General features: G+C 46.5%; 40 protein-coding genes and 2 tRNA genes (2 of these 42 only partly in view). 16 read left to right on the forward strand and 26 right to left on the reverse strand.

All coding sequences use genetic code 11. The annotated features are described in order from the left end of the window. The 3 genes in view from SGRA_RS06635 to SGRA_RS06645 are tightly spaced (at most 7 nt apart) and all read left to right on the forward strand, a layout consistent with a single transcriptional unit that may run on beyond the window. A protein-coding gene (locus tag SGRA_RS06635) for a tetratricopeptide repeat protein (protein ID WP_015691852.1) crosses the window boundary here: on the forward strand, positions 1–148 show its 3' portion. It extends 896 nt beyond the left edge of the window; 148 of the gene's 1,044 nt are visible here — the last part of the coding sequence; its start codon lies beyond the left edge, outside the window; the stop codon is at positions 146–148. Position 149: 1 nt separating this feature from the next. Beyond that, positions 150–962 (forward strand): peptide chain release factor N(5)-glutamine methyltransferase, encoded by an 813-nt coding sequence (prmC, locus tag SGRA_RS06640; protein WP_015691853.1) that lies wholly within the window; start codon positions 150–152, stop codon positions 960–962. 7 nt (positions 963–969) lie between these two features. Next, on the forward strand, positions 970–1,551 hold the full coding sequence (locus SGRA_RS06645; RefSeq protein WP_050981164.1) for a DUF5071 domain-containing protein: 582 nt from the start codon (positions 970–972) through the stop codon (positions 1,549–1,551). On the opposite strand, the gene SGRA_RS06650 is transcribed toward SGRA_RS06645, so the two are convergent. The 5 genes from SGRA_RS06650 to prfB all read right to left on the reverse strand — a co-directional run bounded on the left by SGRA_RS06650 (position 1,548) and on the right by prfB (position 5,288). Further along, entirely contained in the window at positions 1,548–1,889 is a 342-nt protein-coding gene (locus SGRA_RS06650) for a translation initiation factor (protein WP_015691855.1), read from the reverse strand. The two genes, SGRA_RS06645 and SGRA_RS06650, sit on opposite strands and share 4 nt — an antisense overlap. A 262-nt stretch (positions 1,890–2,151) precedes the next feature. Then, positions 2,152–2,235, reverse strand: a tRNA-Leu gene (locus SGRA_RS06655). Positions 2,236–2,308: 73 nt separating this feature from the next. Next, positions 2,309–2,839 (reverse strand): Fe-S protein assembly co-chaperone HscB, encoded by a 531-nt coding sequence (hscB, locus tag SGRA_RS06660; RefSeq protein WP_015691856.1) that lies wholly within the window; start codon positions 2,837–2,839, stop codon positions 2,309–2,311. After that, the gene (locus SGRA_RS06665) at positions 2,839–3,858 is read right to left on the reverse strand and encodes an NAD(P)/FAD-dependent oxidoreductase (protein WP_015691857.1); all 1,020 of its coding nucleotides are present in this window, start codon (positions 3,856–3,858) and stop codon (positions 2,839–2,841) included. The genes hscB and SGRA_RS06665 overlap by 1 nt, the downstream gene beginning before the upstream one ends. A gap of 346 nt (positions 3,859–4,204) precedes the next feature. Further along, positions 4,205–5,288 (reverse strand): peptide chain release factor 2 gene (gene prfB, locus SGRA_RS06675; protein ID WP_187288186.1). Its coding sequence is split into 2 segments (ribosomal slippage): positions 4,205–5,227 and positions 5,229–5,288, totalling 1,083 coding nucleotides; the frame shifts between segments, so codons are not numbered across the junction. Between the two features lie 160 nt (positions 5,289–5,448). On the opposite strand from prfB, the gene SGRA_RS06680 reads away from it, so the two are divergent. From SGRA_RS06680 to SGRA_RS06695, 4 genes are all read left to right on the forward strand, one after another. Further along, a complete protein-coding gene (locus SGRA_RS06680; protein ID WP_015691860.1) occupies positions 5,449–6,507 on the forward strand; it encodes an OmpA family protein in 1,059 nt (352 codons plus the stop codon). 469 nt (positions 6,508–6,976) lie between these two features. Next, complete coding sequence (locus tag SGRA_RS06685; RefSeq protein WP_015691862.1) at positions 6,977–8,053, forward strand: hypothetical protein; 1,077 nt, start codon at positions 6,977–6,979, stop codon at positions 8,051–8,053. A 25-nt stretch (positions 8,054–8,078) separates the two neighbouring features. Further along, positions 8,079–9,452 carry a hypothetical protein gene (locus tag SGRA_RS06690; protein WP_015691863.1) on the forward strand — a complete coding sequence of 458 codons (1,374 nt, stop codon included), beginning with the start codon at positions 8,079–8,081 and terminating at the stop codon, positions 9,450–9,452. A gap of 199 nt (positions 9,453–9,651) precedes the next feature. Continuing rightward, a complete protein-coding gene (locus SGRA_RS06695; RefSeq protein ID WP_041329530.1) occupies positions 9,652–11,349 on the forward strand; it encodes a tetratricopeptide repeat protein in 1,698 nt (565 codons plus the stop codon). A gap of 76 nt (positions 11,350–11,425) precedes the next feature. Here the strand turns inward: SGRA_RS06695 and lysS are convergent, their stop codons facing one another. The 5 genes from lysS to SGRA_RS06720 form a co-directional block, all read right to left on the reverse strand. Beyond that, the gene (gene lysS / locus SGRA_RS06700) at positions 11,426–13,063 is read right to left on the reverse strand and encodes a lysine--tRNA ligase (protein ID WP_015691865.1); all 1,638 of its coding nucleotides are present in this window, start codon (positions 13,061–13,063) and stop codon (positions 11,426–11,428) included. Positions 13,064–13,403: 340 nt separating this feature from the next. Then, on the reverse strand, positions 13,404–14,360 hold the full coding sequence (gene metF, locus SGRA_RS06705) for a methylenetetrahydrofolate reductase [NAD(P)H] (protein WP_015691867.1): 957 nt from the start codon (positions 14,358–14,360) through the stop codon (positions 13,404–13,406). Positions 14,361–14,398: 38 nt separating this feature from the next. Beyond that, on the reverse strand, positions 14,399–17,770 hold the full coding sequence (gene ileS / locus SGRA_RS06710; RefSeq protein ID WP_015691868.1) for an isoleucine--tRNA ligase: 3,372 nt from the start codon (positions 17,768–17,770) through the stop codon (positions 14,399–14,401). Between the two features lie 702 nt (positions 17,771–18,472). Continuing rightward, positions 18,473–20,092 carry a TIGR00366 family protein gene (locus SGRA_RS06715; protein ID WP_015691870.1) on the reverse strand — a complete coding sequence of 540 codons (1,620 nt, stop codon included), beginning with the start codon at positions 20,090–20,092 and terminating at the stop codon, positions 18,473–18,475. 122 nt (positions 20,093–20,214) lie between these two features. Beyond that, entirely contained in the window at positions 20,215–21,222 is a 1,008-nt protein-coding gene (locus SGRA_RS06720; RefSeq protein ID WP_015691871.1) for a glucosaminidase domain-containing protein, read from the reverse strand. A gap of 105 nt (positions 21,223–21,327) precedes the next feature. On the opposite strand from SGRA_RS06720, the gene SGRA_RS06725 reads away from it, so the two are divergent. Next, a complete protein-coding gene (locus tag SGRA_RS06725; protein WP_015691872.1) occupies positions 21,328–21,981 on the forward strand; it encodes a metallophosphoesterase in 654 nt (217 codons plus the stop codon). Between the two features lie 205 nt (positions 21,982–22,186). On the opposite strand, the gene SGRA_RS06735 is transcribed toward SGRA_RS06725, so the two are convergent. From SGRA_RS06735 to SGRA_RS06795, 13 genes are all read right to left on the reverse strand, one after another. Beyond that, on the reverse strand, positions 22,187–23,101 hold the full coding sequence (locus SGRA_RS06735; RefSeq protein ID WP_015691874.1) for a carboxylesterase family protein: 915 nt from the start codon (positions 23,099–23,101) through the stop codon (positions 22,187–22,189). 305 nt (positions 23,102–23,406) lie between these two features. Next, complete coding sequence (locus SGRA_RS06740) at positions 23,407–23,847, reverse strand: cytochrome C oxidase subunit IV family protein (protein ID WP_015691875.1); 441 nt, start codon at positions 23,845–23,847, stop codon at positions 23,407–23,409. A gap of 35 nt (positions 23,848–23,882) precedes the next feature. After that, positions 23,883–24,875, reverse strand: coding sequence for a cytochrome c oxidase subunit 3 (locus tag SGRA_RS06745; protein WP_015691876.1), 993 nt, complete (start codon positions 24,873–24,875; stop codon positions 23,883–23,885). A 37-nt stretch (positions 24,876–24,912) separates the two neighbouring features. After that, on the reverse strand, positions 24,913–25,485 hold the full coding sequence (locus tag SGRA_RS06750) for a cytochrome c oxidase subunit 3 (protein WP_041329531.1): 573 nt from the start codon (positions 25,483–25,485) through the stop codon (positions 24,913–24,915). Positions 25,486–25,497: 12 nt separating this feature from the next. Beyond that, positions 25,498–26,394, reverse strand: a complete 897-nt coding sequence (gene cyoE / locus SGRA_RS06755; RefSeq protein ID WP_041329532.1) for a heme o synthase — start codon at positions 26,392–26,394, stop codon at positions 25,498–25,500. Between the two features lie 40 nt (positions 26,395–26,434). Beyond that, positions 26,435–28,294: a cytochrome c oxidase subunit I gene (locus tag SGRA_RS06760; protein ID WP_015691879.1), complete on the reverse strand. Its 1,860-nt coding sequence runs from the start codon at positions 28,292–28,294 to the stop codon at positions 26,435–26,437. A gap of 41 nt (positions 28,295–28,335) precedes the next feature. Next, positions 28,336–29,724, reverse strand: a complete 1,389-nt coding sequence (locus SGRA_RS06765; protein WP_015691880.1) for a cytochrome c oxidase subunit II — start codon at positions 29,722–29,724, stop codon at positions 28,336–28,338. Positions 29,725–30,229: 505 nt separating this feature from the next. After that, on the reverse strand, positions 30,230–31,804 hold the full coding sequence (locus SGRA_RS06770; protein ID WP_041329533.1) for a hypothetical protein: 1,575 nt from the start codon (positions 31,802–31,804) through the stop codon (positions 30,230–30,232). A gap of 67 nt (positions 31,805–31,871) precedes the next feature. Beyond that, positions 31,872–32,630, reverse strand: coding sequence for a c-type cytochrome (locus SGRA_RS06775; RefSeq protein WP_015691882.1), 759 nt, complete (start codon positions 32,628–32,630; stop codon positions 31,872–31,874). Positions 32,631–32,663: 33 nt separating this feature from the next. Next, on the reverse strand, positions 32,664–33,197 hold the full coding sequence (locus SGRA_RS06780) for a DUF3341 domain-containing protein (RefSeq protein ID WP_015691883.1): 534 nt from the start codon (positions 33,195–33,197) through the stop codon (positions 32,664–32,666). Between the two features lie 59 nt (positions 33,198–33,256). After that, a complete protein-coding gene (nrfD, locus tag SGRA_RS06785; protein ID WP_015691884.1) occupies positions 33,257–34,672 on the reverse strand; it encodes an NrfD/PsrC family molybdoenzyme membrane anchor subunit in 1,416 nt (471 codons plus the stop codon). 43 nt (positions 34,673–34,715) lie between these two features. Beyond that, positions 34,716–38,081: a TAT-variant-translocated molybdopterin oxidoreductase gene (locus tag SGRA_RS06790; protein ID WP_015691885.1), complete on the reverse strand. Its 3,366-nt coding sequence runs from the start codon at positions 38,079–38,081 to the stop codon at positions 34,716–34,718. 118 nt (positions 38,082–38,199) lie between these two features. Continuing rightward, a complete protein-coding gene (locus SGRA_RS06795) occupies positions 38,200–39,630 on the reverse strand; it encodes a c-type cytochrome (RefSeq protein WP_041329865.1) in 1,431 nt (476 codons plus the stop codon). Between the two features lie 894 nt (positions 39,631–40,524). Here SGRA_RS06795 and SGRA_RS06805 point away from each other — a divergent pair. After that, positions 40,525–42,273: a DUF4836 family protein gene (locus tag SGRA_RS06805; RefSeq protein ID WP_015691889.1), complete on the forward strand. Its 1,749-nt coding sequence runs from the start codon at positions 40,525–40,527 to the stop codon at positions 42,271–42,273. Beyond that, positions 42,273–42,923, forward strand: coding sequence for a class I SAM-dependent methyltransferase (locus SGRA_RS06810; RefSeq protein WP_015691890.1), 651 nt, complete (start codon positions 42,273–42,275; stop codon positions 42,921–42,923). The genes SGRA_RS06805 and SGRA_RS06810 overlap by 1 nt, the downstream gene beginning before the upstream one ends. A 199-nt stretch (positions 42,924–43,122) precedes the next feature. Here the strand turns inward: SGRA_RS06810 and SGRA_RS06815 are convergent, their stop codons facing one another. Then, a complete protein-coding gene (locus tag SGRA_RS06815; protein WP_245538653.1) occupies positions 43,123–48,180 on the reverse strand; it encodes a translocation/assembly module TamB domain-containing protein in 5,058 nt (1,685 codons plus the stop codon). A gap of 1,432 nt (positions 48,181–49,612) precedes the next feature. On the opposite strand from SGRA_RS06815, the gene tsaD reads away from it, so the two are divergent. Further along, positions 49,613–50,617: a tRNA (adenosine(37)-N6)-threonylcarbamoyltransferase complex transferase subunit TsaD gene (tsaD, locus tag SGRA_RS06825; protein WP_041329866.1), complete on the forward strand. Its 1,005-nt coding sequence runs from the start codon at positions 49,613–49,615 to the stop codon at positions 50,615–50,617. Positions 50,618–50,655: 38 nt separating this feature from the next. Here the strand turns inward: tsaD and SGRA_RS06830 are convergent, their stop codons facing one another. After that, on the reverse strand, positions 50,656–51,396 hold the full coding sequence (locus tag SGRA_RS06830) for a dolichyl-phosphate beta-glucosyltransferase (RefSeq protein ID WP_015691895.1): 741 nt from the start codon (positions 51,394–51,396) through the stop codon (positions 50,656–50,658). Further along, positions 51,369–52,160: a class I SAM-dependent methyltransferase gene (locus SGRA_RS06835; RefSeq protein WP_015691896.1), complete on the reverse strand. Its 792-nt coding sequence runs from the start codon at positions 52,158–52,160 to the stop codon at positions 51,369–51,371. Before SGRA_RS06835 ends, SGRA_RS06830 begins: the two co-directional genes overlap by 28 nt. A 710-nt stretch (positions 52,161–52,870) precedes the next feature. Between SGRA_RS06835 and SGRA_RS06845 the strand changes: the two genes are divergently transcribed. From SGRA_RS06845 to SGRA_RS06870, 5 genes are all read left to right on the forward strand, one after another. Then, a complete protein-coding gene (locus SGRA_RS06845) occupies positions 52,871–54,721 on the forward strand; it encodes a DNA topoisomerase IV subunit B (protein WP_015691899.1) in 1,851 nt (616 codons plus the stop codon). Positions 54,722–54,811: 90 nt separating this feature from the next. Then, a tRNA-Val gene (locus SGRA_RS06850) sits at positions 54,812–54,886 on the forward strand. Positions 54,887–55,416: 530 nt separating this feature from the next. Beyond that, positions 55,417–56,073 carry a hypothetical protein gene (locus tag SGRA_RS06855; RefSeq protein WP_015691901.1) on the forward strand — a complete coding sequence of 219 codons (657 nt, stop codon included), beginning with the start codon at positions 55,417–55,419 and terminating at the stop codon, positions 56,071–56,073. A gap of 513 nt (positions 56,074–56,586) precedes the next feature. Then, positions 56,587–57,306 carry a YHYH protein gene (locus SGRA_RS06860; RefSeq protein ID WP_245538654.1) on the forward strand — a complete coding sequence of 240 codons (720 nt, stop codon included), beginning with the start codon at positions 56,587–56,589 and terminating at the stop codon, positions 57,304–57,306. Between the two features lie 322 nt (positions 57,307–57,628). After that, positions 57,629–57,671 carry the beginning of a transposase gene (locus SGRA_RS06870; RefSeq protein WP_015691904.1) on the forward strand. It continues 263 nt past the right edge of the window, so the window shows 43 of its 306 coding nt (coding positions 1–43); it begins with the start codon at positions 57,629–57,631; its stop codon lies off the right edge, out of view.

The following is a 57,671-nucleotide window of genomic DNA, read 5'->3' on the forward strand; positions in this document are numbered from 1 at the left end:
AATGTATGAGGAGTTTTTGGAGAAATACCCAGAGCATGAGCTTCGCCCGCAGGTAGAGGCCTCCCTAAAGCTCTTGGGCAAAGACCCCAATGAAGTGGTTCAGAATTTTAGAATGCAGGTGGATAGCCTCCGAAGATTGCAACAATAAGATGAAGCCAGAAGCTGCTCAAAACCGCTTGGCCCAAGCCCTACTTGCCCTTTATGAAGAGCGAGAAGCCAGCACCATTGCCCGCTATATCTATGAGGACTGTTGGCGGGGCAAAACCCTAAGGGAAGAAGATTATTTGGCCCTAGAAAGCCGCTTATTAGCCGCTGAGCCCTGGCAATACGTAGTGGGATCAGCTGAGTTTTATGGCTATTCTTTTGCCGTCAATTCCGCCACCCTGATTCCAAGGCCCGAAACCGAGGAACTGCTTTACTGGATATTGCAAAGAGAAAATAAGCAGGCTCCTCTTAAGGTCCTAGACATTGGTACGGGCTCGGGCTGTATGGCCATTAGTTTGGCCAAAAGAGCCCCCAATTGGCAAGTTTATGCCTTAGATTATAGCGCTGCGGCCCTAGAGCTTGCCCAACAAAATGCGCAGCAGTTGGGAGCCAATGTTCAATTTATGGAACTAGATATTTTGGCCAAGGAAAACTGGGCCCAGCTGGCTGATTTTGACCTCATCATGAGTAATCCGCCTTATATCGCCCCTTCCGAGGCCAAAAGCATGGCCGCCAATGTGCTCGATTATGAGCCGCATATGGCCCTCTTTACGGAAACAGAGGATCGGCTCGTTTTTTATCGGGAGATTGTTCAACTTTGCCAAGGAAAGGCCCTTAAAGAAGGCGGCAGCCTCTATTTTGAAGCCAATACCTTTTCGGCCCAAGAGATTGCCGAACTCATGCGGCCTAGCCTTCAGGAAGTGCAGATTATGCCCGATCTAGAAGGCCGTCCCCGTATGCTTAGCGGCAAAAAATAGGAAGGCTATGAGCATGTATTTTTTTCGCCCACCTTTTATCCCCAAGGATAAACATGATGATTTGGCGGTAGATATTTTGGCCCAAACGGAGGCCGAAATTTGGCTGCCCTTTGCCCATGAACTGCTAGAGTGGTTGCAAGATCGCAACTGGCCTGTTGCGCCCCTAATTGCGGAGGTATTAAAGGAGGAATTGCCCCAGCTAGAAAAAGAAATAGCCCATATTCTGCAAACAGAAGATGGGCATTGGAAATATGATCTCTTAATGCTTTTTGGGCCCGATTGGCCCCCTAGCTGGCGGCAGATGCTCGCCCCTTTGGTCTTTCGGCCCTCTCGGCTCGATTGGGAGGCAGAGGTGGACCAAATTGCCAGCGAAATCTATTTTGACCCCTTCGATATGGAAGAGGTGCAGGGCCTGAGTTGGCGCCCCATGGAAGAGGGGCACCCTCTGGCCGAAAAATTACAAGAACGCTTCTCCACAGAGCTGCTCGCTAGCCAAGAAGAGCCCAAGAACTGGCCCAAATGGCGGGGCCGCCTACAATTTGAATTGGCCAAAGAATTAGGCCTAGATATTTTGGTGCACTATCACTAGTTGCCCCCCGATCGCTTTGTCTGGCTATAGCCCCATTTCTTGAGCAATTCTAGCACTTTTTCCGCCTGTTTTCCCTGCACAATAATTTCCCCATCCTTGGCGCTTCCGCCCACACCACAACTGGCTTTCAGCTTTTTGCCCAAGGCCTTGAGATCCTCCTCTGGCCCTACAAATCCAGTGACCAAAGTGACTTCCTTTCCGCCTCTTTTCTTGCGGTCAATTTGCACTCTTAGGCGCTGCTGCTGTGGGGGCAACAACTCCTCCTCCAAAGGCTCATCATTCCATTCAAAATTGGGATCTGTCGAATAAAAATTGAGTTTTTTCTTCTTCTTTGCCATCTTCCTTTCTGATTTAATTTTTTTTGGGGCTGCCCCGCCCTGCGGGCGGGTCGGGCTGTGTCGTGGCTCGCAGGTCTGCTCGGCCCTGCGCAAAATTCGCTACGCTCATTTTGCTGGGTCTGCGGCTGCGCCGCACCACTTTCCATCCCTCAGCCGACGGCCCTTCGGGCCTATTTCCAAGCTAAGGGAGTATTGGACCAAAGCTTGGCCAAAACAAATAAAAAAAGGTCGAAAATGCAAATTTGCATAATCGACCTTTAAGTGCCTCGGGCGGGACTCGAACCCGCACGGTGTCGCCACCACAGGATTTTGAATCCAGCGCGTCTACCAATTTCGCCACCAAGGCTAGAGAAAAACTTTGTTGCTTCCCTTTGGAAGCGTTGCAAATATAAGGCGGTTTTTCTTATTTCCAAATTTATTTAGCCCATTTCCTCTATTTTTTTCAAATTTTCTTTGATTCGGGCCAAATACTTCCGCTTATAGTGGTAGTCTAAAACGGGTTCAAGCAATTGATTTTCTTTATTTTGGGCCAAATCATAGGCCTCAATGGCCTGTTTGATATTTTCTTTCAACTTTTTTTCAAAAGCCTGAATATCGGCTAAAATAGTTTGGTAAGCTTGGGCATCGAAATCAAACTGCAGCTCCATGATGGTTTCGTTAATCTCCATCATCTCCATCAAAAAAGCTTGCGGAAGGGCTGCATTTTGCCCTTCCTGCAAGAGTCCATGCAATTCTAAGATATAGCGCAGGCGGCTATCAAATGCTTTAAGGACCTTATAAGCTTTATTGTTGAGCGTAGACTTTTCTAGGGCCTCTTCTTGTTCTTTCTCGCTACTTAGGCTATGAAAATCGGGATGAAAGCGCTTGCTCATTTGCAAATATTTGCGCTTGAGAGCTTTTTCATCCAAACTAAATTGCCGGGGCAGTTCATAAAACTCAAAGTAATCCATTAGAATCCGTTTACGCCGTTTACAGTAGTATATTTAAATTGGACCTTCTTTTCGGGATGAATAATTTTGAAGGCCGATTGGACCATCAGGGTGGCCTCATGAAATCCGCAGAGGATCAGCTTAAGCTTACCGGGGTAGGTATTGATATCGCCAATGGCAAAAATGCCGGGAACATTGGTGCTATAGTCAAAGGTATCTACCTCAACTGCAGAACGGTTAATATTTAGTCCCCATTCGCCAATTGGGCCCAATTTGGGCGAAAGGCCAAAGAGCGGCACAAAATGCTCGGTCTCCAACCAATAATTATCGGCTCCTTTTTGCTTAATTTCTACGCCTTGCAGCTGCTCCTCTCCTTTTAGGCCAACGACCTGAGATTCTGTGAGCAGTTTAATGCGGCCAGCTTCTGCCAATTGTTCTACCTTTTCTACAGAATCTAGTGCTCCTCTAAAGCCTTTGCGGCGGTGGACCAAGGTCAATTCTTTGGCGACATCCGCTAAGTAGATGGTCCAGTCTAGGGCAGAATCCCCCCCACCGGCAATCACTACTTTTTTATCGCGATAAAACTCGGGCTCACGGATGATGTACTCTATTCCACGGTCCTCAAAGTCGGCAATATTAGAAATTGGGGGTTTGCGGGGGGCAAAGCAACCCAAACCGCCAGCAATGGCAATCACGGGCGCAATATGCACGGTCCCTTTATGGCTAGTGAGTTTGAAGCGGCCATCTTCTAGGCGTTCAATTTCTTCGGCTCTTTCGCCTAGGGTGAAGCCAGGATTAAAGGGCTCGATTTGCTTCATTAGGTTATCGATCAGATCGCCAGCGAGCACATCGGGAAAGCCCGGAATATCATAAATGGGCTTTTTGGGATAAATCTCGGTCAGTTGGCCACCGGGCTGAGGAAGGTAGTCAATTAGGTGACAGCGAAGCTTGAGCAAGCCCGCTTCAAAAACGGTAAATAGGCCCGTTGGTCCAGCACCGATAATTAAGATATCGGTTTCTATTACTTTATTTTCAGACATAAATGTATAATTCTTCTTAATTCAGCCGCAAAGCTCGCAAAAAAAATAGAGTTCTAAAAGGAATTTGAGCACTGCTTTCGTTCCTATTTAGATTCATTCTTAGCTAGAACAATAAGGGCTGGGCATTGTTTGTTTTGGGCCAGTTATTTTTGCGGTTTTGCAGGGCCGAAGGCCCGCAGGCTGAGGGATGGATAAGGGGGGCCGAAGGCCAGACCGAGCTTTTTGAGCAAAGCGAAAAAAGCGAAGGGCCGAGCAGACCTGCGAGCCCTGACACAGCCCGACCCGCCCAAAGGGCGGGGCAGCCCCAAAAAAAAGCAGTCTCTATAAAAGAAACTGCTTCTTACTTTTAGATAGCTTTGAGGGCCATCAGGCTAGCCTTCAGAAAATCGTTTAGATCGCCATCGAGTACTTTTTTGGTATCATGGCTTTGATAATTGGAGCGATGGTCTTTAATTCGGCGGTCATCGAGGACATAAGAGCGAATTTGCGAGCCCCATTCAATTTTCTTTTTGTTGGCCTCTAGGGCGTCTTTTTCGGCTTGGCGGCGTTGAATCTCTAGTTGATAGAGTTCGGAGCGCAACATTTTGAGGGCTTTTTCGCGGTTCATATGTTGCGAGCGTTCTTCTTGGCACTCCACCACAATGCCCGAGGGCAAATGGCGCAGGCGCACGGCCGATTCCGTTTTATTGACATGTTGTCCACCCGCTCCGCTAGCGCGGAAAGTATCCCATTCGATATCGGCGGGATTGACTTCAATCTCGATACTATCATCGACCAGAGGGTAGACAAAAACCGAGGCAAAAGAAGTTTGGCGTTTGCCTTGGGCATTGAAAGGGCTGGGACGGACCAGGCGGTGCACCCCATTTTCGTATTTGAGGAGGCCATAGACAAAAGCGCCATCAATTTCGATACTGACCGATTTGACTCCAGCCACATCGCCATCTACACGGTGCAATTCGCTATGTTTAAAACCTTCTTTTTCGGCCCACATCTGGTACATACGAAGCAGCATACTGGCCCAATCGCAACTTTCTGTTCCGCCTGCGCCTGCTTGAATTTTGAGGATGCAAGAAAGCTCATCTTCGGCTTCATTGAGGGTGGCTCGAAACTCTAAGTCATCAATTGCTGTTAAAGCTTTTTGGTATTGTTCTTCGACCTCCTCCTCCGAGACCTCCTCTAGCTGATAGAAGTCAAAAAGGACCTGCAAATCTTCTAGATATTCGGCGGTAGCTTCATAGCGTTTAACCCAATGCTCTAGGCCTGCTATTTTTTTTAGAATTTGTTGCGCCCGCTCGGCATCTGTCCAAAAATTGGGGTCGTAAGTATGTTTTTTTTCTTCTGTTAACTGCATTTTCCGATTGGGGACGTCAAAGATACCCCCTAAGAAGACTCAAACGAGTTTGCAGCTGATCCAATTGGTCGCTAGTCATAGAATTTATTTTTAATGAAAGGAAAGGCCAAAGATAAAAACTTTTGAAGAATGCTGCTTTTTCTTTGGCCAAATAGGAAGATGGAAGGGGACAAAAAGGTTATCTTTGTGACAGTTTTCTGATCCCCCTAGAAAGTTAAGCTCTAAACTTGAATTTATAGATGCGTTTTTTTCTCTATACTCTATCCCTGCTTCTTTTGCCCCAGTTGCTTTTTGGCCAAATTGACCGAAAGCGCTACCGCTTTATTTCTACCAACGAGCTCTTTTTTGAGTCGGGCTCTTTTGAGCTAGACGCCCAAGATAAGGCTGAGCTAAAGGCTTTGGTAGAAAAACTGTCTGGGGAAGAACTAGAAAAAATCATCATTCAGGCGCATACGGACTCTATTGGCAGTAGTTTGCACAATAATGAGCTGGCCCAAAATCGGGCAAATTCGGTGGCCCAAGAACTACTTTTGCAGGGCCTAGACAGCAGTTTTATTGATGTTCGGACCTATGGCGAGTTTAGCCCAATTGCCAATAATAACACCGAGGAGGGCCGGGCAAAAAACCGCCGCGTCTCCATTTATGCCTTGGCCCCCTACGACCCGAGCCGCTTTCGTGACAAATGCAAAATTAAGGGCCGATTAACCGACTCTAAAACCAATGCGCCCTTGGCCAATGCCCAGATCCTAATGGTTTGCATGGGCCGCCAAGATACCCTTTTTACGGATGCTGAAGGCTATTTTGAACAACTGCTGGGCGGCTTTAGACAACTGGAGCTTCGGGCTTATGCCAAAAATTATTTCTTTGCCAATCGCCTGCTCAAAACGCCCGAAACAGACTCTATTTATCTCGATATTCAGCTAGAACCGGCCCTTTTGGGCGGCAAGGTGCAACTTTCTGACCTCTATTTTCAGGCCGGCACCGCAGAGCTTTTGTCCAATTCAGAAAAAGCCCTAAACGAAATTGCCGATTTTATGCGCTATAATTCAACGCTCAAATTTGAGCTGGGCGGCCATATCAATAAACCCAACCGAGCCCCCGTTCCGCCCCAATCCCGCTCCTATCAACTCTCTGAAGCCCGCGCCAAGGCCGTTTATGACTACCTCATCCAAAAGGGCATCGCCGCCGAACGCCTAAAATATAGAGGCTATGGCAACTGGGAAATGATCCACCCCCGCGCCCAAACTGCCCTAGAACAACAACTCAACAGAAGGGTAGAACTCAAAATTATCCAATAATATTCAAGCAGTTTCTTTTTGAAGAGACTGCTTTTTTTGGGCGTTACTCCTTTCAGTCGTCGAACTGCGGCTTGCAGCCTTGTTGTCGCCTCGCTGCGCTCGTCGGCGGTTACTCCCTTCGGTCGTCGAACTGCGGCCTGAAGGCCTTGTTGTCGTTTCGCAGCTCGCTGCTTTTTTGGGGCCTCCGCCTCGCTGCGCTCGTCGGCGCTACGTTTCGCAGCTCGCTATTCGCTCGGCCCTGCGGCAGCTTTGCTGCCTGGGTCTGGCCTAACGGCCACTGCTGCACATCGCTAGGCCTGCGGCCCTTCGGGCCTGCAAAACCGAAAAAATGGACCAAGGCCAGCTGCTTTTTAAAAGCATTCTAAAAAAGGCTTCCTCTTCCCAGCAAAAAAGACTAAATTAAAGGCTGCCAAGCAGTTGGGGGCAAGCCCCTCAACATACATTTACTACCTAATCAAGACATTACATTATGGCCGAAAATACCTTAAGCCTAGAGCTGCTGCCTTCTTTAAAGAAAGCAGAGTACGAAAAGCTCTTTAAGAAAATGCCCCTTTGGAAAAAAGCCAGTGCGGTTATTTTTCTACAAGACTACCGCCTAGCCGGCAAAAAAACGACCCTAGCGGTCCCTTACAGAAAGCTCCCCGAAATGGTTGAAGCCTTCAAGAACCTTAAAAAAGAGGGCTTCCACCCTATCAAAAAAACGGCCGCCGCTAGCTTTAGCCTAGCACCCTCTGCCGATGGCTTTTTGGCCAAAGTAGATATCAAAAAAGGGGGCATGAGCAGCGAGCTGATTCAAAACAAAATGGCCGAAGCCTTTGGCAAACTAGGCATTACCCTAGAGTTTAATGCCCCAGAAGAAGAAGGAAGCGCTATTGCGGAGGAAAGTAGCGAGCTAGCCCCCTGGCAAGAGCATTTGGCCAGTATCAAAGGAGAGTGGTTGCCCGCAGTCAAAGCAGGAACAATAACTGCCGAACAAATCGCAGCCATGCAAGCGGCCCAAAAAGAACTAGTCCAAGAGGCCGACCCCAATGCAAAAAGTTTGCTGCCCAAGTTAGAGCAACTCCTAGCCGCCGCTAATAAAAACACCGCCACAGAAAGCGATAATGAACTCGCTATTTTGGCCCAAAAAATTGAACGCCTTACCGAAGAAACCAAGAAAACGGTATTGGGCCAACTCAAAGCCAATAAAGCTACGGATAAGGACCTAGACACTATCCAACGTCTAGAAGATAATATCCAGGCTTTTCTCAAAGCTTATGAACAAGCTACAGCAGAAGAAAAAGCCAGCCTAGCCAAAAAAGCCGAAAATATTCGGAGCAAACTCTTGCCCCAAGCCCAAACCCTAAAGGAAAAAGTGAAAGCTCAGGCACCTAGCCAAGCCGAAGCCCAAGCTGCCGAAGCCGATTTTTCTGCCCGCCTAGAAGAACTAGAGGCCCTTATCGCCGCTAAAGAAGCTGAGCTAAAAGCAGCAGAAAAAGCCCTAGAGGAAAAACCTGAACCCGAGCCCCTGCCCTCAGGTGCCGATTTTCTTAGCTTCCTCTTTTAATTCACTCCTTTTAAACTAAAAAATTATGGGTTTCGGAGATTTTTTGTCTAAAGTCCAAGAAGGCCGCAAGGTCCTCGAATCGGTCCAGAATGAATTGGGCCAGCGCAAAGCGCAAACAGAACAACCAAAATCAAAAAAGAAAGCAGCCGATTTATTGGGCCGCCTAGACCTTATCCTAGAAAAGGCCGATAAAATTGAGCGAGAAGGCGTTGATGTAACTGACCTGCTCCAAATTGGTAGCGAAATCGCTAAGAATAGTGGCAACGAAAAGGTCCGCCAAGTTGCCGAATCAGTTAGTCAAGTTACTGCTGATGGTAAAGTTGATACCGAAGAATTGGTCCGCGAAGGCCTAGAAACAGTAGCCAATAATACCGATAACGAACTGCTCGACGAGCTCTCTGAACGAGCTGGCGACATCTTAGAAGATGGCAAAATTGATAAAGATGAGCTTATTGCTGAAGGCCTAGACGCCATTGGCGAGCATTCGGGCAATGATAAGATTAAGAGTATTGCCGAGGCCGCCAAAGCTGTTTTGGAAGATGGCAAAACCGACCTAGGAGAAATCTTGGGCGTTAGCGCTGATGTATTCAAAGAAGAAATTGAAAAGGCTGGCCTAAGCGATTTGGTCAAAGAAGCCTCTGATATTTTTGATGGCGTAAGCAGCCTCGATGAGTTTTTGGAAAGAGGAAAGGCCGAGCTCAAACGCCTAGCCGAATTAGCCGCCAAAGCCCTTTTGGACCAATTCATCAACAGCTTCCTCAATCAGGGCATTAGCAAGGAGTTTTTGCATCTGCAGCATACACCGCCTCGCCAAAAATGGGGCCGTCTGTCTATGGGCATGTCTATGGATATTCGCCTATCGGGAACCCTTTCGGGCCGTTTTACTGGCTCTGAGGTAGAAATCAATAGCCAACTGAGCAGCTCTGCCTGGGCCCAAGGCGACCTAGAGCTAGATTGCGGCTTTACTATTCCGGTCATTAAGAAAAAAGTAGAGGGGCATGCCAAAGCAAATGTAAGTGGACAGCTCGACTGCCAAGCAGATGCTAAGGTGACTTTGGGCCTAAAGGATAAGAGTCTAGTAGGAAAACTTTATCCCACCACTGTAACGACCCAGCATGATATGCTACTCAAAGTAGAGATTCCGGGCTATATCGTCAGTCTATGGAATGGCGCCGCCTCTTGGTCTTTTGGTTATCTCGACCCCATTGATGCTTTCTTTACGCATAAATTGGGCAAATACGAGCTGCTCCAATTGCAGGTGCCTGGCTATGAAACGAGCTTCTCTATGCAAAGCCTCAGCTTTACACATGGCCCCAAAGGCGACTTTAAGATTGAGCCCGGCAAGGATGTCGCGCCCATGATCCAGAAGTTTGAGCAATACCTGCCATGGAATAACTAGCCTATTGCTTTGTCTTTAGGCTGGGGCTTTCCCCAGCCTATCGGCCTAGCGATGTGCAGCAGTGGCCCGCAGGGCCAGACCAAAGCGCTTTAGCGCTGCAGGGCCGAGCGAACAGCGAGCTGCGCAACGTAGCGCCGCAAGGCCGCAGGCCGCAGCGGAGGCCCCAAAAAATAAATTATCAACAGAAGAAAACGGAGATATGTCAATGCCAGAACTGCTGCAAGCTTTAGCCGAAGCGCGGCAAAGTGGAAAGCCTGATGAATTGAATGAGTTGGCCAGAGCGGCCATTATTGCAGAACCTGCCGTAGATTTGGGTTATTATTGTTTGGCCGAAGCCCTCTTTTTGGCCGAGCAGTACCAAAATGCGGAAATTGCCTTGGCCAAAGCCATTGAGTTGGCCCCCGAAAAAGCCAGTTATTTGCTGCGCATGGCCAGCTATAAGGATGTTCAGGGACAGGCGGCGGCCGCAAGGATTTTATATGATAAAGCCCTTGCTTTGGAGCCCAAAAATTGGCGGGCGCTTTTAGGTTTAGCCCATTATCAGTTGTTTGAGGCCCAAAATGTAGAGCGTGCCATTGAGTATTTGAATCAGGCGGAGCCTTCTGCTTTGGAAGAGCCCGATTTCTTGCGCCTCAAGGCCAAGACCTTGCTCAATATGGCCCAATTGGAAGAAGCTTTGGAGCTAATTGAGCGCTTGTTGGAGAAATCAGCTGATGAGGGCGCGCTTACGCTTAAGCTCAATGCTTTAATGATGCAGGCAGCCCCTTCTTTTAAGGAAATTAGCCTTACTTATAAAGCTTTGATTCAGGCGGCGGCGCAGCCCCTACCCTATTGGGTGGGTTTGGCCAATTACCTTTTAGCCGAAGAACAATATAGTCAGGCCGAAAAGGCCTTCAGAAAGGCTTTGGCCATGGCTCCCGCTCAGGAACAGTATGCGCTCAAAGGCTTGTTGGCGATCTGTTTACAGGCCCAAGGCCAATATGCCGAGGCCCTGAACATTTATCAGAAAATGGAGCAGGAACAGCCTGAAGATGAGGAAATTTACATCCAGAAGTCGCTCTTATTTGCCGCTCAAGATGAGTTTGGACAAGCCGCAGCTGCTTTGGAGAAAGTGATTGCCTTGAGTACGGGCATGCCTGCTTTAGAATGGAAGTTTAAGCGGGGACTTTATTTGCTGGAAGCTGGAGACTATGCTCCAGCCAAAGCCATCTTTGAAGCCCTTTTGCAAGAACCGCTCTACGCTCGAGAAGCCGCTTTTGCCCTAGGCAAATGCCTGCACTTGATGGGAGATGCAAAAGCGGCTTTTGCCCAATTGCAAGCGGCCCAAAAGGCCAAAAGTCGCAAGGCCAAAGATTATTTGCAAACGCATTTTGAGGCCGAGCTCAAAGCATTGGAGGCCGCACTTTTGGCCCAGCGAGCAGCTTGGGCGGCAGAAAATGCAAAATCGCCCTTTTTGGCGGCTCATTTTGGCCAATTGGGCCGTTTTGATCCCAAGCAAAACCGTTTGGACCCCAAACTACCCGCTGATGTGCAAAATATGCTCAAAGAGCGCTTGGCCGATATTAGCCTCTTGCTTTCTGCAGAGGGTGTACTCTTGCTCAACCCCATGGAAGAGCGAGCAATTCGGGCCAATTACCGCATTTTGGAAGAAGAAAAAGGCCGCTTATTGATGGAGCTTTACCCCTTGGATGGCTCACCCAATTTGATCTTCTTGCTTAGAGAAAGAGGCCCTGGCCGCCTTTCTGTAGAATGGCAAAAAGCTGGAGCCGAAGAAGTGCATTTTCAGCTTTCAACGAAGCCCAAAAGTAGTGATATGAAGGTCTTTAAGCGCTTTTGCAAAGCTAGCGACTTTGATTATCTGGGCGCAAAATATGCCGCCTGGAAAAAGTATTTATAGCCTGACACAATAAGGACCAAAAAGGCCCCACTCCAAATTTGGAGCGGGGCCTTTCTTATGCAAGAGCTTAAATGAACTAAGCTTCTTCTTGTCCTTCTGTTTTCTTCTTGATCGCACGCATTTGTGGGAAGAAGAGCACTTCTTGAATAGAGGTTTGGTCGGTCATCAACATCACTAGGCGGTCGATACCAATACCCAAACCAGAACAAGGAGGCATACCGTATTCTAGGGCACGGAGGAAGTCCTCATCCATGGCCATGGCTTCTTCGTCTCCTCTTTCGGCTAGGCGAAGTTGGTCCTCAAAGCGGCGGCGCTGATCGATAGGATCATTCAACTCGGTGTAGGCATTGGCAATTTCTTTGCCCATGACAAAGAGCTCGAAGCGCTCGACGAGTCCCTCTTCACTGCGGTGTTTTTTGGCCAAAGGGGTCATCTCGATTGGATAATCGGTGATGAAGGTAGGCTGAATAAGATGGGGCTCGGTGGTTTCGCCAAAGACCTCATCAATGAGTTTAGCGCGGCCCATGCTGGCATCTACATCAATATGTAGTTCCTTACAAAGGGCAAAGATTTCCGTTTCGCTCATATTGCGTAGGTTATGGCCACTATGCTTCTCAATTGCATCATAAATGCTGAGCTTCTCAAATGGTCCAGCAAAATTTACTTCATGTGTAGTAAATTCTTTGCCATGCTGCTTACGGATCTTAATGCTGCTGCTACCATGAACAGCAAGGCAGATTTTCTCAAAGAGTTGCTCCACCATCTGCATCATCCAAATGTAGTCCTTATAGGCCACATAAATCTCCATAGAGGTAAACTCGGGGTTGTGGGTCCGGTCCATCCCTTCATTGCGGAACATTTTGCCGATTTCATAAACTCCATCAAAGCCAGCCACAATGAGGCGCTTGAGATAAAGTTCATTGGCAATACGCAAATAGAGATCCTCATCCAAGGTATTGTGATGCGTCTCAAAAGGACGAGCGGCGGCACCACCATGCACAGCTTGCAAAATGGGCGTTTCTACTTCCAACCAGCCTTGAGCATCAAAGAAATGGCGCATTTCACGAACCACCTTAGAGCGGGTCAAGAAAATCTCTTTGTATTGTGGATTAACGGTAAGGTCCACATAACGCATCCGATAGCGCTGTTCGGCATCGGTAAAAGCATCATGTACATTGCCTTCATTATCCGTTTTTACGATAGGCAGGTTGCGGATGGCCTTGCCCAAAAAGGTAAACTCTTCTACATGAATAGAAAGGGTACCCGTTTTGGTATAAAAAGCATAGCCCTCAATGCCCACATAATCGCCAATATCGAGCAATTTTTTAAAGACCTTATTATAGAGATCTTTATTGTCTTCAGGGCAAACTTCGTCGCGGCTAATATAAAACTGAATACGTCCGCTGCTGTCTTGGAGTTCGGCAAAGCTAGCCTTTCCCATTACCCGTTTAGACATTAGGCGGCCGCTTAGGCGGACCTTTTTAAAGTCCTCGGCCTTTTCCTCGCTAAAGTTTTCGCTTACCTCTTTGGCCAGGTGGCTGACCTCAAAGGCCTCGGCGGGATAAGGGTTAATCTTGAGTTCCACCATTTTTCTCAAATTGGTGATGCGCTGTCGCTCCATTTCATTGAGCTTGCGGCCGCCTAATTGGCCAGCCTCCAGCAATTGGTCGAGCTCTTCTAGCCAGGCTTGGCTAGCTTGTTCCGTTAAAGCCATTTTACTGCTTACGTTTTATAAAAATTCAATCAATGTACAATTCTTCTTGTTTTGGGGCCTCCTGCCTACGGCAGGCGCTACGTTACGCAGCTCGCTTTTCGCTCGGCCCTTCGTCGCTTCGCTCCTTGGTCTGGCCTTCGGCCACTGCTCCACATCGCTAGGCCGAGCGGCCGCCTGCGGCGGCCTTTTTTGGTCCAGAAAGGCGCGAAGCGCCTTGGCTTAGCTGCCTAGAGGGGAGCCCGCAGGGCTAGACCCAGCCGCCAAAGGCGGCGCAGGGCCGAGCAGACTTGCGAGCCCGGCAGGGAGCGGCCCGCCCTTTGGGCGGGCAAGCCCCAAATCATTATACAACATGTTCGGCAATCGATTTAATGGTATCGACATCGCCCATGGTATAATAGTGCAGGCAGGGAACGCCTGCGGCTTTGAGTTCTTTAGACTGCATGACGCACCACTCTATGCCTACTTGGCGACGAGCTTCGGCATCTTTGGCGGCCATCATCGCTTTGGCTAAATCATCGGGCAAATCAATAAAGAAATGCCGAGGGATAGCGCTCAGCTGATACTTTTTGGTAATGGGTTTTAGGCCGGGTACAATAGGCACATCAATGCCTGCGGCCCGACATTTATCGACAAAATCAAAGTACTTTTGGTTATCAAAAAACATTTGGGTGACGATATAATCGGCTCCAGCTTCTACCTTTTGTTTCAGGAAATGCAGGTCCATATCGAGATTTGGGGCCTCAAAATGTTTTTCGGGATAACCCGCTACGCCAATGCAGAAAGAAGAGGCCTGCGCATCCATGAGGGTACTATCGAGATAGTGGCCTTCATTCATATTTTGGACCTGTTTGACCAGGTCTAGGGCATAGGCATGACCGCCTTCTTCGGGCATAAACTTAGTTTCAAACTTGCGGGGGTCACCACGGAGGACCAGCACATTATCGACCCCTAAAAACATGAGGTCAATCAGGGCATTTTCGGTCTCATCGGCGGTAAAGCCACCACAAATCAGGTGTGGGACAGCATCTACGCCATAGCGGTTCATGATGGCCGCACAAATGCCCACGGTGCCGGGGCGTTTGCGGATAGCGGTTTTCTCATAATAGCCGCTGGGGCGTCTTTTGTAGATAAACTCCTCACGGTGATAAGTTACATCAATAAAAGGAGGTTTAAACTCCATCAGTGGGTCCAAGGTGTCAAAAATTCCTTGGATGCCCCCTCCTTTCAGAGGGGGAAGGATTTCGAAAGAAATCAGGCTTTGGCCCTCCGCTTGGCGGAAGTGTTCGCTTACTTTCATACTGTTCGTGGGCTCTAATGAGCATTGGGGCCTGCGGTTTAGGCTTTATCTAGCCAAATGTGCAAGGCCAGGTTTTCGTATAATTCGATTTCTGCCCCTTCATTTAGGCCCTCTACTACTTCTAGTGATTGGGCCAAAACTTCGCGGCTAATATAATCCGCAAACTGGTCGATAGCCGCTTGGATAGCCGGCTGTTTTTCCAGTTTCAGTTGAATGCGATCGGTGACCTCTAGTTGTTGGTCTTTGCGAAGGTTTTGGATACGATTAACGAGTTCGCGGGCCATTCCTTCGGCCTTTAGCTCCTCGCTAATGCTTTCGTCTAGAGCGACTACGATTTCGTTATCAGAAGTGACCAACCAGCCCTCGATATCCTCCGAAGTGATTTGCACTTCTTCTAGGTGGATGGGGGTGGCCGTTCCCTCTAAGTCAATCATAAACTGCCCTTCTTTTTCTAGGCTTTGGATATCGGCCTGTGTCATGGCTTCGATAGCCATTTTGGCGGCCTTCATTTGCTTGCCTAGGCGTTTTCCAAGGACCTTAAAGTTGGGTTTTACCCCTTTCTTCAAGATACCAGAGCTATCTCGAACATATTCGATGGCCTTCACATTCACCTCAGAGAGGATCAAATCCTTAACGGCCTCTACTTGGGCCTCAAAACCTTCATCTAGGATAGGCAAGAGGATACGTTGTAGGGGTTGGCGTACACGGATTTTGTGTAGGCGGCGAAGTGCATGCACCATAGAAGAAATGCGCTGTGCATAATCCATGCGCTGCTCTAGTTCGGGAACGATAGCCGATAAGTTAGCGGCAGGGAAATCGGCTAGATGTACAGAATCTTTGCCTGCGCCCTCTTGGCCTGCTTGTAGGTTAAGGTATAAAAAATCGCTAAAGAATGGAGCGATAGGTGCCATCAAGCGGCTTAGGGTTTCCAGAACCGTATAAAGCGTTTGGTAAGCGGCTAGTTTGTCCTCATTTTGCTCGCCTTTCCAGAAACGGCGGCGGCAAAGGCGGACATACCAGTTAGAGAGTTGAGCATCGACAAAGTTGGCGATTTTACGGCCCGCATTAGTGGGCTCATAATCGCTCATATCCTCATCTACTTCTTTGACCAAGCTATTGAGTTTAGAGATGATCCAGCGGTCAATTTCTGGACGTTTGGCTAGCTCTAGCTCTCCTTTGAAGTCAAACTCCTTGATACTTTGGCCATCAAATTCATCGATATTGGCATAGGTAGCAAAGAAGATATAGGTATTGTAGAGGGTGCCAAATAGTTTTCGGCGCACCTCATCTAGGCCTTCTACATCAAACTTGAGGTTATCCCAAGGTTGTGCATTGGTCAGCATATACCAGCGTGTGGCATCTGCTCCGTATTTGTTAATCGTTTCAAAAGGCTCTACGGCATTGCCGAGGCGCTTAGACATCTTCTTACCGTTTTTGTCTAGCACCAAGCCGTTAGAAACTACATTTTTATAGGCAACTTGATCAAAAGCCATAGTGGCGATAGCATGCAAGGTATAGAACCACCCTCTGGTTTGGTCCACTCCTTCTGCGATAAAGTCGGCAGGGAAAGCGCGAGCGCCTTCTTTGCCCTGAATGGCGTTATCGATCAGTTCTTTATTCTCAAAAGGATAGTGTTGTTGGGCATAGGGCATAGAGCCGCTATCAAACCAAACATCAATTAGGTCGGCTTCGCGATACATGGGTTCGCCATTGCTTGCGCAAAGGACAATCTGATCCACGATATGTTTGTGAAGATCTACCTTAGCATAGTTCTCCTCAGAAAAATCATTGGGTACAAAACCCTCATAAGGATTGCTTTGCATAAGGCCAGCGGCCATAGATTGCTCGATAGCGGCCATCAATTCCTCTAGGCTGCCAATACAGCGCTCTTCGCTGCCATCTTTGGTTCGCCAGATGGGTAGGGGGATTCCCCAGAAGCGAGAGCGAGAGAGGTTCCAATCTTGTAGATTCTCTAACCAACCGCCAAAACGGCCTTCTCCAGTAGAGGCGGGCTTCCAATTGATAGTTTTATTGAGCTCATACATCCGTTCTTTTACAGCAGAAGCTTGGATAAACCAAGAATCTAGCGGATAGTAAAGGATGGGCTTATCGGTTCTCCAGCAATGGGGATAATTATGCGAATACTTTTGCGCATTGAAGGCTAGGTTTTCCGTTTTGAGGTGGATGACAATATCCACATCTACAGAGCGGAACTCCTTGCCTAGGTTTTCATAATCCTTCACATAGCGTCCAGAAAAAGGACCTACATTTTCCTTAAAGCGACCTTGCTTATCCACCAAAGTCAATGCACCGATTCCCGCTTTTTGAGCGGCCATGCGGTCATCTGCACCAAAAGAGGGGGCCGTATGTACGATACCCGTACCGTCTTCGGTAGTTACAAATTGGCCCAAGATGATGCGGAAGGCATCGGTTTGGCCTTGCAAGGGCTCGATGGGGTTGCCATAATTGAGCAACTGCTCATAGCGGATGCCTGCTAGGTCCTTGCCTGTAAAGGGCTCAGAGCTTTGAATGATTTGCGGTTGTTTTTTGCCGCCCATCCATTTTTTCACTAGCGCTTTGGCCAAAACCACACTAACGGGCAGTTCGGTATAAGGCGAAGTTGTTTTGATTTTGACATATTCGATTTTTGGACCAACAGTCAAAGCTGTATTAGAGGGCAGGGTCCAAGGCGTGGTGGTCCAAGCCAAAAAGCGAACATCTTCATCTTCATCATCAAAAAGGAAGGCAGATTGTTCTGATTTTTGGACCTTAAACATGGCCACTACCGTATTGTCCGAAACATCTTTGTAACAACCTGGCTGATTGAGCTCATGCGAGCTCAAGCCCGTACCCGCTGCAGGCGAATAAGGCTGAACCGTTAGGCCTTTGTACAAAAGTCCTTTGTTATATAGACGAGCGAGCAGCCACCAAACGGTCTCCATATATTTGGGCTCATAGGTGACATAAGGCTTATCGAGGTCTACCCAATAGCCCATTTTCACCGTCAGTTTGTCCCAAAGGTCCTTAAACTCCATGACGGTTTCCTTACAAGCCTGATTGTACTCTTCAATAGAGATTTTTTGGCCAATATCTTCTTTGGTAATGCCCAGTTTCTTCTCTACGGCCAATTCAATAGGGAGTCCATGCGTATCCCAGCCCGCTTTACGGCGGACCATTTTGCCCTTCATGCTCTGATAGCGGCAAAAGCTATCTTTTACGGAGCGGGCCAATACGTGGTGAATACCCGGACGGCCATTGGCAGAGGGGGGGCCTTCATAGAAAACGAAGTTTTCGGCGCCTTCTCGCTCTGATACAGAGCGCTCGAAGATCTGCTTTTCGGCCCAATAGTTTAGGATATCTTGGTCAATGGCAGCCAGATTCAACTGCTCATATAGCTTGTAAGATGCCACAGTTTTTTATTTTAATTTTTTATTGCTTGCTTATTTTTTTGGGGCCTCCGCTGCGCTACGCTTGCGGCGCTACGCTTCGGGGCTCGCTATTCGCTCGGCCCTTCGCAGGCTTTGCCTGCTCGGTCTGGCCTACGGCCACCCCTACACATCGCTAGGCCAAGGCGGCTGCACCGCCTAAGTAGCCCTTGGCAAAAGGCAGAAAAAAATGATTGGCAAGGCTTTAAATTCCTGCAAAAATAAGAAAAGCTCTGACAAATTTAATATCTGTCAGAGCTTTTCCGAGGGCATAGCAAAGTCCTCCTCAAACAGATTGCTGCTTAGGAATTTTCTTTTGCTTAATAATATTTTGCCCTGGATATTTCATCGGTAAAATTTGATTCACGAACTCCCCAACAAGGAAGGCCCCTATTTAGTTCACTGAAAATCGATTTTTTTTATTTTTTTTGAATTGGCCCAAACTCCCCGAAGGGATTCCCTAAGGAATCCCGTAGAGGGGAGGGTGGGCGGGGACATATTAACGAATGAGGAGCGCAGCGACGAATACCGCTTTAAAGGGAGCTGCCCAGCGCTGTGGAAGACCTTTTTTCGGCGGGTTGAAACCCACCGCAACAATAGTATCGCTTTGCGATAATTTATAAATGAGGGTTAAAACCCTCATGAATTTAGCGGCGGCCAGCTTTGCTGGCCGCGGGCCCCAAATATTTAGCCCCAAAACAAACAAGCCCCAAAGATTAACCCGCCTAAAAGGAAAAGCAAAAAGGTGTAGGGCAACAAATTTTGCGCTTTTAGGCCCGTGATGCCCAAAAGAGGCAAAGCCCAAAATGGCTGCAACATATTACTCCACTGATCGCCATAACAAAGGGCCAAAACCGCCTTGTACAAAGGCACATCCAATTGCTGAGCACTTTCTATGAGAATAGGACCTTGGACCAACCACTGCCCGCCCCCGCTAGGCACAAAAAAATTGACCAGCGCTGCCGAACAAAGCGTAAAAAAGGGAAAACTTTGGGGACTGGCGTATTGCACAAAAGTCGCCGAAAAATAATCGACCAAGCCAGAACTGAACATAATGCCCATAATGCCTGCATAAAAAGGAAACTGAATGAGGATGCCGCTGCTGCCGCCTATAGCCTGGCCCACCGCCTGCTGAAATTGGCTCAGGCGGCCGTGTAGAAAAAAAGCCATACCGAAAAGGACAAAAATGAGGAAGTTAGGATTGAAAAAACGAAACTGCCAATCAAAACCTGTTTTTTGGACCCAAATGGGCAAAATAAGCGCCTGATAAAGGGCCAAAAATAGCATCAAAGCCCCCAAGCCCCAGGCTAAAGGTTGCCATTGGTCTAAGCGGGCCGCCCCTTCTAGCTTAGTCTCCGCTCCCCTATCGGCTAAAGGTTTTTGTGGCAATTGAACGGCAGGCGGGCGCATAAAATGGCCCAAAAGGCCCAAAACGGCAGGAATAATCGCCAAGCTCAAGCCTAAAACCCAAAGATTGAGCGAAGATAAAAGCGTTTGACCAATAGGAATAACGCCCATTTGTTCCGCCATTTCATGACCCTCCTCTGCAATTTTGAGTGGGGCCGAGCCCGAGAGGCCCGCATGAAAAATCATCATACAAGAATAGGCGGCGGCGCCCAATAAGGGATAATGAACTTTCTGGCCCTTTTGGGCAGCCGCCTCCCCAAGTTTTCGGACCAATACCGCAGAAAAGATAAGCGCAAAGCCCCAATTAAACAACCCTAGAAGCATACTACTTAGGGCCACGGCAAAAACAGCCCAGCCCGAATGTCCCGCCAAGCCCGTAAAACGCTCCAACAACCAATTGGCAGGGCGGCTAAGAGCCGCCACATGGCCCAGAACCAAAATGAGCATCATTTGCATCGAAAAGGCCAAAAACTTAAAAAATCCGCCTTGCCAATAGGTCCAAAGGGCCAAAAAATAAGGCGTTCCTTGGGCCTTTTGGCGCAGCTCTAGCCCTTGCTTTTTGGGCAGCTTAATGGAAGTATTCAGTGGGTTATTTGTCTTGATTTGGAGTTTGCCTCTCCAGACCAACTCCCCTACTTTATTTTTAATCGACAAGCTATTATTGGTCCATTGCAGGTCTAGCTCTTGGCCAGCCTGTTGAAAAGAAGCTGTTGTTTGCTGCTCAAGATTGACTTGGACCAAAGATTGGCCATTTTGGTCCAAAACTTCTAAAAATGGCTTGGGAGAAGCGGTCAGAAAAAGCGCCAAAACATATGTAAATAAGGTCAACAAAATAGCCAGCGCCAAAGGGTTGGGCAATACTTTTTGGACCAAAGCAATAAAGCGAGCAGAAAGCGACATAAGCAAATTGTCTTAAAGCAAAAACTCCAATGAAAAAATAAAAAAAGGGCGCTGACCAAGATTGGTCAACACCCTTGAAAATACACGGAAGTTTTTCAAATACGGAAATGGAACACAAAATTTTAGCTATTCATCAGTGGTTTTTCTAGCTCCAAGCCTTTAATCAAATCGATCAACTTTTGGGCATTTTGGTCTTTTTGGAAATAGCCCTGCTCCTCCAATGCTTTGGCCCAAGCGCTACAACTATTTTCCTTGGGCGCTTCTAGACTTTGCAAATAAAGGCTATGGGCCTTAAATCCCGCCCAAAGACTACGATAGCGAGCATAGCGTTGGCCATGGAAAATGCCTTCTCCGGTGCAGCCCTCATGAGCGAGCAAACTATTATTTTCGAGAAGAAGGTGAAAAGGATTATTTCCAGCTTTGGCCACCGCTGTTTGGCCAAAATCAGATTGCATAATAGCTAGGCCCAAAAGCAAAGCAGCAGGAATTTTAGTTTTGCTGGCTTCATTTTCGGCCAAAGGGCGCAGGCGATTCATAAAATCGAGCTGTTTTTGCAGCTTTTCGTCAGAGATTTCGACAGAAACGGGCTTTTTAACTGTAGGTTGAATTTCTGGAATTTGCGGAAGATTTTCCGAACTCAATTCCTTATTTTCTTCTGCAGTGGCAGGCTGCTCTTCTTTTTCTTCTTGAGCCATAGCCAAAGGAGCTGCGGCTTGCGTTGTTTTGGGCAATTCGCTACTGACAAAGCTGGCTTTTTGGGCCTTAACCAAAGGTTCTCCACTCAATTTTGCTGTATTTTCTACCGCTTGATTTTGGGCCAACTGCTGCGGCAAGGCAGAAATTTGGGGCCAAAAATAAATGCCTGAAGCAATAGCCACAACAGCAGCAGTTCCCCAACGGCCTTTAGGGTGAAACAAAAAATAGGGTCGGCGAATGCGAGCGGCCCAAGCGGCTGGCGCCATCCACAAACGAAAAGCGCGATAACGCTCCTTCATCCAGAAAGACCAAGACGTTTTTTTATTTTGTTGGAGCTGCAAGCTCTTATCTTTATCTACCGTCGGTTCAATATTTTCGGCTTGCATTTTCTTCTTATAAGAGAGTGGGTAGATGATGGTAAAGCGGTCTTTCATACTGGGCGATTTTATGGATGCTGCAAATCAGATTGTTTCAACTCTTCAAAAGTAAAACTTTTTGTTTGTAATTTCAACTAAAACCGCCCAAAAATTAAAACAAAAATGCAAAATAGGCCAAAATCAAAATTTATCATTGGAGACATCCACGGATGTTACTACAGTTTGTTGGAACTTTTAAAACAATGGGATGCAAGTCAGGAGCAGCTTTGTTTGCTCGGCGACTTGATTAGTAAGGGGAAGCACAGCTTGGAGGTGGTCCAATGGGCCAAAAAAATGGAGCAGTTAGGTGCCTTAGTGTTAAGAGGCAATCATGAGCAGCAATTGGGGCAGCAGTATTTAGCTGGGCGGGCCAGCCAGCATTGGGCCGAGGCCTTTTTTGATGCCATTGAGGCTCAATATGCGGCAGAGGGGCTCGACTTTATGGCCGATGTAGCTTGGTTGGCCCAACGGCCCACTTACTATGAGGAGGAGTTTTCTTTTCTATCTCATGCGGGCTTGGGTTATGGGCCCCATGCTTGGGACCCCATGCATCCGCAGGGCATTTTGTGGCATCGTGGTCCATTAAAACCCTTAGGGAAATTGCAGTTTTTGGGACATACGCCCCAGAAAGCCGTGCTTTATCGACCAAAAGAAGGCTATTGCAATTTGGATACGGGAGCTTCTTTGGGCAATCTCTTATCGGCGGCTCGGGTAGATGAAGCGGGAAATATATTGGAGTTCATTTCGGTAGCTACTGATCCTAGAGATTTGGCATAGCAAAGGCCCGCTAGTTTCTACTAGCGGGCCTTTTTGGTCCTATTTTGCGGTTTTGCAGGCCCGGAGGGCCGCAGGCTGAGGGGCTGTAGCAGGGCCGCCGAAGGCGGCAGACCAAGGCGGCGAAGCCGCTGCAGGGCCGAGCAGACCTGCGAGCTGCGCAATGGCCCGACCCGGCCTTTGGCCGGGGCAGCCCCAAATAAATAGCTTATCCAAACATCTTCGACCAGAACTTCCATTTCCAGAACTGCCACCACTTTGGTTTCTTCTTTTTGGGGGCTTTGGGCTGTGGTTTTACGGTCTCCTTGGGTTGCTCCTCTTCAAAGACAATATATTCCTCTTCTTCTGGCTGCGGCTCCTTTATTTCTGGCGTTTGGGGTTCTTCTTTGGGTGGGTCTTCCTGGGCCAAAATGGGTTCATCCTTGATGGGGCGCTCATATTTTAGGAACCATTCGTAGAGTTTGGGCCAAGAAAAGACGCGAACCGCCTCCGAATGTCCCCAGTTTTTCTCTTCGATATAATTCACCTCGGTATTTCCGGCGGCTTTTAGGGCCTTCACCATCTTTCGAGACTCCTCTACGGGCACGGGTTTATCCTTTTTGCCGTGCACCACAAAATGGGGCAAATTTTTCATGCCTTCTACATCCTTTAGGCGGCCACCGCCAGCAATAGGGGCCACAGCGGCAAAGCGATCGGGGGCATAGCCCGCCAAATACCAAGCGCCATAACCGCCCATACTCATGCCGCAGAGATAGACCTTTTTGCGATCTACGGCATAATGGGCCTCGGCATAATCTAAAATTTGGATCAATTTATCATTTTCCCAGCCCTTCTGGCATTGGGGAGCGATCACGATAAAATCGAGTTCTAGTTTTCGTTCCAGTTCATAAATCACCCCATATTTTTTCACCTTATTCAGGTCTGTTCCTTGAATACTTCGGCCATGCAGATAAATCAGCAGGGGAAATTTTTGGCCCTCTTGGCCGCTATATCCCTTGGGGAAATAGGTCCAATATTCATAGGGTAAATTTTTATTTCGGACCGCATGCAGGCCCGCCTGATCTTTTTGGCCCCAGAGCGTGCAGCTGCTCAGTAGGAGAAAAAGGAAGAGATATTTATACATAATAGCAATTGATTTGGGGAGTAAATTTAGTGCATTAGAACGACTTTTTGGGGAGGATTATTTTGGGGCTGCCCCGCCCTTCGGGCGGGTCGGGCTGTGTCGTGGCTCGCAGGTCTGCTCGGCCCTGCAGTTTTTTTCGCTTCGCTTCAAAAAACTTGGGTCTGGCCCTTTGGGCCACCACTATCCATCCCTCAGCCAGTCGCTTCGCTCCTATTGGGCGCTTCGCGCCCTTAAACAGAAAACCCTCTAGCGGGAAGCTAGAGGGTTAAAACACTTGGCTGATATATAATAATCAGAGACCTTATTTATTCGAAGCGAACAGACTTAGGAGCATCTTGAGCATCCATAAGCATGCCTGTAGCGCCTTCAGTAGCTTCTCCTTTGGGGTTTACTTGTTCTTGATTCTTCTTATTTACGTACTCTTGGTTATTGAACCAAGCGCTACCTTCCCACAAGAAGGCAATAATTGCCCAAATAAAGAGGAGCATAGGAAGAATAATCGTAGCGATCATTGGTTTCACCTCACTACCGAGGTGCATAAAGATAGCTGTAATATAGTAAGCCTTATAAAGGCTAAGTGCAATCATTACAGGAATCATGATCATTTTAGGAAGAGTAAGGCCTTCGATGAGGTGGCCATTACCAATAAGAGCGATACCTACTTCTGCGAATGTAACAATAAGCAAAATGATAAAACCATTGCGGCCTACTTTGATATCTTCTTCACGAGTTGTTACGTGAGCCATGATATATATGCGTTAAAAAGTTAATCGAATAGAATTTAGAGTAGATAGAAGGCTAGGAAAACGAAAACCCAAACCAAATCTACAAAGTGCCAGTAAAGACCAACTTTCTCTACCATTTCGTAGCCGTTCTTACGGGCGACGTAAGTGCCATTAGCAGCTTGGATAGCGATAATGAGTAAGAAGGCTAGCCCAGTAAATACGTGAAAACCGTGGAAACCAGTAATAAAGAAGAAGAGCGCACCAAAAGCTTGGGGGCCAAAAGCCTCTGTTTTGATTTCTCCATCAGTAGTTTTATAGGCACCTACTGCATAGTCATGCATATCATGTTGATAAGTAATGAGGTAAGAATCACCGGCTTGGATTTCCATTTTTTTGGGAAGATCGCCATGATGGTCTCTTTTTTCAAAATACTTATTGCCTTTAGCGTCGGTAAAGTAAGTGACTTCAGTAGTTTTGCCATGGCTTTCTAGGCTAACAACCTCTTTATCCCATCCTTTTTCTTTAGCGATACCATTAAGTTCGTCTAGAGTAAGGTATTTTCCTTCATCGATATGAGTTGCGAAGGGGTTAGTGTAGAGCGTCATACCTTCTGTAGAGATCAGGTTGGTCCATTCCCAAGCTTGGCAGCCAAGGAACAAGGCGCCACCTACTACGGTAGCGAGCATCCATTTTACTACAGCAGATTGATTTTCTCTTTTACCTTCTTGTACGGCACGAAGCACAGTAACCGAACTAACAATCAAGACGAAAGTCATGAAAGTTACAAAGATAAGGGGGGCACCAGAGATGCCGAAGGGAGCAGTTTGGAATACAAAATCGGGTACGGGCCAACCTTTCACACTAAAGCGCAGGGCACCATAGGCCAAAAGGAATCCACCAAATGTAAAAGCATCTGAGAGGAGGAAGTACCAGATCATGAGCTTTCCGTAGCTCGCTTTGAAAGGAGACTGGCCACCATTCCAGAGATTTTCCTTCTGGGGGGCGTTATCGTGCTGCTCCTGTGTTTCGATGACTGTTTCGTTTGCCATTGTATCGGATCAATTTGTAAAAATTACAGATAGATGTTTATTGTTGTATCAGAAAGAACACCAAGAGATAGAGCCAGAGGATATCTACAAAGTGCCAGTAAGTAAAAGTCAAGTCTATTTTGAGTGTACGTTTGGGCGTGGGTACATCAAATCGGCCGCGGATAAGGCCAACAGCGAGAACGACTAGGGCAACAACTCCACCCATCACGTGTAAGACGTGAGCGGCAGTAATCAAGTAAAGAAAGCTACTAGATTGATTAGCGACCAAGTCGATACCTACTGCTTGTAGTGATTCCCAGCCGGCGTACTGTAGGCCAATGAAAGCGAAACCCAGCAGAAAGCCTAAAAAGTAGAGTCCTTTAAAGGTTTTTGCATCTGCTTTGAGATATGCTTTTTTGGACAAGTAGAAAGCGAGGCTACTTCCAAGGATAGCAATTGTGCTATAAAAGAACTCATTGGGAAGCGGAAAGTTATACCAGTTGGCAGAAGCTTTTCGCACGATGTAGGCACTAGTAAATGCCGAAAAGAACATAATCATCCCGACGATGCCCATCCAGAGGGCAAATTTTTTGGGGTGAATACGTTTTACTGTTTTATTTAAAGTGCTCATGGCGCTTTGATTTTAGATCTTATCAATCATCAGGGCCAAAAAGACCACCAATTGATAAACTAGAGAAGCTAGCATTAGCTGTCTTGCTGCTTTTGCTGTGGTTTGCTTAAACAAACGGATAGCAAAATAGAGGAAGAACAACCCCATGAAAAACATAATGCCAGCGGCAATATAGCCAGAAATGCCCAGACTAACGGGTGCCCAACTCATTGCAATAAGGCAAAGCACATAAAATGCTGCTTGAAGTGCTGTCTCTTTTGTCCGGCCATCTTTTTGGCTAGAGGGCAAGAGATAGAAACCGCCTTCTGCATAATCCTTATAAGCCACCCAAGCAATAGCCCAAAAATGAGGAAATTGCCAGAGAAACTGTAGGCTAAACAGAAAGAAAGCCGCCAATCCCAGCTCGCCAGTTGCAGCCACCCAACCAATAGCCATAGGAAGTGCTCCGGGCACGGCTCCTACCCAAACGGCTACGGGAGAGATTCGTTTTAATGGCGTGTAGATAAAGGCATAACTCACCAAAGAAACAGAGCCTAAGAAAGCTGTCATAGGATTAAAGAAGGCCAAAGCCAACAAACCCACAGCAGCCGTAATACCAGCAAAAAGAACAGCCTCCCAGCTTTCCATTCGACCAGCAGGAAGAGGACGGTTTTGCGTCCGCTTCATCTTTCGGTCTGTATCTTTTTCCAACACCTGATTTAAGGTATTGGCCGATGCAGTTACGAGAAAGCCTCCTAGGCCTAGGAGCAGAAAGTGATAAACATTAAAACTCTCTGTTCCTAGGTAGTAGGCTGTACATGCTGAAAATACTACCGATAGTGCCAACCTAGCCTTGGCTAGAGCCATATAGTTTTTCCACTTCTGGCCCAAAAGACTGCCACTAACGGTAGTACTGTTATTCGTATTCAAAATATCAATCTTGATTTAGAATAGATCATTATCAGGAAGACTAATGTCCTCCGTCTACTTCACCCTCTGCTAGAGGCTCATTCTGCATTACGAATTCACGATCTTCGTAACGGCTGATGTCATAAGGCCAGCGGTGAACTTCAGGGATAGGTCCATCCCAGTTTCCGTGACCGGGGTTGATAGGAACAGTCCACTCTAGTGTAGTTGCCCCCCAAGGGTTTTGTTCTGTTTGCTTTCTTCCTCTATAGATAGAGTAGAAGAAGTTAATGATAAACAGAATCTGTAGGAAGAAGGCAACAATCGCGGCGATAGTAATCACCTGGTTCATCGTATCAAACTGGTTGAAGGCCTGGAAAGTGTCGAAAGAGTAGTAACGACGAGGAATACCAGCCATCCCTTGATAGTGCATAGGACCAAATACGGCATAAGCAGTAATCAAAGTACCCCAGTAGTGAATTTGTCCCAAGGTTTCGTTCATATAACGTCCAAACATCGTAGGGAACCAGTGGTAGATTCCAGAGAACATACCAAAGAAAGCGGCTACACCCATTACGGTGTGGAAGTGAGCAACTACGAAGTAAGTATCGTGCTGTTGCATATCAATTGTGGCGTTACCCAAGAAGATACCGGTCAAACCACCAGAGATAAAGAGCGATACAAAACCAATAGAGAACAATGAAGCTGAGTTATAGCGCATGTTACCCCCCCATACCGTTGCAATCCAGTTAAATACTTTTACCGCTGAAGGTACAGCAATAATCAAAGTAAAGAGTACAAAGATATTAGAGATGAAAGGATTCAATCCACTAACATACATATGGTGAGCCCATACTAGGAATGAAAGTACACCAATACCTAGGATAGAGAAAACCATAGCCTTGTAACCAAAGATCGGCTTACGAGCGTGTACAGAAAGTACCTCTGAAACCAATCCCATCGCAGGCAAGATAATGATATATACCTCAGGGTGACCCAAGAACCAGAACAAGTGCTGGTACAAAATAGCGTTACCCCCTACTCTATCTGTCAATGCTTCACCAGCTACATAGATTTCATCTAGGAAGAAGCTAGTACCGAGCATACGGTCCATCATCAACATAAAGAAACCAGAAGTAACAACAGGGAAAGAAAGTAGACCCAAAACAGCAGTGAGCAAGAAAGCCCAAATCGTCAAAGGCATACGGAACATAGTCATTCCCTTAGTACGCATGTTCAAGATTGTAGAGATATAGTTGATACCTCCCAAAAGCGTAGAGACTACAAAGAAAACAAGCGCCAACAACCAAAGCGTCATACCCGCTTTAGATCCGTCAGATGCCTGTGGTAGTGCACTAAGCGGAGGATAGGCTACCCATCCCCCAGAGAAGGGACCTGTATTCAAGAACAAAGAGATAAACATAATTACACCAGCCAAAAAGAAGAACCAGTAAGAAAGCATGTTCATCAGTGGCGAAGCCATATCTCGGGCTCCAATCTGCAATGGAATAAGTAAGTTCGAGAACGTACCCGATAATCCAGCAGTAAGTACAAAAAATACAATGATGGTACCGTGCATGGTCACCAAAGCATAGTAAAAGTCAGGGCTCAAAGTTCCTTTTCCAGAAGCGGGATCTACATCGATCCAGCCCCCGAGCAAGGGTTGTAGCCAAGACAAGTCTGCATCAGGAAAACCCAATTGCAAACGGAAAATAACAGACATCGCAGCCCCAATGACGGCCCAAAACATCCCCGTGATCAAAAACTGTTTTGCAATGGTCTTGTGGTCCATGCTAAACAAATAACGATCAATAAAAGACGATTGGTACTTATCACCGTGATGGTGATCATCATGGCCGTGTCCGTGCCCGTCTCCACCCTGTGGAGCGTGCAGTTCCTTTTCTGTGATATTGATATCAGCCATAAGAAGGTAATTTATAAAATAGTGAACAAGTGTTTTTAAAACTAAGAAGGCTGCTCTTCAGATACTGTGTCCGTAGTCACAGAATCAATAACAGGGGCCTCAATAGGCTCAGGCTGAGCCAAAACGCTCATCGTTGCGGCTTTAGCATCAGCAGCTGCTTTTTTAGCGGCATCTACATCCAAAGTAGTACGAGCAATTTTCAAAGCGGCCAATACTTTAGCCTCTGCTTCTTCCATTTTGCTCAAGCTAGCGCCAGCAGCGGCAGCCATTGCTTCTTGCAAGCTAGCCAATTCTGCTTTAACGATCTCTTTTTGCGCCAATAGTTGTTCAAACTCAAGCTGTCCTTTTGCTACATCCTTAAACGGATCTTTATCTGTACCACGAACATTGTTCAAGTAATGAGAAGTGGCCTCGATACCGTCAAACCATTCGGCATATTCCTCTTCAGTAACTACCTTAAGTACACGGCGCATAGAGTAGTGACCACGGCCACAAAGCTCTGCACAAGCCAATTCGTACTCAAAAGCTTCCCAACGTTTCTTATCGGGGTTCTGCTTATCAGGAATGTTCCAATGCTCATAGTTCTTATAACGATTACGCATAGAGTCAGAAGTAACAACAGGCGTAAAGACAAAATAAGTAGGCATACCAGGTACAGCATCCATTTTTACACGGAACTGAGGAAGGTAGAAGTTGTGCAATACGTCTCTAGAATTGATCCGCACACGCACCTTCTTACCTACAGGCAAAACGATTTCACTAGGATGGAAATCATCAATGTTTTTCTTATCCGTCCAGTCCTGACCCAATGGGTTAGTCCCGTCAATTTTTGTAAAATGCTTTGTTCCTAGCTTTTGGTCACGGCCAGGATAACGGAGCAACCAAGCAAACTGCATCCCAGTTGCCTCAATCTCCATATAATCCTCTCCAGCTACTTCCTCAGGAGTAACATCCGCCATGATTTCGTTCCAAGCCTGCAAACCACTCACCACCAAAAAGGTCATGATAATAGCAGGTACAAGCATCCAGATCATCTCCAAACGATCATCATGTGCCCAGTACTTGGCCCGACGGCCCTTCTGCCCTCTAAACCTCCATGCAAAGAAGAAAAGCGCAAACTGACAACCAAAAAATACAATAGACGTAAAGAACAAAGTCGTATTAAATACGCTATCTACCGTAGGACCATGCAACGACGCCGCCGTATTCGGTCCCCAACCCAACAAATAAGGGATGTAATAAATAAACGATACAATACAAGTAAGGAGAAAGCCAATCATGAAGACCATTCCTAGCCCTGCATGAAAGTTGTTTCGTTCAAACTCCTCCGCCTTTTCACCTCTTACTACAGAGGCTAGTTCGCGCGCTCTAGCGATCTGTACGATAAAGACAGCAGCGAGAACGATGATAATGAGTAGAAGCCAAGTCATGTTCTATAGGTTTTTCTGCAGCTAACAGCTGCCAATAATATTATTTACTTCGCAAATATAACAAAAGAGGCCAAAAGATTGATTAACGCCCCTCGCAAAGAACTAATCTTTAGAATCTTTTTAAATTGTTAAAAAGTCTAAAAATCGGGAACTTTTTTTCTTGCCAATCTAAGACTATTTTGGGGCCTCCGCAGCAAGCTGCGGCGCTGCCTTTCGCAGCTCGCAAGTCTGCTCGGCCCTTCGGCGCTTGCAGCGCCTCGGTCTGCGGCTTCGCCGCCCTGCTCCAGTCGCTAGGCCTGCGGCGCTCCGCGCCTGCAAAACCGTTTAATTGGACCAAAGCGGCCCGGCCATCAGCCGCGAAGCGGCTTAACGGCCTAGCGCTGTGAAAGGGGGCGGCATAGCCGCCGACCCAGGGCGGCCTTGGCCGCCCGCAGGGCCGAGCAGAACTGCGAGCCCTGAAACATAGCGGCGGGCGCTAGCCCGCAGGCCCCAAATTATCAGTATCCTAGAGATCGTACCAAACGTGGTGATGCTTACTTTCGTCTACATAAGGATCGTTCTTAGGCATCAAAGAGGCACCAGACAATACTTGGAAAGTAACAAATAGGAACAAGCCCAAAAAGCCAATCATTGTTCCTAGCTCTAGAAGGCCAGGAAAGTGAATTCCCATTACAAATTGAGTGGGGTGCTCGGCATGAGCTTCTTCTGTATGCGCCTCTTCTCCATGAGCAGTAGCGTGCGCGTCTTCTGTATCATGAGCATGCGTTTCGGCAGGAGCAGTAGTTTCGGCAGCAGTAGCAGAATCATTTTCTGTAGTTGCTGGAGCCTCTTCTGTATGTCCTTCCTCGCCATGAGCATCATCGCCATGCTGAGGGTTAGCCGTAAGTACAGCCTTAGGAGCTTGGTTGAGGTGAAGTAGATCACCATGAGCATCATGCCCTTCTTCGCCATGTCCATGATCATCGCCATGACCGTGGCCAGCATGTTGAGCATGCTCCCAGTTGTGCCAAACACCAGGCTTAATCATTTGGAAATAATCTACCCAGTGGCCTAGCAAAACGATCACTGCAACAAGGGCCAAAGTACCTTTAGCGCGCTTAGAATTGTTCATCATGAGGATGAAGAAAGGCAGGATAAAGTTGAGTAGGATATTGAGGTAGAAAACAGCGGGAAACTGATCGAAACGAAGGTCGAAGTATTGAGTTTCTTCCCCGTTATTTGCATACCAAATGAGGAGGAACTGCGAGAACCAAAGGTAGGTCCAGAATACGCTAAATCCGAAGATATACTTACCGAGGTCATGCGTGTGCTCCTTAGTGAAGTACTGCATATGGCCGCGGCTCTGCAAGAAAAGGATGAGCAAAAATATGATACAAATTGCGCTTACCCAAACACTTACAGTAGCATACCAAGCGAAGAGCGTACTATACCAGTGAACATCTACAGACATTACCCACTGCCAGATAGCATAAGCGCTAGAGAAACCAGCGATGGGCAAGAAAATAGCTGACCACATGTGAATTTTTTCATAGTTCACCTTGCGCAAAGAGCGATCGCCATCTTGTTCTAGAGACAATCTGCGGATCATCATAGCGAAAAGTGTCCATACCCCAAGCACCACCAAAGTGAGTACATAATTGAAGGGGTTAAGGAAAGCAGACTTATGCACGACCAGGTGATCTTCTACTAGAGCGGTTTCATCGCTCCAGAGATAAAGGTAGTCAGTTCCTTCAGCGTCCATATAAACGCCTAGGGCAATAAGTCCAAAAAAGATGAGGCCAACAGGCATGAACATCATCATGGCCTCGGGCACTCGTTTAAAAATAGTTTGCCATCCGCCCCAGGCTACTACGTGAGTAGACAAAAAGAAAAGCGAAGCGAAAGCGATACCGGTAAAGAAGGCTGTATTATGGAGCAAGTTGGTCCAGAAGCGGACATGTCCATAGTCGCCATCCGTAAAGTAAGTAACCCCAAGGCTAATTGCTCCGATGAGAGTCATGATCGCGGTGATCATTTTTAGTTTCCCATCAAAGACAAACTGAGGGTTATCCTGAATTGCGTGGTTGTGATGCGCACCCATTAGTTATCAGTTTCTATAGGTTTAGTCAATAGTTTTGATTCAATCTGAAGTTAGTCATCACTAACCCTTATTTGTTTTCTTCTTCAGTGGCTGCTGCTTCGGCCTCAGTTTCTTCGGCTTCGGGAGTAGCTACTTTATTTTGGCCATTAGCGGTAGGCAAGTCATATTTTTCGGCTTGCAAGCTACGGATATAGTGGATCACCATCCAGCGCTCATCATGGCTTAGTTTATCGGCATGAGAAAGCATAACCCCTTTACCGTGCATAATGGCGTGATAGTAGCGGCCATCGGTAGCATTTTTGAGGTCATCTGTCATGTAGTTGGCGGGGGCGTTGGGGTAGGGTCCATCGCCGCTATTCCATAGTTGGCCGTTTCCGTCGCCTTTTTCACCATGGCAAGAAGCGCAGTATACTACATAAAGCTCCTCTCCTTTGGCCAAGATTTTCTTGAGGTCTTCCTCATTTTTGGCTTTGAGGGGGTTTTCTGTAATTGCCTTCATGGCTTCATTGCGTCCTGCCTCTGTATTATCAAAAGCATAGACGGGAAAAGTAAACTCAGAAGCGCCGCCGGGCGTAGTAGCTGTTGCATTAAAGGGTACAGTACCGGCAACAGGTTTGCGAGGTTTGGCAAATTCCTGATACTCTTCTTCAGAAGAGTGCGTATTAAAGCGGTAGTACGTATTTACGTTTGCTTCATAGGCAATAGAGTGGCCCATATCGGGCATATACTCATAACCAGCAAACTCACCTCCAGACTTGCCACAGCTTCCGAGGAAGAAAGCTGAAAGGGCAATAGCTGCGAAGAAGTATAGATTAGGTAATTTCATGTCAATCACGTATAGAAGGGTGAGATGAAGTTATTAGATATTTTTGATCTTGGGTTGCTCGCAGGCACCAGTGCTAAGGAGTTTAGCTTCTAGGGCTTGGCGTTGTTCCTCAGACATATTGGTCACATCAAAGGCGATACAGAAATGGTCATCGGTAATACGAGGATCGAGGTAAGGGTTAGTTACGCCGGGGCCGAGGCCACAAACCAAGTAAAAAGTGATTACCATTCCGACAGCAGCCATGAGTACAGTAAACTCAAAAGTGATCGGAATAAAAGAGGGCGCAGAGAAATAAGGCTTACCACCAAAAATGATGGGCCAATCTCTAGTAAGCGTCCAAGTCATAAATCCAAAGGCGGTCAAGGCACCAAAGAGGCCATAAACAAAACCTGCAATATGCAAGCGCGATTCTTTAAGGCCCAAAACGGGGTCTAGACCGTGCACGGGAAAGGGAGTAAAAACATCCCAGATCTCGTTCCCTTCTTCACGGATATCTCTAACAGCGTCCATCAGCACTTCTTCATCTGTGTATAGACCGTAGAGGATAGTTTTATTCAACTGTTTCATCAGCTTTATTTTGGTCTGCCCCCTTTTTGGGGGCAGTAGGTCATTCAAAGGTTAAAGGATTAGGCTTCGCTGCTTAGTTCTTCAGCAGTTTCATGTTGGTGCATGTTTTCACCACAATACTGATCACCAGAGCTCTTCAAGATAGATTTCACCTCGGCGATAGCTACAACAGGAGCGACACGCATGAAAATGAGGTAAAGTACGCCAAAGAGGCCAAAAGTGAAGAGGTATACCCCAACCTCTACCCAAGAAGGAGAGTAGTAGCTCCAGCTAGAAGGCAAGAAGTCACGGTGTAGAGTTGTTGCGATAATAACGAAACGCTCAAACCACATCCCGATATTCACTACAATAGAAAGGATGAAAGTAACCAAAACGCTTCGGCGCATGCGCTTCACCCAGAAAAACTGAGGCGTGATTACGTTACAAGTCATCATAGCGAAGTAAGACCACCAGTAAGGACCTAATGCACGGTTATAGAAAGCAAACTGCTCATAAATATAACCAGAGTACCAAGCGATGAAAAGCTCAGTCAAGTAAGCTACACCTACAATTGAACCTGTCAAAACAATTACTTTATTCATAGACTCAATGTGCTGAAGCGTGATATAGTCTTTCAGCTGAGGCAAAGCAATTGAAGTAAGGATCATTAGTGTTTGTACCATCGCAAAACCAGAGAAGATCGCACCCGCTACAAAGTAGGGAGGAAAAATCGTGGTATGCCATCCAGGTACAACAGAGGTAGCAAAGTCAAAAGATACAATGGTGTGTACAGAAAGTACAAGAGGAGTAGCTAGTCCAGAAAGAACCAAAGCCATAGCCTCCCAACGTTGCCAGTGCTTGGCAGAACCAGTCCAACCAAAAGAGGCAAAGTTATAGATACGCTTACGGAAGCCCTTGGCACGGTCGCGAATAGTAGCGAAGTCAGGAATCAATCCCATGTACCAGAACAAAAGCGATACAGTAAAGTAAGTAGAGATAGCGAATACATCCCAAAGTAGTGGCGAGTTGAAGTTTACCCACAAAGGACCACGTGTGTTAGGATAAGGGAAAACGAAGAAGGCCAACCAAATACGTCCCATGTGAATACCTGGGAAGAGCGCCGCACAAATTACGGCAAAAATGGTCATCGCCTCTGCCGCACGGTTTACCCCCGTACGCCATTTTTGGCGGAAAAGTAACAAGATGGCCGAGATAAGTGTACCGGCGTGACCGATACCTACCCACCATACAAAGTTGGTAATATCCCAACCCCAACCTACAGTACGGTTAAGGTACCAGCTACCAATCCCAAACCAGATGGTAACAAACAAGGCCAAACCACCAAAGGCGAGTAGCCCCAAAGCGCCCAACAAGAGCATTACCCATTTACCATTGGGCAACTCCTCCGTTGGGGAACAGATATCCTCAGTAATCTGATGATATGTCTTATTGCCCATTACTAATGGTGGGCGAATATCTGATACAACTGAGCTCATAAGAGTTTGATTTTATGATAATAGACGATTCTTTATTCTAAAATTAAGCGAAGTTCACATCTGTATTCTGCACCTTCATCAAGTAGGTGACAGCAGAACGAACGTTTACTTCTTCCAAGGCGAGGTAACCACGAGCAGATTCCATCCAAGCAACTACTTGGCTATCTTTGTCATTACGGTCTCCAAAAGAAATAGCTCCAGTTCCACAAGCCGTTTGGCAGGCTACTTTTGCATCACCATCCATAAGACGGCGTCCTTCTACTTTTGCAGTCAATTTAGCCTCTTGCAAACGTTGTACACAGAAGCTACACTTCTCAATAACACCTCTTGAGCGAACAGTCACATCAGGGTTGAGGACCATACGAGTAAGGTTATCTGTCATGTAAGTGTAGTACTCATCGTTCTCCATTCCGCGGTTCATGTCTACTTCGTTCAAAGCAAATGTATCGGCAGAAGTGTAGTCCAACCAGTTGAAACGACGTACTTTGTAAGGACAGTTGTTAGCACAGTAACGAGTACCAATACAACGGTTGTAAGTCATCTGGTTCAAACCTTCAGAACTGTGGTTGGTTGCAGCTACAGGACAAACGTTCTCACAAGGGGCGTTATCACAGTGCTGACACATCATAGGCATATAAGCCGTATTGGGTGTCTCTTCATCGCCATAGTAGTAGCGGTCAATACGCAACCAAGTCATTTCGTGTGCCTTAGAGACCTCAAACTTACCAACAACAGGAACGTTGTTTTCGGCCATACAGGCTACAGTACAAGCACCACAACCTGTACAGGCATTCAAGTCAATAGCCATAGCCCACCAGTGTCCAGTACCATAGACCTCATTTCTATCAGGATAAAGGCCTTTTTCATTCAAGTGCTGATAGCTCTTACGCTTAGCGTGTAATTCTTTAAGACCAGATTCAAGATCTTGAGCTGAAGATTGGAAGAATACCGAGCGGTTGGTTAGTGAACCTTGGAAACCACGGTGGCCCAATACCTGCTCATCCACATTAAAGGGCTTGCCAGTAGACTCATCTACGATAGTTTTTCCAGATTCATCCTTAGAGGTTAAACCGTAAGTATGGTGCATTTGCACACAGGCAAACTGCGAGTCGCGGCCTACCTTAGTAGGAGCACTTACGCTAGCAGAGCTATAGGTAAAGTTTTTACACTCGGGGAAGAGGTTCTTACCGACTAGGCTACCCGCTTTTCCAGCTTTTGTGCGACCATAACCCAATGCAATTGCAATTGTATTAGGATGTTGGCCAAACTGACGAATAACAGGCAATTGGTAAGTATTTTCACCAATTTTAATCTCAGCTATATCACCGTCCTTTAGATTACCATAAGGGGTTGTATAATCATTATCACCATCCCATTTAATTGGAATTGCAATAAAGTTGTCCCAAGTGGTGCGCATAACAGGGTCTGGCATCTCTTGCAACCAAGGGTTGTTAGCGTATTCTCCAGATCCAAGAGTTACAGTTTCGTAAAAAACGACTTCTAAAGCATCGCTGCTCTTCTCAGACAAGCTAGACAAAGCAGATTGAGCAATGCTCAAAGCGCCACTACTTGCTACAGGAGCAACTTCTTCTACAGTTTCTTCTTTTTCGCTAGGAGTAGGCACTGCAGTTACTGTAGTTTCTTCTCCTTCTTTGGCTTCTTCTACAGGAGCAGCAGCTACAGTCGCCTTAATACCAGGAGCGGCATCGGGGTTAGAGAGCTTCAACATACCGTCATGCAGTACATTGGTCCAGAAAGAAGCTTTGGTCATAAAGCGGTTCTGAGCAGCAAACAACTCGCTGGTCCAGAATGCTTTGATATATTCAAAATAAGGCTGTTCGCCTTTCATGGCTTTATTGGCCCAAGTCAATAGTGTCTGACCTGCAGCACGTGTTTTGAACAAGGGGTTAATTGTGGGTTGTACAAGATAGTACTCTCCTTGTTTGGGGTTAGCATCGCCCCAAGCTTCTAGGTAATGATGATCTGGAGCTACATATTGGCAAAGAGATGCAGTTTCGTCAAGAGAACGATTGAAAGAAACTGTAAATTTCTTAGCTTCTGTCAATTTTTTCAAAGCTGTAGCAAACTTAGCAGCCAAAGCAGGCAAATCATAAGCGGGGTTAGCGCCCATTACGATCACTGCATCATAGTTACCCAAGTTGTTCACCAAGTTTTTGATGCTAGTATCATTTCCTTTGCGTTGCTTAGAGTAACCGCTCCAGATGATCGTTTTGCCATAGGCACCCAACATCTCATTGATCCCGTTAACTACTTTTTGGATGTTCACATCATTGATTCCGCAAACCACCAAAGCACCAGTTTTAGCCGCAGCAACCAATTTTTTGGCCGTGCTCTTAATGGCTTTATTGGCTTTGGCCCAGCTAAACTTAGCAGAAGCCGCTCCGCCAGAGTTGCCCGTTAGTGCAGCGACTTCATTATAAAGTGCTTTAACGGCCATAGCTTGCTCAGAAGGCTTAATCAATACACGGTGATCAGCATTAGATCCTGTAACAGACATATGCGCTTCAAATTGAATGTGCACACTCATGTCCTCAGCTACCGTAGATGCAATCTTTCCATCTGTTTCTTCAAACTTCTTCATAGAGAAGTTTTGTTTGCGACTTTTAACATAATCGACAGCATACTCTGTAGGAGATATCCAGGTTCCCAAGAAGTCACAATCAATACCAACAATACATTTGGCTTGCTCAAAACGGTAGTTAGGAATAGCAGATTTACCATACATCTCCTTATTCGCTTCTAGCAAAGCAGAAGAAGAAAAAGGATCGTATTGGATATGCTCAGCTCCAGCATAAGTTGCTTTGAAGTCAGCAATGGCGCGCTCCAAAGAAGGGCTGAGTACAGTATGAGAAACGATAGCTACTTTAGAAGCAGCAGACAAAGCTTTTTTAGCCTCTTTATCCAAGGCAGTCCAGCTCATTTCTTCGTACTTATCGCCAGCTACCTTTCCGGCAGACTTGATGCGATTTGTATCATATAGATCCAAAACAGAAGCTTGTGTGCGAGCACAAGTTCCGCCTTGAGTGAAGGCATTAGGATGCCCTTCAATTTTAATTGGACGACCCTCTCTAGTTTTTACTAGAACGGGTACACAGTCTCCACCATTAAGAAAGGTAGAGGCATAATAGGTAGCCACACCAGGAACAATTTCCTCGGGCTTCACCAAATAAGGAATGGCCCGTTTTACGGGGATTTCACAGCTAGCCAAAGTAGCTGCACCCAATCCAAAACCTACGTATTTCAAAAAATCACGACGACTAGGGCCCTCGCCCTCCGTCTGCTCTTCCGATGCAGGAAACTCATTTTGCTGTGCTTTGATAAACTCAGCATCTTGGGTCAAATCTTCTACACTAACCCAAACCTTGTTAGTATTCTCCTGTTTGCTCATATCGCTTGAAGATAAAATATGTTGTACGGGATTGCTCCCAGAATTTTGCTAATTAGTATTTACTCAAACAACAGCAGAAAGTTGAGCCCTCTGGCCCAACCTCCTGTTGTATCTTATGCTAGTAGTGACACTTCTGACACTCAAGACCACCGATTTCTTCTACGGTTACACCGCCTTCTTGAATCTCTTTGTGGTACTCTTCGTACTGCTTGTAGTAATCGGCCTGATAGTAGGCATTTTCGTCAAACTTCACCTTGGTCTGACGGTGACAGTTTACACACCATCCCATAGAAAGAGGAGCATGCTGTTTTACTACAGCCATTTCCTCTACCGCACCATGGCAATCCTGACACTCTACTTTACCCGCAGTTACGTGCTGAGAGTGATTGAAGTAAACATGATCGGGAAGGTTGTGAATACGAATCCAGCTTACCGGCTTAGTATTTACCAATTTGCTATCTTCTGAAGTCTCAATGAACTGAGGTACAGCAGCCAATTGCGCTTTGATGTCGCCTTCTGCCATGCCCTCATTAGAAGCTTTTAGCCATTTTTCATATACGGCCAAACGGCTTTCTAAGCTTACTGTATCGCTAAAGTAAGCGCCATACTGAGGAGTTTCGATAGAAATGGGGTTAAATCCAGTAGAAGCATAAATCTTCAAGATTTCTGCTGTTCCATGCTCTGGTCCTTTTTTCACTGCAGTGTGGCAGTTCATACAAGTGTTCATAGCAGGAATTACCGCATGCTTAGAGCGGCGAGCTCCATCGTGGCAGTACTGACAATCGATGCCATTTTTGCCCGCATGCAAAGCATGAGAAAACTTAATAGGCTGCTCGGGCGCATAGTTTTGCTGACGGCCCAAGTTGATCGCATTGTTTACCGTAGTATAGCCACCAAAAATAACCAAAGCAAAAATCAACAAACGAACAATCGTAGGATTGAGCACGATTTGCAAGAATGATTTGCTGGCCACAGGCTCTCCACCAGTTTTCTGGGCAGCCAAACGATTTAGGTTGTTGATGTAACGAGCCAAGAAGACTGTACTCAAAGCCAAAACAACGGCCAAGATAATAAGGATGATCCCTGTACTAGAGTCTTCCTCTTTGGCAGGTCCCTCAGTACCTGGATCGGCAGCAACCGTTACACAGGGAGGAGAATCACAACCAAACTCATACTTGTTTTGGATGAATACCAACATGTCTTGGATGTCGGCATCTGTCAAAGCAGGGAAAGGAGTCATCACTGATCCCCATTTCTTGTACAAGGCAGCAGCATAGCCTTGAGAGGCTGCTGAATTGTCGGCAATTAAGCCCTGAGAGTTCCGAATCCAAGCATAAAGCTCTTCTTGCGGAAATTCGGCCCAACGGGCCTCCACATCGCCTAGGGCAGGACCAGTCGCATTGTCCTTCATGTTGGCGTTGTGACAAGAGGCACAGTTCGCCAAGAATAATTCCTTACCATGCTTGGCATCTTGCGCCTGCGCCCCTAACGAAAGGGCCAAAAACAGGAACGCAAGGGAAAAGTAGCGTACTAAGTTTTGATATATCATTTCTGTCAATTTTTTGTCAAAAAACCGCATTGTCGCTTTGTGCGCAAATTTACAATGTTGCTTAACATTTCCAAAATGTTTATAAAGAGTCCAAGTTATTTAGATTTGGTCTAAACTAGCCAAAGCGTTAAGCTTTCTCTAACTGCCTAAACAGCTACTTTTTATGGGGCCTTCTGTCGGTTTTGCCCTATTTTCTTTAACAGACTTGCGGTTTTATTTTTTTAGAAAAGCAGCTAATTCAGCGCTCTTAAGGCTAAGTTTTGCCTCTTTTCTAGCTGTAGACAAACTTTTTGGGCCCAAAAGAGCTAGAGAACAAGAGCAAAAGCTATTTTTCTGCCCCTATACTATATATATAGCAGGGCTAAAAGAAAAGCCTTAAATTAATGCTGAGGGCTAGCTCCCTAAGCGGAACTAATTTTAGGGCTGTAATTTCTTAAAAAAAGCTTAAGACTGCAAGAAAACAAGAGCGCTTTATGAACAATTAGAATTAGTCTAATAAACTCATTTGAAAAGAGCAGGTGGGTTCTTGCCAAATATAGCTAGTTTTGCGCTCTTCTTCCGTATTTTTGCCCAGCGCTGGCCTGGCCTAGCGATGTGCAGCAGTGGCGCAAAGCGCCAGACCAAGGCGGCGAAGCCGCCGCAGGGCCGAGCGAATAGCGAGCTGCGAAACGTAGCGCCGACGAGCGTAGCGAGGCGGAGGCCCCAAAACAGCAGCGAGCTGCGACAACCAGCCTCAAAGAGGCGCCAGTTCGATGACCAACGGGAATAAACGACAACAAGCCCTTTAGGGCGCAGTTCGACGACCGAAGGGAGTAACCGCCGCAAGGCGAAGCCGCAGCGGAGGCCCCAAAACCAACAAAAAATTATTCTTCATTATTATTTTAATCGCAACCCATGAAAAAAACTATCCTTTTTCTCTTTGTCTGCCTAGCTCAAATTAGTTGGGCACAGAGCAGTGAGCTCCTGCAATATATTAGTCAGGACGCTATGTATACCTTTGTTTTGCGCCCCCAAAACCTAAGCGATAAGGCCAATTGGAGCGAAGTGCAGGAATATCCCGCTATCAAGGAGTTTTCTAGAGGCTTTGGGCCTGCTATGGGCGCCAATGAACCCGATTTCTTTAAAGACCTTTTTCAGAACCCCCAAAAGCTAGGCATCAACCTAGAGCAGAACAGCTACTTCCTCTTTAATAGTGATATTAACATGGACTATGGGACAGAGATCAAGGCGCAACTAATTGCCCCTCTAGCCGATGCCCAAAAATTTGAGGCCGTTTGTAAGGCCCTTTTTAAGGAAGAAGAACTAAAAAACAAAAGCCAAAAAGATGGCTACAACTGGCTGCAAGTGCAGGGGTTTAGCTTGGCCTGGAACGCTAAGGTCTTGTTTGTTTTTGCCTCTACTCCCGAAAATTTCTTTGCTCCCGAAAGCCAAGAGATAAACTACATGAAGCAGTTTAATATGTTTCAGAAGTGTATCAATATGGATAGCCAAGAGAGCCTAAATAACCTCAAGGTATATAATGACTGGGAGGCAACGGTCCGTGATATGGGCGCTTGGCTCAATTATGAGCGCTTTATGCGGCTGTATGCCCAAGGCGCTGAAGGCCTCAACCGAGAACTGGGTCGAGAAGCCGCTATGTTTATGCGAGAAATTATGCCTCTGATGCTCAGTATGTATGGCGATCTCTATGCGGGAATGGACCTCTCTCTAGAAAAAGGGAAAATTGTCGCCGAATCTAAGTTTTATGGCAATCAGGATTATATTAACCTCTATAGCGATATTGCCAATAGTAAGGCCAATACGAAGGTGCTCAATTACCTCGATGGCCAAAATACCGTTTTTTATACCTATACGCATTTTAGCCCAGAAGGTACTTATGAAGGCCTCAAGAAACTGGCCCAGAAAAAAGCCGGCCCCCAAAGTGATATCGTCGATCGCCTGTTCAAGTTTATGGAAATCTTTATTGATGAAAAAGCCAGCTTCAATTTTCTAAAAGGCGACCTTTTTATTGCCTTTAATGGCCTATCTATGCAAAAGTATGTCGATAAGGATTATGTCTATAACGAAGAAAATGACAACTATGAAATGGTAGAGCGGGAAGTAGAAGAACCCCTCCCCAATTTTGTAGTGGGCGCTTCTTATGGCAACAAAAAAGATATCCTCAACCTGATCGAGATTGTAGAGATTCTAGGCTTTGCCACTAAAATCAAAAGCAATAAGTACGAAATTAGCCTGCCCCAAAGCCCTAAGTTCTATTTGGTCCTAGATGGCAATCTGCTCCTCTTTGGTAGCGATAAAGATCGCCTCATTAATGGCAAGAAGTATAAGAAAATGGACAGCAAGCACAAGGCTTATCTCAAAAATGATAATCAAACCATTTTCTTCTCTCCCGAAAATGCTATCGCTCTAGTCGATCGCGTCAATAGCCTCAAACCCAATACGTTTTCTGAACGCGAACTCAAGGAAATGAAACGCTTTGCCAAAGGCCTCAAAGATATGAGCGTACATACCTATAAGCCCCAAAATGCCCCTTATATTCTCCAAGAAATGACCTGGGAACTCGAAAACAAAGAGGAAAATGCCCTAAATACCTTCTTCCGCTTTGTTAATGAGCTCTATCTTTCTACTCAAAAAGGCATGTAATGAGTATTCGCTGGAAAATTGCACAGGCCGCCGAAATCCGCTGGTGGCAAGGGTATTTGGCCAAAAAACAACCTACAGATTACCTAAATTGGAAACGGAACTATTGGAGCAATTTTCTCCAAGATCTCCAAACCGATTTTCCCCTGCACCTTAATGGCCCGATCCTAGACGCTGGGGCCGGGCCCGCAGGTATTTTTTGCCTGCTGCAAGAGGAAAAAGCCATCACGGCTGTCGATCCACTTTTTAATCAGTATGCAGCCAAACTCCCCCATTTCCAAACAAATGATTATCCCAATACGGAGTTCATTAACCAAGCTTTGGAGGAGTTTGTACGGCCCGAGCAATTTTCTAGCATCTTTTGCCTCAATGCCATTAACCATGTGCAAAATTGGGAGCGCTGCCTGCAAAATCTAATCGATTCTCTAGCCCCCGGCGGCCAATTGATTCTGTCTACGGATGTGCATCGCCACCCCTGGCTTTACCCTATTTTCAAGGCCCTGCCCGGCGATATTCTTCACCCACAACAACATCAATTGCAGCATTATTTGCAGGCCCTTCAGGCCTTTTCGCCCAGCCGTTTAGAACATAAACGCCTAAAACGAGAAGCCATTTTTGATTATGTGGTGTTCTTTTTTCAAAAAGAAGACTAAATGATAAAAGCCTCAGCTAGTTTTTAGCTGGGGCTTTCTTTTTGGGGGCCTCCCGCCTGCGGCGGGCGCTACGTTCCAGGGCTCGCAGGTCTGCTCGGCCCTTCGCTGGCTTCGCCAGCTCGGTCTGGCCTGACGGCCACCCTTGCACATCGCTAGGCCGCTCATCCTGCGGCCCTGCTTTTGGCAGTCGGCTTCGGCCCTATGATGGGCCCAGCATTCTATCTTCTTGCGCTTTCTTTTTCTTTCTTTTGGCTTTTCGGGCCGCCGTTTTTTTCTGGATGTTGCTCTTAATTTCCTGAAATAGTTGCTCAAAGGAATCAAATTCTCGGTTGTAGGATAGGCCCACTCCCGTACGCACCACAGGACCAAAAAGGCTGGTTTCACTCTTATTATATACCCGCACTTTGAGGTTGCCCGACTTACTCACCGAGTATTCTATCACAAAATCTCCCCCTATATAATTACTACTCGAACCATTTAAATTTTCTTCATTGTTAAAGTCCAAATTGGTCCCAATGCTCACCCGCAATTTATCCTTAAAGTAGTATTGGTCCAGTTGCACATTAAGCTGAGAACCCGCCGTGCTGTTGTTATCCAATTGGTTTTCCTGCAAACGATAATCAAAGTCAAAGTCTACGCTAGAAATGACATCTACATCCTCCACCACCTCCGATAACAAGCTGTTGATCTGCCGCGAAAACTGCTGCGTGACCAATTCACTTAAGGTATTAAAGCTAGAGGCCGCCAAATTCACATTGGCCCCAGAGTTTTCCTCTGGCAAAAACTGATTGAGGGCAATCAACCCAAAAACCTGACGATTCAATTTGTTTTCATCTTGCTGAATGGCCCGCAAGGCTAGCTTGGCCAAGGTCCCCACTCTCCCCTCTACCGTTTCATTGAGCTCCAAACCAAATTTAATATCCGGCTTCATCAAAGAGCCGGTCATGTACATGTTCACCTGCACATCTACAGGCTTGTTGGCCGCCGAGCGAATGGTCGCATTTTGCAATTCTTCTTGATAAGACAGTAAAAGGTTGTACAACCTAGATGATTGCTTATACTTGGCCTTCATGTTGATATCCGCATTATAAGGATCTCCCGACCAGCGTATGGTCCCGCCTTTTTCTACCTCAAATTTTTTATTGATGAGGTTTCTGTAGGTAAATAAATAGTCTCCAGCTGTAATCGTATACAAGCCTCGCAGGTCCAATTCCCCCGTTCGACTATAACGGATCTGTAGGTCGCCCTCTCCCCTACCCTCAATAATATCTCCCGCCTTTTCATCAATGATGATGCGGGCTATGCCATCAGGCGTAGCATGTATGTCCATCTCTATGTCAATTCCTCCACTACTCCTCACTACCTTTTCCTCCTGCGTTTCCAATGAATCGGGATTGGCCTGCGCTTTCTTGTCCACAAAGGTCAAGAAGTCTACCGCCTGCGTGATTTCTACCGGGTCCATCAAAGGCAAAAAGAGTTTACTCTTCTCATTGTTTCGGCCCTTGTTGGTGGCCGCTTCTACTTTTAGACTCATATTGGTAAATAAGCCCGAAAAACTAGCGATCCCCGTTCCATAGACCTTTCCATAAAAAGGCATATCACTGCCCGGCCCCGTATTCAAACTGAGGTTGTTGTCAAAGACAATGTCCATGTCTATCCCCCATTTATTGAGCTTTTGATGCGTAATTCCTCCACCCAAATAACCGGTATTCCCCTCTTGGTCAATAATAGGGACCCCACCCGAAATATAATAGACCGCCGCCTCGCTGATCCGTATGGGCAAACAGCTGGCACAGTCGGCATCTCGGCCCAATATCTTTAATCTAGGCGCAAAGTATAGGCCCTGATTCCCCAATAAGAGCTGCCCCTTGGGCATCCGATAACGGCTGTTCAAGAAGATGACAGAGGTGGCCAAATCTTCTATATCAGCCACTCCAGATAAGGTCAAATCACCTTTCTCCTGCTTAATTGTCCCCCGCGCAGAGGCCAAGCCCGTTGTATTTTCTACAATACCCGCCATGAAATACTCTAAGATCCGCCCCTTGGCGTTTTTAAGGGCAAAATTTACTTCTAAGTCATTTTTCTTCTCCTCATCTTCTGTCGCAAAGGCTGGCAAAAAACTAAAGTCAGCATTGATGCTGTCTACCAAAGGCCCAGCATGCTCTAAATAACCTGTCAATGGACTTTTCAAGCTATCAGCTCCTATCCGCAGATGCAGGTTTTCCCAGTTGTCTCCATTAACATGAAATTTCCTAAAGTCAAAGTCAGCCAATAAGCCCTTTTGCTTAAAGACATCTTTAACTCTGATTTCTGCATCTAACTCCCCCGCCAAATCAAAGAGGTTGATGCGGACCAAATCATATAGCCAAGCTATATCTATATGGGCCAAATTGGCCTTTAGGCCCTTGTTGCCATAGCTTTCTACCGCCAATCGTTGATAAGCAGCACTATCTTGCAATACTAAATTAGATACATCTAAGGTCTGCTGCCCAAAGTCAAAGCGAATGTAGTTGCTGCCATCTACCTGCCAGCTTTTGTCCAATAAGGTCAAACCCGAGTTATTCAAACTCGATTGCAGGGCTTTTTCCTCAAAGGTCAAACGACCATTTAACTCTACATCAGATGCCAATTTGGCCACCTCTCTTAGTTGAATGTTGTAGTCTATCGTGTCCCCCTTCCCCCGCAAACGAACCTTGGGGGTGGGCAACTTAGCCGTATCATTGAGCTGCATGTATTGTAAGCCTGTCTGAATCTCAAAGCTGCTGTCTCGCCCCCGAGCAAATAAGCTGTTTTCCTGCATCTCAAAACCAGCCCAACGAAAACGCCCCAATTCTCCATTTAGATAAAAAGAATCAGCCGGACTATCATAGTCCAATTGCAAACTTAAACCTTCTAAAGCCTCTAGGTTTGGATGCAAGAGCTGTAGGAGGTGGTTGCTGTCATTGACCCATACGCTTAGATGCACTTCCTGATCGGGTAAGCTAAACAGACTGCTGTCTACTGTCATGCTGTCTCTTAGTTCTTGCAGGGCCATGGAGTCTTTGGCCTTTGCCAAATTGAAGTTGCGCAGATAGTTGGGGTAGTTGCTTTGCACAAAGGCATAAAGGGATTTAGGCAGATTGACCTCATCATAGTTGCCTAAGAGATCGACTTGCCCAAAGTTGCTTCTAAACCGTAGGTATCTACTGCTGTCTATTCTTTCTTGGCCCAAACTATCTTGGCCCAGCAGCAGGCTATCGCCTGCTTGCAGCTTGATTTCTGGCAAATAGTATTGCCCCCAGCTTCTATCTATACCAATGTCTTCCAGACTAATGTCTCCAGAAAAGTTGTCTAACTTGTTCCCCTCTGTCTGTATCTTAATCCGCTCTATGCCCAAACGAAAGGTATCCTTGAGCAATTTGGTTTTGTAAAAGTCAATGAGCTGAATCTGCCCAAAGAGTTCAATTTTAGGCAAACTGTCTTTCAAATTAGCCGAGCAATAGAGGTCCAAATCAAAGTTGGGGTCCTGAGAGGCCAAAAGTCCCGCAAAAGCATAGGGCTCTAGCATCCCCTCTAAACGGATGGTGTCATAGGGGTACTCATTATAAACCATCCGATTGATATTGGCCTTATGGATCTTGGCATCCATGCTATTTAAGCTGGTCCCCTTGCCCTCCAAATCAAAATCTGCATCCAAGGCTGTGAGCTTGGGAATCCCAATCAAACTCCCCAAATTGAAGTTCTTAAACTGTAGTTCGCCATCATAGCTCGCTCGCTCCAAACCTGCAGACAGGTCCATTTTCAGGGCCGCATTGAGCTGCCCTAAGCTACTCATGAGCTGCCCATTGGCCACAAAGGCCCCATTAAAGTTCCCTTCATAACTTCCCTGAAAACTCATGGCCGCTAAGGCCTGCATTTGCTTAGGCAAGGATAAAAAACTGAATATAGAGAAGATGTCATCGGTATGGGTTTGCAAATCAGCCGGCTCCATCCGCATGTATTGCTCAAAGGGCTTAAATTCTAGTTGCCCCTCAAAATGGGTTTGCTCTATATCTAAGTTGGCATTGCGCACAAAGAAGTGTTCTACTGGCCCCTCAAAATCAAAATCTCCCCTAATCCAACGCCCTTTGTTTTGCTCAAATAATGGGATCTTATATAAGCTAGGCGCAAAGGTCATGACATCCCGAAACAAAACCACGGCATTCCGCCCCTTGGCCCGCATGTCTACCTGATGCACAAAGTCATAAAAGGCAGGAAATTCTGGGTAATGGAAGATTAACTCATGCCCCAATACCGAATTCGGGGTCTGTAGTTTAAAGTTTTTTAAATGCGAGCCTGTCGGACAAACCATCAGCTCCCCCCGCAAACTATCTAGCTGAAACCCTCGGGCTTCTTTGGCCGATAATTGCAAGACCTGCGCCTGCAAACTGTCATTGCGCAAACTCAAATCATCTAAAAAGAAGTTGGCTGGATCAATCTGCAAATCAGAAAAGTCTAAGGGCAACTCTGGCCGAGCCCCAAGCCGCTCATTTAATAAGCTAAACTCAAAATGATTGAACCGCAGCTTGTCCGCATATACGGTCCATTTGGGCTGCACATAGGTAGAGCTGTCATTGGGGTTGGGATCGGCTGGCATGGGACTGCCCTCAAAAATCCGTATGGCCACTTTGGCCGAATCCAAGAACAAAGAATCGCAATCTACTAGCTGAGTAATCAAATCACTGTTCTGGGCATACAAGCGCCCATTAGGCGCAAATACCTTAACCGAACTGCCTGCTATCTCATCTAGCATATGAAAGTCTATGCTGTCTAACTGCACTTTCCGAATATCTAAGGCAATTGGCGGCTTGCGCTTTTTGTTTTTCTTCTTTTTGTTGCCCGCCAAATAATATAGAATGAACTGCAAATTATATTGCCGCTCCCCTTTGGGCCGATGATAATAAAATTGCCCCTTGGCCAAATGCACTTCCTCCACAATCAATCGCCGACGCACCAAGGCCGAAAGATCCAAATAAGCATCCAAACGATGCGCAAACAACAGGGTGTCGCCATGCTGGTCCTCTACATAAAAATCCTCAAAGTGCGCCTCATTAAATAGCTGTATGTCTACGGTCCCAATCTCTACCCGACAATCCAATTCCTCCGATAGGTAATCCGCCATCCAATCGGCCAAAGCATTTTGTACCGCCGGAATCTTAAATAACATCCAAAACAAAAATACCAAGATGACGGTCCCATTCACTAGACGACTGCCTAGTGTCCACAGCTTTCTTAGCAAAGAACGCCAAGCTGGCGCTACGGCTACCGGGGAGGGCTGTACCTGCGGAGTATCGGGATTCCTCTGGGATTTTGCGATGGCTAACTAAATTTTATGCAAATATAAGGATCTCCTTTTAAAAGACAGGGCCTTAATCTCTGCTTGACTACCTTTTATACGTAGACGAATTCCCTAGGGCATAGTTTGTTCTCGCTTCTTAAGTTTTTTTTATTTTTTTTTAGGGGCTGCCCCGCCCTTTGGGCGGGTCGGGCTGTGTCGGGGCTCGCTGTTCGCTCGGCCCTGCGCTTTTTCGCTGCGCTCAAAAGCTGGGTCTGCGGCTTCGCCGCCCCCCTATCCATCCCTCAGCCGCGGGCCTTCGGCCCTTTTCTGCTCTGAGAAAAGCCTTTTGTAAAATCCTTGAGCCCTTTAGGGGCAAATTCCTGCTTGATGCCTCTGGGGAATTGCTTTAGGCCCTTCTTGCTCCAAGGCAGCAGCTAAACGCTAGTTTAGCCCCCTGCGGATGATGCAAATACAGCTAAAACAGCCGCATTTTGTTTATTTGCAGTTGCAGAATGGGGAGAAACAGTTGTTCAGAACTAATCTGCAGTTGCAAAATGCCTTGGGCCTGGCGCCAGAGCTAATTTGCAGTTGCAAAACGTCTCTGGCGTGACGCCAGCGCTAATCTGCAGTTGCAAAACGTCTCTGGCGTGACGCCAGAGCTAATCTGCAGTTGCAAAACGCCTCTGGCGTGGCGCCGGAGCTAATCTGCATTTGCAAAACGCCTCTGGCGTGGCGCCGGAGCTAATCTGCATTTGCAAAACGCCTCTGGCGTGGCGCCAGAGCTAATCTGCAGTTGCAAAACACCTCTGGCGTGGCGCCAGAGCTAATTTGCAGTTTACAAACTCCTCCGGGCGTATCTATAATGTCCTATCTTTTTTTTCTGGACCAACCCTACTACAGTTTAGGGATAGGCGCTTAGGAGCTAAATATGGAAGGCGGCTGTATTTTTGGGCCAAATATCCTGCAGCCTAAAGGCCGCAGCCAATCCAAGGGGCCTTGATATTTCTCGCCGCAGGAGCTTAAAAGCCCCTGCTTCATTGGAGATGGGCGAAGCCCTTCGGTTTTCAGGTCCTGCGGCTTTTAAGCTGCAGGCCATGGGAAGCTAAAGCGCTAGCTTATTGGGTACTTATCTGGCTGCGGCTTTTAAGCTGCAGACTACATATAGCAGGCGGCGAAGCCGCCTTGGCCGAAGGCCAAAGGCCTAGCGATGTGCAGCAGTGGCGCAAAGCGCCAGACCAAGGCGGCAAAGCCGCCGCAGGGCCGAGCGAATAGCGAGCTGCGAAACGTAGCGCCGCAAGGCGAAGCCGCAGCGGAGGCCCCAAAAAATCAAAAAAGCGCTACAGATTCCTTTAAAGTTCTTAATTTTGCGGACAGATCACAAAACAAAGCGAGCATGTCACTACCTTATATATTAGCTATAGAATCTTCTTGCGATGATACGGCCGCGGCGGTCATGCAGGGCCCCAAAGTACTCTCCAATTGTAGAGCCAGCCAAAGCGTGCATGAGGCTTATGGAGGGGTGGTGCCCGAATTGGCCTCTAGGGCGCATCAGGCGCATATTGTGCCCGTCGTACAGGCGGCATTGAAAGAGGCGGGTATTGTTCAGGAGCAGCTATCGGCGGTGGCTTTTACTCGGGGGCCTGGGCTGATGGGGGCCCTTTTGGTGGGGGTATCTTTTGCCAAGGGGTTGGCATTGGCCCTAGACATTCCCTTGATTGCCGTAAACCATGTGCAGGCCCATGTGATGGCCCATTTGATTGATGCCCCCCAGCCTAAATTTCCCTTTTTATGCTTGACCGTATCGGGTGGGCATACTCAGATTGTAGAAGTTCGGGCGCCTTTAAGCATGAACATTTTGGGCGAAAGCATAGATGATGCGGCCGGAGAAGCCTTTGATAAGATTGGGAAAATACTGGGTTTGGGTTATCCTGCAGGGCCCAAAATTGACCAATTGGCCAAGGAAGGGCGGGCCATTTATCAGTTTACAGAGCCTCGGGTAGAGGGCCTAAACTTTAGCTTTAGTGGACTAAAGACCAATGTTTTGCAGTTCATTCAGAAAAAGCTCAGAGAAAACCCTCAGTTTTTGGAAGAAGAGCAAATCAACCTAGTGGCTTCGGTTCAGCAGCGGATTGTGAGCATCTTGATGAATAAATTGAAGAAGGCGGTCAAGCAGACTGGCATCAAAGAAGTGGCAATAGCCGGGGGCGTCTCGGCCAATTCTGCCTTGCGGCAAGCTTTAGCCGAGGCGGGGCAAAAAATGGGTTGGGCCACTTATATTCCCGACTTTCAGTACTGCACCGATAATGCGGGCATGATTGGGATCACTGCCTATTATCAGTATTTGGCGGGCGATTTTGTACAGCAGGATACTGTTCCTTTGGCTCGTTGGAGCTACTAAAAACAAAAGGCTGTTGGAATGTATCCAACAGCCTTTTCCTATTTAAAATAGTGTCTATAGATTCGGAAAAGCTCCCAGGGGGCTTTCAGAAAGGTCGTCGCTTTAATTTTAGAGCCGCCCACCTCTTTCCATTTTCTCAGGGGTTGTTCGTAGGCCAGCTCATCGATGGGGAGCTTAGGGCCTTTAGTAATCAGGCGGGCAAAGAGTTCTACATCAAAGAACCAAGCAGAGATGAACAGGTCCTCAAAGAGGGTTTCCACGGCTTGGCGGCGGAACAACTTAGCGCCACATTGGCTATCATAGATCGAGATGCCGAGAAGAATTGACACCACCGTAGCGAAAATGCGTCCGAGATAATGGCGCATAGGTTTTCGTTCAATTTGGCTACCCAATCGGCGCACCCTAGATCCGGCGGCCATCCATCGGTTGGGGTTTCGTTCTAGGCTTTGGGCCAGGCATTCAATTTCGGATAAAGGCGTGGCTAAGTCTGCATCAAAAAAGCCAATATACTGGGCATTAGAGAGCAGCAGTGCTTCGAGCATGCCTTGTCGGACCGCCTCGGCTTTTCCGCTATTTTTGGGCAGGTCAAGGGCCAGGGCTCCTTCTTCTTCCTGGGCAAAAGCGGAGAGGATCTTCCAAGTATCATCTTGGCTTCCATCATTCACAAAAAGGAACTGCAGATTAGGCCAGCGGGCCAGAGCAGCTCGAAACTCATCCAAGGCCAGGCGTTCGGCCTCGTTGTAACATGGGACTACAATGAGGCAGCTTTGGGAGAGCATATTACATAATTTGAGAGGCCAGGTAGTTTAAGGCCCATACTTTTAAAAAACTGGCCAAAGCGGTAATCGGCTAGCAAGACATTCTTAATCAGTTGGGTTTTAAAATTGCCTGCAGACCATTCGACCAGGCCGGTCGTATCTTCCAATTCGCCTTTTTGGGCTTGTTTATTCTCCTTCCAGACCTGCAATTGGCGGGGCAAGAGCAGAGAGCTAAAAAAGTAGCCAATATCATGTACCTCTAGGCCTACTTTTTCTACTGTTTCGCGCAAACTTTGGTTATCGTATCTGCGGTAATGCAGTAAATATCGGTCGTGCGAGCAAAAGAGCGATTGGAAAGCGGGGACCGTAATAAAGAAATAGGTTTTCTCATTGATGGCGGGAAAACTTTGGAGCCACTGCAGAAAGCCCAGGTCATCCTCAATATGTTCGATCACATCCATCAGGTAAATGAGGTCCACCTGTTGTACGCCTTGAATATCGTCTACGGCCTTAAAGATTTCTACATTGGGTTGCGACATTTCTGCCCGATAATGGGCCAGCAATTCGGGCGTAAAGGCAATATCAATTGCTTTTAGTTCTGATTGGGGCAGCTCTCCGGCCAGACGTTCTACAAAATAGGTATCACCGCAGCCCACATCCCAAATTTGTTTAGGCATTTGGCCCTTAAAGGTCTTCTTGAGCAAAGAGCGCATCACTTCATAACGGGCCAGTTCCCAGGGGTGGCGCTGTTCACTCTTCTTTGATTTCGATTCGATTAAATCCACGAAATGACAGTTTGATAGATAAATAATGACGAAGCAAATAAGCTATCCTTAAAGACTTAACTAATAGGGATTTAAAAAAACCTTAAGACTTGCATAAAATGGGGAGCAGAGCGCTATTTGCTAATTCTAAATCTAAGATAAGAAACTTTATATAACTCTTGGTTCTTTTTGCGGCTTTAAGCAAAGCTATACCTTTTTGTTTTAACTTACAGTTGAAACTTACAATTATTTGTTTTATTTTTAGGGGCTGCCCCGCCCTACGGTCGGGTCGGGCTGTGGCGCAGCTCGCAGGTCTGCTCGGCCCTGCAGGCAGGCTTTGCCTGCCTTTGGTCTGGCCCTTTGGGCCACTGCTATCCATCCCTCAGCCGATAAAAGTGGGGATTCCCCCACTGAAAATAAGGGCTTCGCTTCGCGATCTGCTAGCGATTTGGATCCTTTATCCTTTTGGGGAATGGCTTGGGGGAGGGATGGGCTAGTTCAGCGACTTTTAAGCCGCCCAATGGCCGAAGGCCAAACGGCCTAGCGATGTGCAGCAGTGCGGCGAAGCCGCAGACCAAGGCCGTCAGGCCGCAGGGCCGAGCGGGCAGCGAGCTGCGGAACGTAGCGCCCGCAGCTTGCTGCGGGAGGCCCCAAAACATCTTGGAGTAGGAAAGGCAAAAAAGCCTGCAAAACTCGGGGAAGAATTTTAATTTTGTGGAAATTAAGCGAAAATGGCAAAACAAGTAAAATATGATGAGCAGGCGATCCGCTCTTTGGATTGGAAAGAGCACATACGGATGCGGCCTGGGATGTACATTGGAAAATTGGGGAATGGAAACAGCCCTGACGATGGTATATATGTATTGGTCAAGGAGGTTTTAGACAACTCTTTGGATGAGTTCATGATGGGGGCTGGAAAGAAGATTGAGGTCAAGGTCATGGGTGATGGTCGGGTTTCTATTCGGGATTACGGTCGGGGGATTCCCTTGGGTAAAGTGGTAGATTGTGTATCGAAGATCAATACGGGGGGAAAATATGACTCTCGGGTATTTCAGAAATCTGTGGGCTTGAATGGTGTGGGGACCAAGGCGGTAAACGCCTTATCTTCTTACTTTAAGGTGCAGGCTTTTCGGGAAGGCAGGACCAAAATTGCGGAATTTTCGACTGGAGAGCTGACCAAAGAATGGGAAGAGGCCACAGAGGAGCCCAATGGCACTTATGTAGAATTTGTGCCTGATGGGAATATCTTCAAGCAATATAAATTCAATTTGGAATACATTGAGGACCGAATTTGGGATTATGTATATCTCAATCGGGGTTTGAGTATTTATTTGAATGGGCAGCGTTACTACTCTAAAAACGGTCTATTTGATCTTTTGAGTAATCGGGTAGATGTGGAGAAACTGCGTTATCCAATTGTTCATTTGATGGGTGATGATATAGAGATTGCTTTTTCTCATGGGAACAACTATGGGGAGCAATACGTGAGCTTTGTGAATGGGCAGAACACCACACAGGGGGGGACGCATTTGAATGCTTTTCGGAGCGCCTTGGTCAAGACCATTCGAGACTTTTATGGCAAAAGCTATGATGCCACGGACATACGGACGGCCATTGTGGCGGCGGTATCGGTTCGGGTGATGGAGCCAGTATTTGAGTCGCAGACCAAGACCAAATTGGGGTCTACGCATGTGGCGCCAGATGGGCCATCTATGAACAGCTTTGTTGCGGATTTTTTGCGGCATAAGCTGGACAACTACCTGCATAAGAATCCGGAGGTAGCTAAATCCTTACAAAAGCGCATCATACAATCGGAGCGGGAGCGCAAAGAGATTGCTGGCATTCGGAAGTTAGCGAACAGCAAGGCCAAAAAGGCCAGTTTGCACAACAAAAAGCTGCGGGATTGTCGGGCGCATTATAATAGCAAGCACAAGCGGGCGCAAGACAGCATGATCTTCATTACCGAGGGAGACTCGGCTAGTGGGTCCATTACCAAATCTAGGGATGTGCAGACCCAGGCGGTATTCTCTTTGCGCGGAAAGCCATTGAACTGTTATCGTTTGACCAAGAAAGTGGTCTATCAGAATGATGAATTCAACTTACTGCAGCATGCCTTAAACATTGAGGATGGTTTGGATGAACTGCGTTACAACAAGGTCATTATTGCCACCGATGCTGATGTGGATGGGATGCACATTCGTTTATTGTTATTGACCTTTTTCTTGCAATTTTTCCCGGAATTGGTTTCTAATGGTCATTTATACATCTTGGAGACGCCTTTATTTCGGGTGCGCAACAAGAAAAAGACCTTCTATTGTTATTCGGAAGAAGAGAAGCAGGAGGCCATGAAAAAACTGGGCCGAGATGTGGAGGTCACACGATTTAAGGGATTGGGAGAAATCTCGCCGGATGAATTCAAGCAATTCATTGGGGATGACATTCGCTTAGAGCCGGTGCGTTTATCTGCTTCTACGGATTTGGAGCAGCTGCTTAGTTATTATATGGGGAAAAACACCCCTCAGCGTCAGCGTTTTATTATAGACAACCTTCGGTTGGAGCTAGATGCCTTGGCCGAAAATTAAAAAAGAAGAAAAAAAGCGGGTTCAACTTTTGGAAAAAAGCGGGTCCTGCTTTACATTTGTATCCGCTCAGAGAAAAGAGCGGATATATATCGGGGCGTAGCTCAGTTGGTTTAGAGCACTACCTTGACAGGGTAGGGGTCACTGGTTCGAATCCAGTCGTCTCGACGGTGGAAGAAAAAAAGCAGATGCGAGAGCATCTGCTTTTTTTTGTGGGGGTGGGTTAATTAGCTCGTTTATATCTATAAATAAAACGTCTATCCTGTACATCACTTCTCCCCTACCAACAGAACTTACACCTTCTTCGCCCTAGGGCTCTGGCCCTAGCTTCTGAGATGCGGCTGATGCCATGGGTACAGCGATTGAGGCCTCGGCAATATCCTTTATGGTAGGTATAGGCATTTTTGCTATTGCAGATGAGGTAATTGCCGCTATTGCTTTCTTTTTGGCTAAGCCAGTATATACCTATACCCATTCAAATTTTGAATAAGTTCAACACTGTCAAATTAAAACTTGTTAGCAGTCAACCAATTAAGACTTACACAACAAGGCCATTGGAATTCTAAACTTTGAGGAAGTTCGGTCTATGCTTTTAAAAAAATTTAACTACCTTTAGTTTGTTCTGAATAAAAAACGCACCAATAAAATATAGAACTATTGGTCATAACAAAAATTGAATCATTATTAAATACAATGACATGAACTCAAAAGAAATAGATGCACTAATTAAGGACCACTATTCTGGACTAGAAGTTAAGCCAATTCTAGATGGAATAATTAATGAAGATTTATACAATAAGGCAAGTTATAAAATATTATGGTTGCTCAAAGAGCCTTATGATTTAGGGGATGGAAAAGGCGGATGGGATTTACGAGAGGGAATAAATAAAGAGCCAGGTGTATATGCAAAGTACAAAACTTTGAAAAATATTTCTATCGTTACATCCTCCATCTTAAATAATCAATCATATGATGAGGTCGATAAGGTGAATGCGCCCCAAATATTAAAACAAATAGCTTACATCAATGTGAGTAAACTGCCAGGAGGGACTCAAAGCAAGTATCCTGAATTGAATAATTATTACAAACAAAACGAATCAATACTACAAGAACAAATAAAATATTGCGATCCTGATATTGTAATTGGTGGTAGTGTTTTGTATTTGTACCTGAATACTTTCAGCCTCAAAGGGGAAGAAGCAGAGCCATTACCTGAAATGGCGCGCCGCTATTTCATGAAAAATGGAAAACTTTTCATTGATGCATACCACCCGAGTCAGATCAAAATAAGTGAGCAAAAGTATTGTGATGGAATAAAAAAGGTGTTTGATCATTGGTTGCAAAATAAAAAATAAAAGCTACGCCTAATAACGCTTATATGCCATCTGTGTACTCTCTTAACTTTGATGGCGGCACATATGGCATATAGGTAAATAGTTGCCATCGGTACGTTTAAACTGAATGCATATCATCTAATTACCGATCAACAACTACCGAGAAGTTTACGAGCAGTTGATTCTGAATTTAGACTTTCAGTTTGAGTGGCAGGGAGCTGGCTAGAGCTATAGCTAACAAGCACATATTTTTAATCTGCCTCATTAAACGCATTAAGATGGAGGAGGTCCCAAGTGGAAACCTCCTTTATGTATAATAAAAAACAACTTATTTTTTTGGTTACAGTTAGCTACTTGCTTCTAGCTTGTAATCCGGTAGAATACAAGCAAAAAGGTAAAGTGGTCAAAGTAGATCCGAGTCATTTTATAACAGACAACCTTTTAGCTGAAATAGAAGAAAAGGTAGTTAAGCTTGATGGGATTGAGACAGATTGCTATGTCATTAAGTCTAGATCGAGAGCTGTGGAGCATCCAATGGGGCCTTGGTGTCCTACCCACTTATCTGATGGGGCGGATAAAGGCGGGATTTGGTTTAAGGACGGGAAAGTGTATGATGTTACGGGTGAATTCATTGCACATTTGGATAAATTTTATAATGACGAAGAGTGGAAACTTTACCGAGAAGACAGCAGCATCAATGTAACAAATACCTTAGAGGGGTGTCTAGGGGCGGCCAAGCCCAATGTAGAAAAAGCCTATCAGAATCATTGTGTAGAGTGTCTACCCGAATACTTTGAGGATCAGAGCACGACCTTTATCATCCCTATTAGCCCAGTTTACGCCAGTCGTCCCTCTAGTTCTAGGCATAAAGCTCTTGGTTTAGCCTTTAATGGGGTAAAATTTGATCCTCCTGCCCCAGAAAATGCAATTTTATCTGCTCATACCTTGGCTCCATTAGATGATCATGGCGGGCATGTCAATCCGCATGGTGGTTATCATTATCATGCGGTAACGGGCTCTATAAAAGAGATCAAACAAGAAGATGGTCATGCGCCTATGATTGGCTATGCTCTTGATGGTTTTGGCATATATGCTGAATTAGACGAGGAGGGAAAGCCTTCAGAAGATTTAGATGAATGTGGTGGGCACTTTGATGAACTTAGAGGGTACCATTACCATGCTGGTCCTGCTGGTGGCAATCAAATTATAAAGTGCTTACATGGTTTAGTTGGCGAACAAATAAGCAAGGAATAATTTTCTAGGGCCAAAAGCCATCTATCAAAAGGAGCGAAGCGAGGCGGCTGAGGGATGGATAGCAGTGGCCGCAGGCCAGACCTAGTTTTTGAGCGTAGCGAAAAAACGCAGGGCCGAGCGACCCGACCAACGGGAGCCGACGCAGCGAAGCAAGTAACAGCGAGCTGCGACAACCAGCCCCGCAGGGGCGCCAGTTCGATGACCAACGGGAATACACAGCCCGACCCGCCTGCAGGGCGGGGCAGCCCCAAAAAAGAGGCAGAAAAACAGAGAATTGTTGCTAAGTTCTTAGCTTTGTTGCAGACAGCAAAAAAGCAATGAGATGAGACAATTTTCTAGAGAACAAAAAAAGCAAGCTTTGGCTG

This window comes from Saprospira grandis str. Lewin (assembly GCF_000250635.1).
Lineage (GTDB): Bacteria > Bacteroidota > Bacteroidia > Chitinophagales > Saprospiraceae > Saprospira > Saprospira grandis.

Coding starts and splice junctions, on each gene's coding strand:
- lysS (WP_015691865.1), bottom strand. CDS start 13,063: ATGGCTTTAACGGAACAAGCTAGCCAAGCCTGGCTAGAAGAGCTCGAC.
- SGRA_RS06770 (WP_041329533.1), bottom strand. CDS start 31,804: ATGGGTGCGCATCACAACCACGCAATTCAGGATAACCCTCAGTTTGTC.
- SGRA_RS06745 (WP_015691876.1), bottom strand. CDS start 24,875: ATGGCAAACGAAACAGTCATCGAAACACAGGAGCAGCACGATAACGCC.
- metF (WP_015691867.1), bottom strand. CDS start 14,360: ATGAAAGTAAGCGAACACTTCCGCCAAGCGGAGGGCCAAAGCCTGATT.
- tsaD (WP_041329866.1), top strand. CDS start 49,613: ATGTCACTACCTTATATATTAGCTATAGAATCTTCTTGCGATGATACG.
- SGRA_RS06750 (WP_041329531.1), bottom strand. CDS start 25,485: ATGAGCACTTTAAATAAAACAGTAAAACGTATTCACCCCAAAAAATTT.
- SGRA_RS06790 (WP_015691885.1), bottom strand. CDS start 38,081: ATGAGCAAACAGGAGAATACTAACAAGGTTTGGGTTAGTGTAGAAGAT.
- SGRA_RS06760 (WP_015691879.1), bottom strand. CDS start 28,294: ATGGCTGATATCAATATCACAGAAAAGGAACTGCACGCTCCACAGGGT.
- SGRA_RS06645 (WP_050981164.1), top strand. CDS start 970: ATGAGCATGTATTTTTTTCGCCCACCTTTTATCCCCAAGGATAAACAT.
- SGRA_RS06735 (WP_015691874.1), bottom strand. CDS start 23,101: ATGTATAAATATCTCTTCCTTTTTCTCCTACTGAGCAGCTGCACGCTC.
- SGRA_RS06795 (WP_041329865.1), bottom strand. CDS start 39,630: ATGATATATCAAAACTTAGTACGCTACTTTTCCCTTGCGTTCCTGTTT.
- SGRA_RS06780 (WP_015691883.1), bottom strand. CDS start 33,197: ATGAAACAGTTGAATAAAACTATCCTCTACGGTCTATACACAGATGAA.
- SGRA_RS06680 (WP_015691860.1), top strand. CDS start 5,449: ATGCGTTTTTTTCTCTATACTCTATCCCTGCTTCTTTTGCCCCAGTTG.
- nrfD (WP_015691884.1), bottom strand. CDS start 34,672: ATGAGCTCAGTTGTATCAGATATTCGCCCACCATTAGTAATGGGCAAT.
- SGRA_RS06810 (WP_015691890.1), top strand. CDS start 42,273: ATGAGTATTCGCTGGAAAATTGCACAGGCCGCCGAAATCCGCTGGTGG.
- SGRA_RS06665 (WP_015691857.1), bottom strand. CDS start 3,858: ATGTCTGAAAATAAAGTAATAGAAACCGATATCTTAATTATCGGTGCT.
- SGRA_RS06690 (WP_015691863.1), top strand. CDS start 8,079: ATGGGTTTCGGAGATTTTTTGTCTAAAGTCCAAGAAGGCCGCAAGGTC.
- SGRA_RS06765 (WP_015691880.1), bottom strand. CDS start 29,724: ATGACTTGGCTTCTACTCATTATCATCGTTCTCGCTGCTGTCTTTATC.
- SGRA_RS06855 (WP_015691901.1), top strand. CDS start 55,417: ATGAACTCAAAAGAAATAGATGCACTAATTAAGGACCACTATTCTGGA.
- SGRA_RS06725 (WP_015691872.1), top strand. CDS start 21,328: ATGCAAAATAGGCCAAAATCAAAATTTATCATTGGAGACATCCACGGA.
- SGRA_RS06720 (WP_015691871.1), bottom strand. CDS start 21,222: ATGAAAGACCGCTTTACCATCATCTACCCACTCTCTTATAAGAAGAAA.
- SGRA_RS06740 (WP_015691875.1), bottom strand. CDS start 23,847: ATGGCTCACGTAACAACTCGTGAAGAAGATATCAAAGTAGGCCGCAAT.
- SGRA_RS06830 (WP_015691895.1), bottom strand. CDS start 51,396: ATGCTCTCCCAAAGCTGCCTCATTGTAGTCCCATGTTACAACGAGGCC.
- prmC (WP_015691853.1), top strand. CDS start 150: ATGAAGCCAGAAGCTGCTCAAAACCGCTTGGCCCAAGCCCTACTTGCC.
- SGRA_RS06695 (WP_041329530.1), top strand. CDS start 9,652: ATGTCAATGCCAGAACTGCTGCAAGCTTTAGCCGAAGCGCGGCAAAGT.
- hscB (WP_015691856.1), bottom strand. CDS start 2,839: ATGGATTACTTTGAGTTTTATGAACTGCCCCGGCAATTTAGTTTGGAT.
- SGRA_RS06775 (WP_015691882.1), bottom strand. CDS start 32,630: ATGAAATTACCTAATCTATACTTCTTCGCAGCTATTGCCCTTTCAGCT.
- SGRA_RS06805 (WP_015691889.1), top strand. CDS start 40,525: ATGAAAAAAACTATCCTTTTTCTCTTTGTCTGCCTAGCTCAAATTAGT.
- SGRA_RS06650 (WP_015691855.1), bottom strand. CDS start 1,889: ATGGCAAAGAAGAAGAAAAAACTCAATTTTTATTCGACAGATCCCAAT.
- SGRA_RS06715 (WP_015691870.1), bottom strand. CDS start 20,092: ATGTCGCTTTCTGCTCGCTTTATTGCTTTGGTCCAAAAAGTATTGCCC.
- SGRA_RS06860 (WP_245538654.1), top strand. CDS start 56,587: ATGGGGCCTTGGTGTCCTACCCACTTATCTGATGGGGCGGATAAAGGC.
- SGRA_RS06845 (WP_015691899.1), top strand. CDS start 52,871: ATGGCAAAACAAGTAAAATATGATGAGCAGGCGATCCGCTCTTTGGAT.
- SGRA_RS06685 (WP_015691862.1), top strand. CDS start 6,977: ATGGCCGAAAATACCTTAAGCCTAGAGCTGCTGCCTTCTTTAAAGAAA.